At 64.1% G+C, this 52,206-nt stretch carries 45 protein-coding genes and 3 pseudogenes; 14 read left to right on the top strand and 34 right to left on the bottom strand.

The features are described 5' to 3' along the window. The 5 genes and pseudogenes from BFE01S_RS45395 to BFE01S_RS33175 form a co-directional block, all read right to left on the bottom strand. Positions 1 to 246: pseudogene (locus BFE01S_RS45395) on the bottom strand (OmpW family protein); the annotation flags it as partial. 83 nt (positions 247 to 329) lie between these two features. Next, positions 330 to 1,520: an NAD(P)H-dependent flavin oxidoreductase gene (locus BFE01S_RS33190; protein WP_028229201.1), complete on the bottom strand. Its 1,191-nt coding sequence runs from the start codon at positions 1,518 to 1,520 to the stop codon at positions 330 to 332. A gap of 166 nt (positions 1,521 to 1,686) precedes the next feature. Next, positions 1,687 to 3,120 carry an aldehyde dehydrogenase family protein gene (locus tag BFE01S_RS33185; RefSeq protein ID WP_028229200.1) on the bottom strand — a complete coding sequence of 478 codons (1,434 nt, stop codon included), beginning with the start codon at positions 3,118 to 3,120 and terminating at the stop codon, positions 1,687 to 1,689. A gap of 254 nt (positions 3,121 to 3,374) precedes the next feature. Further along, positions 3,375 to 4,967, bottom strand: a complete 1,593-nt coding sequence (locus BFE01S_RS33180; RefSeq protein ID WP_028229199.1) for an ABC-F family ATPase — start codon at positions 4,965 to 4,967, stop codon at positions 3,375 to 3,377. A 201-nt stretch (positions 4,968 to 5,168) separates the two neighbouring features. Beyond that, a complete protein-coding gene (locus BFE01S_RS33175; RefSeq protein WP_084170349.1) occupies positions 5,169 to 6,080 on the bottom strand; it encodes an NAD(P)-dependent oxidoreductase in 912 nt (303 codons plus the stop codon). 199 nt (positions 6,081 to 6,279) lie between these two features. Between BFE01S_RS33175 and BFE01S_RS33170 the strand changes: the two genes are divergently transcribed. Beyond that, the gene (locus BFE01S_RS33170) at positions 6,280 to 6,489 is read left to right on the top strand and encodes a dodecin (protein WP_028229197.1); all 210 of its coding nucleotides are present in this window, start codon (positions 6,280 to 6,282) and stop codon (positions 6,487 to 6,489) included. A gap of 153 nt (positions 6,490 to 6,642) precedes the next feature. Here BFE01S_RS33170 and BFE01S_RS33165 read toward each other — a convergent pair whose 3' ends face one another. The 4 genes from BFE01S_RS33165 to BFE01S_RS41200 all read right to left on the bottom strand — a co-directional run bounded on the left by BFE01S_RS33165 (position 6,643) and on the right by BFE01S_RS41200 (position 11,620). After that, positions 6,643 to 7,728, bottom strand: a complete 1,086-nt coding sequence (locus BFE01S_RS33165) for a BMP family ABC transporter substrate-binding protein (RefSeq protein ID WP_028229196.1) — start codon at positions 7,726 to 7,728, stop codon at positions 6,643 to 6,645. Positions 7,729 to 7,840: 112 nt separating this feature from the next. Continuing rightward, positions 7,841 to 8,770 carry an ABC transporter permease gene (locus BFE01S_RS33160; protein ID WP_028229195.1) on the bottom strand — a complete coding sequence of 310 codons (930 nt, stop codon included), beginning with the start codon at positions 8,768 to 8,770 and terminating at the stop codon, positions 7,841 to 7,843. A 23-nt stretch (positions 8,771 to 8,793) separates the two neighbouring features. Next, positions 8,794 to 9,900, bottom strand: coding sequence for an ABC transporter permease (locus tag BFE01S_RS33155; RefSeq protein WP_028229194.1), 1,107 nt, complete (start codon positions 9,898 to 9,900; stop codon positions 8,794 to 8,796). A gap of 97 nt (positions 9,901 to 9,997) precedes the next feature. Continuing rightward, positions 9,998 to 11,620: an ABC transporter ATP-binding protein gene (locus BFE01S_RS41200; protein WP_042339485.1), complete on the bottom strand. Its 1,623-nt coding sequence runs from the start codon at positions 11,618 to 11,620 to the stop codon at positions 9,998 to 10,000. A 265-nt stretch (positions 11,621 to 11,885) separates the two neighbouring features. Between BFE01S_RS41200 and BFE01S_RS33145 the strand changes: the two genes are divergently transcribed. Next, positions 11,886 to 12,818: a LysR substrate-binding domain-containing protein gene (locus BFE01S_RS33145; RefSeq protein ID WP_028229193.1), complete on the top strand. Its 933-nt coding sequence runs from the start codon at positions 11,886 to 11,888 to the stop codon at positions 12,816 to 12,818. 102 nt (positions 12,819 to 12,920) lie between these two features. On the opposite strand, the gene BFE01S_RS33140 is transcribed toward BFE01S_RS33145, so the two are convergent. Beyond that, the gene (locus BFE01S_RS33140; protein ID WP_028229192.1) at positions 12,921 to 14,306 is read right to left on the bottom strand and encodes an 8-oxoguanine deaminase; all 1,386 of its coding nucleotides are present in this window, start codon (positions 14,304 to 14,306) and stop codon (positions 12,921 to 12,923) included. Positions 14,307 to 14,904: 598 nt separating this feature from the next. Here BFE01S_RS33140 and uraH point away from each other — a divergent pair. Then, positions 14,905 to 15,258, top strand: coding sequence for a hydroxyisourate hydrolase (gene uraH, locus BFE01S_RS33135; protein WP_028229191.1), 354 nt, complete (start codon positions 14,905 to 14,907; stop codon positions 15,256 to 15,258). Positions 15,259 to 15,428: 170 nt separating this feature from the next. Beyond that, a complete protein-coding gene (locus BFE01S_RS33130; protein WP_028229190.1) occupies positions 15,429 to 16,622 on the top strand; it encodes a urate hydroxylase PuuD in 1,194 nt (397 codons plus the stop codon). A 669-nt stretch (positions 16,623 to 17,291) separates the two neighbouring features. On the opposite strand, the gene BFE01S_RS33120 is transcribed toward BFE01S_RS33130, so the two are convergent. The 12 genes from BFE01S_RS33120 to BFE01S_RS33065 all read right to left on the bottom strand — a co-directional run bounded on the left by BFE01S_RS33120 (position 17,292) and on the right by BFE01S_RS33065 (position 29,387). After that, positions 17,292 to 17,816, bottom strand: coding sequence for an ureidoglycolate lyase (locus BFE01S_RS33120; protein ID WP_028229188.1), 525 nt, complete (start codon positions 17,814 to 17,816; stop codon positions 17,292 to 17,294). Between the two features lie 17 nt (positions 17,817 to 17,833). Next, complete coding sequence (gene alc, locus BFE01S_RS33115) at positions 17,834 to 18,844, bottom strand: allantoicase (RefSeq protein WP_028229187.1); 1,011 nt, start codon at positions 18,842 to 18,844, stop codon at positions 17,834 to 17,836. An 85-nt stretch (positions 18,845 to 18,929) separates the two neighbouring features. Continuing rightward, complete coding sequence (gene uraD, locus BFE01S_RS33110) at positions 18,930 to 19,451, bottom strand: 2-oxo-4-hydroxy-4-carboxy-5-ureidoimidazoline decarboxylase (RefSeq protein WP_028229186.1); 522 nt, start codon at positions 19,449 to 19,451, stop codon at positions 18,930 to 18,932. Next, positions 19,448 to 20,407: an allantoinase PuuE gene (gene puuE, locus BFE01S_RS33105; RefSeq protein ID WP_028229185.1), complete on the bottom strand. Its 960-nt coding sequence runs from the start codon at positions 20,405 to 20,407 to the stop codon at positions 19,448 to 19,450. The genes uraD and puuE overlap by 4 nt, the downstream gene beginning before the upstream one ends. Positions 20,408 to 20,675: 268 nt before the next feature. Beyond that, positions 20,676 to 21,512 (bottom strand): aspartate/glutamate racemase family protein, encoded by an 837-nt coding sequence (locus BFE01S_RS33100; protein ID WP_028229184.1) that lies wholly within the window; start codon positions 21,510 to 21,512, stop codon positions 20,676 to 20,678. Positions 21,513 to 21,546: 34 nt separating this feature from the next. After that, positions 21,547 to 23,052, bottom strand: coding sequence for an NCS1 family nucleobase:cation symporter-1 (locus tag BFE01S_RS33095; RefSeq protein ID WP_028229183.1), 1,506 nt, complete (start codon positions 23,050 to 23,052; stop codon positions 21,547 to 21,549). Between the two features lie 316 nt (positions 23,053 to 23,368). Next, positions 23,369 to 24,091 (bottom strand): GntR family transcriptional regulator, encoded by a 723-nt coding sequence (locus tag BFE01S_RS33090; RefSeq protein WP_042339478.1) that lies wholly within the window; start codon positions 24,089 to 24,091, stop codon positions 23,369 to 23,371. Positions 24,092 to 24,397: 306 nt separating this feature from the next. Beyond that, positions 24,398 to 25,324 carry a muramoyltetrapeptide carboxypeptidase gene (ldcA, locus tag BFE01S_RS33085; protein WP_028229181.1) on the bottom strand — a complete coding sequence of 309 codons (927 nt, stop codon included), beginning with the start codon at positions 25,322 to 25,324 and terminating at the stop codon, positions 24,398 to 24,400. After that, entirely contained in the window at positions 25,321 to 26,001 is a 681-nt protein-coding gene (gene tadA / locus BFE01S_RS41190; protein ID WP_084170354.1) for a tRNA adenosine(34) deaminase TadA, read from the bottom strand. The genes ldcA and tadA overlap by 4 nt, the downstream gene beginning before the upstream one ends. Positions 26,002 to 26,054: 53 nt before the next feature. Continuing rightward, entirely contained in the window at positions 26,055 to 26,456 is a 402-nt protein-coding gene (locus BFE01S_RS33075; protein ID WP_028229180.1) for a DnaJ family domain-containing protein, read from the bottom strand. Between the two features lie 233 nt (positions 26,457 to 26,689). Next, positions 26,690 to 27,886: an amino acid aminotransferase gene (locus tag BFE01S_RS33070; RefSeq protein WP_028229179.1), complete on the bottom strand. Its 1,197-nt coding sequence runs from the start codon at positions 27,884 to 27,886 to the stop codon at positions 26,690 to 26,692. 115 nt (positions 27,887 to 28,001) lie between these two features. Beyond that, complete coding sequence (locus BFE01S_RS33065; RefSeq protein ID WP_028229178.1) at positions 28,002 to 29,387, bottom strand: amino acid permease; 1,386 nt, start codon at positions 29,385 to 29,387, stop codon at positions 28,002 to 28,004. 242 nt (positions 29,388 to 29,629) lie between these two features. Here BFE01S_RS33065 and BFE01S_RS33060 point away from each other — a divergent pair, with 242 nt between their 5' ends. The 4 genes from BFE01S_RS33060 (at position 29,630) to BFE01S_RS33045 (ending at position 33,397) form a co-directional block, all read left to right on the top strand. Further along, positions 29,630 to 30,103: an Lrp/AsnC family transcriptional regulator gene (locus tag BFE01S_RS33060; protein ID WP_028229177.1), complete on the top strand. Its 474-nt coding sequence runs from the start codon at positions 29,630 to 29,632 to the stop codon at positions 30,101 to 30,103. Positions 30,104 to 30,442: 339 nt separating this feature from the next. Then, positions 30,443 to 31,183: an ATP-binding cassette domain-containing protein gene (locus tag BFE01S_RS33055; protein WP_028229176.1), complete on the top strand. Its 741-nt coding sequence runs from the start codon at positions 30,443 to 30,445 to the stop codon at positions 31,181 to 31,183. 26 nt (positions 31,184 to 31,209) lie between these two features. Then, on the top strand, positions 31,210 to 32,235 hold the full coding sequence (locus BFE01S_RS33050; protein WP_042339471.1) for an ABC transporter permease: 1,026 nt from the start codon (positions 31,210 to 31,212) through the stop codon (positions 32,233 to 32,235). Positions 32,236 to 32,404: 169 nt separating this feature from the next. Continuing rightward, entirely contained in the window at positions 32,405 to 33,397 is a 993-nt protein-coding gene (locus tag BFE01S_RS33045; RefSeq protein ID WP_028229174.1) for a sugar-binding protein, read from the top strand. Between the two features lie 90 nt (positions 33,398 to 33,487). On the opposite strand, the gene BFE01S_RS33040 is transcribed toward BFE01S_RS33045, so the two are convergent. After that, positions 33,488 to 34,081, bottom strand: a complete 594-nt coding sequence (locus BFE01S_RS33040; protein ID WP_028229173.1) for a 2'-5' RNA ligase family protein — start codon at positions 34,079 to 34,081, stop codon at positions 33,488 to 33,490. A 401-nt stretch (positions 34,082 to 34,482) separates the two neighbouring features. Between BFE01S_RS33040 and BFE01S_RS33035 the strand changes: the two genes are divergently transcribed. Beyond that, positions 34,483 to 36,378, top strand: coding sequence for an FAD-binding monooxygenase (locus tag BFE01S_RS33035; protein ID WP_028229172.1), 1,896 nt, complete (start codon positions 34,483 to 34,485; stop codon positions 36,376 to 36,378). Between the two features lie 20 nt (positions 36,379 to 36,398). Beyond that, positions 36,399 to 36,842 carry a MarR family winged helix-turn-helix transcriptional regulator gene (locus BFE01S_RS33030; RefSeq protein ID WP_028229171.1) on the top strand — a complete coding sequence of 148 codons (444 nt, stop codon included), beginning with the start codon at positions 36,399 to 36,401 and terminating at the stop codon, positions 36,840 to 36,842. A gap of 145 nt (positions 36,843 to 36,987) precedes the next feature. Here the strand turns inward: BFE01S_RS33030 and BFE01S_RS44815 are convergent. From BFE01S_RS44815 to BFE01S_RS41185, 9 genes and pseudogenes are all read right to left on the bottom strand, one after another. Then, positions 36,988 to 37,362, bottom strand: a pseudogene (locus BFE01S_RS44815) (transposase); the annotation flags it as partial. Between the two features lie 71 nt (positions 37,363 to 37,433). Further along, positions 37,434 to 37,603: pseudogene (locus tag BFE01S_RS46115) on the bottom strand (IS3-like element ISBcen22 family transposase); the annotation flags it as partial. A 344-nt stretch (positions 37,604 to 37,947) separates the two neighbouring features. After that, a complete protein-coding gene (locus BFE01S_RS33015; protein ID WP_281177421.1) occupies positions 37,948 to 39,222 on the bottom strand; it encodes an FAD-dependent oxidoreductase in 1,275 nt (424 codons plus the stop codon). Between the two features lie 35 nt (positions 39,223 to 39,257). After that, positions 39,258 to 40,421, bottom strand: coding sequence for a porin (locus BFE01S_RS33010; RefSeq protein ID WP_028229169.1), 1,164 nt, complete (start codon positions 40,419 to 40,421; stop codon positions 39,258 to 39,260). A gap of 111 nt (positions 40,422 to 40,532) precedes the next feature. After that, positions 40,533 to 41,318, bottom strand: coding sequence for an SDR family NAD(P)-dependent oxidoreductase (locus tag BFE01S_RS33005; protein ID WP_028229168.1), 786 nt, complete (start codon positions 41,316 to 41,318; stop codon positions 40,533 to 40,535). Positions 41,319 to 41,390: 72 nt separating this feature from the next. Then, positions 41,391 to 42,617 (bottom strand): MFS transporter, encoded by a 1,227-nt coding sequence (locus BFE01S_RS33000; RefSeq protein ID WP_218002930.1) that lies wholly within the window; start codon positions 42,615 to 42,617, stop codon positions 41,391 to 41,393. Positions 42,618 to 42,660: 43 nt separating this feature from the next. Continuing rightward, on the bottom strand, positions 42,661 to 43,629 hold the full coding sequence (locus tag BFE01S_RS32995; RefSeq protein ID WP_028229166.1) for a PDR/VanB family oxidoreductase: 969 nt from the start codon (positions 43,627 to 43,629) through the stop codon (positions 42,661 to 42,663). A gap of 3 nt (positions 43,630 to 43,632) precedes the next feature. After that, a complete protein-coding gene (locus BFE01S_RS32990) occupies positions 43,633 to 44,133 on the bottom strand; it encodes an aromatic-ring-hydroxylating dioxygenase subunit beta (protein WP_028229165.1) in 501 nt (166 codons plus the stop codon). Beyond that, entirely contained in the window at positions 44,133 to 45,575 is a 1,443-nt protein-coding gene (locus BFE01S_RS41185) for an aromatic ring-hydroxylating oxygenase subunit alpha (RefSeq protein WP_218002929.1), read from the bottom strand. Before BFE01S_RS41185 ends, BFE01S_RS32990 begins: the two co-directional genes overlap by 1 nt. A gap of 170 nt (positions 45,576 to 45,745) precedes the next feature. Here BFE01S_RS41185 and BFE01S_RS32980 point away from each other — a divergent pair, with 170 nt between their 5' ends. After that, a complete protein-coding gene (locus tag BFE01S_RS32980; protein WP_028229164.1) occupies positions 45,746 to 46,684 on the top strand; it encodes a LysR family transcriptional regulator in 939 nt (312 codons plus the stop codon). Between the two features lie 1,234 nt (positions 46,685 to 47,918). Here the strand turns inward: BFE01S_RS32980 and BFE01S_RS42150 are convergent. Then, positions 47,919 to 48,398 (bottom strand): hypothetical protein, encoded by a 480-nt coding sequence (locus tag BFE01S_RS42150; RefSeq protein ID WP_156967245.1) that lies wholly within the window; start codon positions 48,396 to 48,398, stop codon positions 47,919 to 47,921. 4 nt (positions 48,399 to 48,402) lie between these two features. On the opposite strand from BFE01S_RS42150, the gene BFE01S_RS32965 reads away from it, so the two are divergent. From BFE01S_RS32965 to BFE01S_RS41170, 3 genes are all read left to right on the top strand, one after another. Continuing rightward, the gene (locus BFE01S_RS32965; RefSeq protein WP_245621257.1) at positions 48,403 to 49,368 is read left to right on the top strand and encodes an SDR family oxidoreductase; all 966 of its coding nucleotides are present in this window, start codon (positions 48,403 to 48,405) and stop codon (positions 49,366 to 49,368) included. A 50-nt stretch (positions 49,369 to 49,418) separates the two neighbouring features. After that, a complete protein-coding gene (locus BFE01S_RS42145) occupies positions 49,419 to 50,303 on the top strand; it encodes a helix-turn-helix transcriptional regulator (protein WP_052421058.1) in 885 nt (294 codons plus the stop codon). A gap of 157 nt (positions 50,304 to 50,460) precedes the next feature. Further along, complete coding sequence (locus tag BFE01S_RS41170) at positions 50,461 to 51,162, top strand: alpha/beta fold hydrolase (RefSeq protein ID WP_084170346.1); 702 nt, start codon at positions 50,461 to 50,463, stop codon at positions 51,160 to 51,162. Positions 51,163 to 51,546: 384 nt separating this feature from the next. On the opposite strand, the gene BFE01S_RS32950 is transcribed toward BFE01S_RS41170, so the two are convergent. Next, entirely contained in the window at positions 51,547 to 52,098 is a 552-nt protein-coding gene (locus tag BFE01S_RS32950; RefSeq protein ID WP_028229162.1) for a recombinase family protein, read from the bottom strand. Between the last annotated feature and the right edge of the window lie 108 nt (positions 52,099 to 52,206).

The raw sequence follows: 52,206 nt of genomic DNA, 5'->3' as shown, positions 1-52,206 counted from the left end.
ATAGGTGAAGTCGAGCTCCGGCACGATGGTGTTGTTGACGCCGGCGTTGAGCACGTTGAGCGTGCCGTTCGAACTGACCTGCGGCATGATGCTGATCGCGCGCAGCCGCACGAGCCAGTCGCCCGCGTAAATGCCCGTGTCGGGCGTGACCGAGGGTGCGCCGGCAGCGCTCGCCGGCGCCGCCGCGAAGGCGGCACCGAGCCCGAAGGCGGTGGCCGCCGCAATAGTCTTGATCTTGCGAAGCATGTCGGTATCCCCGTTTTTGTTGCGTCTCATTAGTAAGACTGAGTAATTATCGGGATGGGGATAACTCGCAGCGTTGACGGCGATCAAGCCAGCGCAAACGCCGCCCGGTGTGCGACCGCCGGTCGCGCAACACCGGTCAAAAGCAGCTCCAGCAGGTCTCTCACGCTGCGGATGGCGTTGCCAAATGGCAACGCTTCGCGGCCGCGGAAGAAGAGCCCGTTCGCCACGTCGCCGCGCAACGCCGCAGCAAGACGCGTGTCGATGCAGAAGTGGCCGAACTTCTCGATGCCGTCGCGCAGGCCGCACATCGAAAGACATTCGAGCCCGGTGGGGCACGGCAGCTTGAGCGAGCCGATCTTCGCGCGCACGCGCGACTCGTTGCGCAGATAGCGTTCGAGCCACGGGGTCTTGACCGCGCGCGCGGGCAACCCCGTCACGCTCACGAATTCGACGATGTCCTCGGGTCTCGCGTCCGCGAGAACGCGCTTGAAGTCGGGGTGCGCGTCGCCCTCTTCCGTGACGGCGAACGGCGTGCCCACCTGCACGGCATCGGCACCGGCATCGAGCCACTGACGCACGGCTTCGTGGCTGTTGATGCCGCCCGCCACGATCAGCGGAACATCGGCGCGGGCGAGGCCCAGCGACGCGTAAATGCCCTTCAGTTCTTCGAGCACCAGCTTGAACGAAAAACGCTCGCTGCCCATGTCCGCGATGTCGGTCACGCCCAGGTGGCCGCCCGCATAGGCGGGATGCTCGATCACGATGGCATCGGGCAGGCGCCCCTTCTTCATCCACTTCTTGAGCACGAGGGCAACCCCGCGCGCGTCCGAGAGAATCGGGATCAGCGCGATGTCCACGCCCTGCGTGAGATCGGGCAGATCGAGCGGCAGGCCCGCGCCCATCACGATTGCGTCGGCGCCATGCTCGCAGGCCGCGCGCACGTAATCGGCATGCGCGCTGACCGCCTTCATGACGTTGACCGCAATCATGCCGTTCCCGCCGCCCAGCTTGCGCGCCGCCGCGATCTCGCGGCCCAGCGCGACGAGGTTCACGCGCTCCAGCGTTTCGCGGCCGGGATGACTGCGGCATTCGGCGAGCAGATCGGCGTGATGGTGACGCAGGTCGATGCTGGCGATGGTGCCGAGCGCCCCCTCCCGGGCGACGCTGCCCGCAAGGCGATGCGCCGAGATGCCGACGCCCATGCCGCCCTGCACGATGGGCAGGAGCCGGCGGCCTCGAATCACAAGTGGCGCGAACGGATGATCAGGAAACATGGTGAGCCGCGTGGTCGTTGAGAAAACAACCATGGTCGCGCGCCCCCCGAGGAGGGCCTTGTCCTATATCAATAAAAAATGCGGACGCCCGCCAAGGCCATCCGCATTCATGATGTCGATCAACACGGCGCGCGATCCGGTTAGCCCCGCCGTGCGCGATAGTGACTCAGGCCTTCGGCGGCTTGAACTGCATCGACTTGTACTCGAGGTACTCTTCGAGCCCGTAGGTGCCGTTTTCGCGGCCATGGCCCGACTGTTTGAAGCCGCCGAACGGCGCCGCCATGTTCCACGTGCCGCCGTTGATATCGACCTGGCCCGTGCGGATGCGGCGCGCCACGCGCATCGCCCGCTCGTCGCTGCCGGCCCAGACGGCGCCGCCCAGCCCGTAGAGCGAATCGTTGGCGATGGCCACCGCGTCGTCTTCGTCCTTCGCCGTGATGATCGAGAGCACCGGCCCGAAGATTTCTTCCTGCGCGATGGCCGCATCGCGCGGCACGCGGCCGAACACGGTCGGCTTCACGAAGAAGCCCTTCTCCACGCCTTCGGGCAGGCCGGTGCCGCCCGTCACGAGTTCGGCGCCATCGGCAATGCCGCGCTCGATGTACTGCTGCACGCGCTGCTGCTGCACGGCCGAGGCGAGCGGGCCAAGCTTCGCTTTCTCGTCGCGCGGATCGCCCACCGTGTAAGCCTCGGCGGCCTCCTTCGCGAGCGCGCGCGCTTCCTCGTAGCGCGACTCCGGCACGATCATGCGCGTATGCGCCGAGCAGGTCTGCCCCGAGTTCAGGAAGCATGCACCCACGGTGCCCTTCACGGCGGCCGCGAAGTCGGCGTCGTCGAGCACCACCGAGGCCGACTTGCCGCCCAGCTCCAGCGCCACGCGCTTGACCGTCGCAGCGGCCACCTCGGAAACACGCTTGCCCGCGCGCGTCGAACCCGTGAACGAGACCATATCGACCTCGGGATGGCGCGCCATGAGCTCGCCCACCACCGGTCCATAGCCGCTCACGAGGTTGAACACGCCGGCGGGCAGGCCCGCTTCGTGAATCGCTTCGGCCAGCACGAACGCGTTGAGCGGCGCGATCTCGGAAGGCTTGAGCACGACGGTACAGCCGGCCGCGAGGGCCGCGGCGACCTTGAGCGTGATCTGGTTGAGCGGGTAATTCCACGGCGTGATCGCAGCGACCACGCCAACCGGCTCGCGCACGACGAGCGAGTTGCCCACGCGCTCCTCGTACGGGAATTCGCTCGCGAGCTTCGCATAGGCGCCCCAGTTGTACACGGGGCCGCCCACCTGAATGGCGCGCGCGAGCTTGAGCGGCATGCCCACTTCGCCGGCAATCAGTTGCGCGAGTTCGTCGGTGCGGGCCTTGAGGTTGTCGGCGATCTTCTGCAGGTAGGCGCCGCGTTCGGCCGCGGGCGTGGCGGCCCAGCGGTCGAAGGCCGCGCGCGCGGCGGCGATGGCCGCTTCGGCATCGGCTTCGTTGCCTTCGGGAATGCGGCCCATGACGGCCTCGGTGCCCGAATCGTAGACGTCGATCGTACCCTTGCGGGACGGCGCGACCCATTGGCCGTCGATGTAGAACTGCTCGTAGTGTTTCATGCGTGTTCCTCCGGTCTCATGCCAGGCGTCGTGCCGGGCCTCGTGTTTTGTGCCTCAGCGCGCGGCGCTGTCGGGATGCTGCATTCTAGCGTGGTTGACGCAAACGTAAGGGCGGCTGGCATGGGGCGAACGGGCTGTGCCTTATAGTCATGCCCAAACGCATGCAGTACCCCGACCAGGCGAGGCCGCCAAACAAAACGGGCGACGCTCTCGCGCCGCCCGCCTCTTTACATCGGTCCGCCCGAATCAGCGGCTCAATGCAGCCCCTGGCTCGCGAGGAAGTCCTCGTAATTGCCGCTGTAATCGTTGATCGTCCCGTCGGTCTTCACTTCGATGATGCGGTTCGCGAGACCGTTCACGAATTCGCGGTCGTGCGAAACGAAAATGAGCGTGCCTTCGAACTTCTCCAGCGCGATCTGCAGCGACTCGATCGACTCCATGTCCATGTGGTTGGTCGGCTCGTCCATCAGCAGCACGTTGTGGCGGCCCAGCATCAGCTTGCCCCAGATCATGCGGCCCTTCTCGCCGCCGGAGAGCACCTTCACCGACTTGCGGATGTCGTCGGCATTGAAGAGCAGACGGCCCAGCGTGCCGCGCACCGACTGCTCGTCGTCGCCTTCCTGGCGGTACTGGTCGATCCAGTCCATCAGCGTGACGTCGGCCGGGAACTCTTCGTACGTGTCCTGCGGCATGTAGCCGATGTTCGCGTTCTCGGCCCACTTCACCGAGCCGTTGTCGACGGCCAGGTTGCCGAGCAGCGAGCGCAGCAGCGTGGTCTTGCCCGCGCCGTTCTCGCCGATGATCGCGATACGCTCGCCCGGCTGCACGCTGATGCTGAACTTGTTGAAGATGCGACGTTCGTACGTCTTCGTGATCTCTTCCGCGACCACGACGATGTTGTGCAGCCTCTTCTCGAACTCGAAGCGGATGAACGGGTTCTGGCGCGACGAGGGCTTGAATTCCTCGATCTTGATCTTGTCGATCATCTTCAGGCGGCTGGTGGCCTGGCGCGCCTTCGACTTGTTCGCCGAGAAGCGGCGCACGAAGTCCTGCAGGTCGGCCACGCGCTCCTTCGCCTTGGCGTTCGCGGCGGCCTGGCGCTCGCGCGCCTGCGCCGAAGCGAGCATGTAGTCGTCGTAGTTGCCCGGGTAGACCTTCAGCGTGCCGTAATCCATGTCCGCCATGTGCGTGCAGACCTGGTTCAGGAAGTGCCGATCGTGGGAGATGATAATCATCGTCGAGTTGTACTCGTTCAGAATATCTTCGAGCCAGCGGATCGAGTTGATGTCGAGGTTGTTGGTCGGTTCGTCGAGCAGCAGGACGTCGGGCTTCGAGAACAGCGCCTGCGCGAGCAGCACGCGCAGCTTCCAGCCCGGCGCCACGGCGCTCATCGGCCCCTGATGGAATTCGGTGCCGATGCCGATGCCGAGCAGCAGTTCGCCCGCGCGCGCCTCGGCCGTGTAGCCGTCGTATTCCGCGAACTTCGTTTCGAGGTCGGCGGCCTTCATGTAGTCGTCGTCGGTGGCCTCGGGGTTCGCGTAGATCGCGTCGCGCTCGGTCATCGCGGCCCACATTTCCGTGTGGCCCATCATGACCACGTCGAGCACGCGCACGTCTTCATAGGCGAACTGGTCCTGGCGCAGCTTGCCCAGACGCACGTTCGGTTCGAGGATCACGTTGCCCGACGACTGTTCGAGGTCGCCGCCCAGGATCTTCATGAAGGTGGACTTGCCGCAACCGTTCGCGCCGATCAGGCCATAGCGGTTGCCTTCGCCGAATTTGACCGAGATGTTCTCGAACAAGGGCTTCGGCCCGAATTGCATGGTGATGTTGGCGGTAGAGAGCACAGCGCGTCCCGGAAAATGGATCGGAGAAAAACCTGTAATTTTATCAGGTTATGTCAGTTCGCGGGCGAGCGCCAGACGATGGCGGAGCGGGCCGGCGGGGGCGACTGGGGACGGATCGCGGGGTTTCGGCAGGCTCCGGGCCGAGGCGATCCAGCCCGGCGCGCCCGGACTCCGGCGCCGGGGCGCTAAGGTTCCGAGGCGCTAAGACTGGCCGGCTCGTGCCGTCTGCAATACGTCGATGAACCCCGAAAGATCGGCCTGCGCGAGCCCCATTGCCGCGCCGAGCCGCAAAAGCTGCTGCACGGCGCCCGAGACCGGCATGGGCGTGCCGGTCTGCTGCGCCGCGGCCGCGACCGTATCGACGTCTTTCTGGAAGGTCTTGAGCGCACCGATGGGTGCCAGTCCGTCCTGCGTCATGCGGGGCACGAAAGTGCGCAGCAGGACCGAATCGGCCCAGCCGCCGGCCAGTGCCTCGGGCAGCTTCGCGGCGTCGATGCCGCTGCGGCGCGCGAGACTCACCGCCTCGGCGATGGCGGCGACCGTCGCCGTGACGATCGCCTGATTGCACAGCTTCGTGGTCTGGCCCGCGCCCACGGCGCCCATGTGCGTGACGCGCGCGGCGTAGGCCGAGAGGATCGGCGTGACGGCGGCCACGTCCGTGTCGGCGCCGCCCGCCATGATCGCGAGCGTGCCCGCCTGCGCGCCGCCCACGCCGCCCGACACCGGTGCATCGACCCAGCCGACGCCGTACGCCGCCGCCATTTCGGCCAGCGCGCGCGTGGCGTCGGGCGGAATGCTCGAATGATCGACGATGCAGCGCACGCGCGGCGGCCGGGCGGCTGGGGTGGCCGGCGCGCCGAGCAGTCCCTCCTCGCCGAACACCACGGACTCCACCACCGCCGCGTCGGCCACGCACAGCAGCACGATGTCGGCGCCCTGCGCCAGTTCGCGCGGCGTAGCCGCGACCTGCGCGCCGTCGGCGACCAGCGCCTCGGCCTTCGCGCGCGTGCGGTTCCACACGCGCACCGCGTGGCCGGCGTGCAGCAGATGGCGGATCATCGGGCCGCCCATCAGCCCCGGTCCGCAAAATCCCAACTCCTGGCCTGGTGTCATTCGTCGTCTCCATAGCGCGCTAGCGCTGACTGATGCGCCTCGTGCGGCGCGGTTGTCCTGCGGCTGTCCTGGCGCCGCCGCACAGGCGGCAGGGAGCGCCATGATACCGGCCCGCGATTGCCTATACTCGACTGATGCAGATATTAAGGCCCCGCTAATCCGCCGAATCCCCGCACGCCCATCGAGAGGAGACGCTGTCATGAGCGACCACGTGTACAAGCAGATCGAACTCACCGGATCGTCCACGATATCGAGCGACGACGCCATCCGCGGCGCCATCGCGCGCGCCTCGAAAACGCTGCGGCACCTGCACTGGTTCGAAGTGACCGAAACGCGCGGCCTGATCGAGGACGACCAGATCACGCGCTGGCAGGTGACGATCAAGGTGGGTCTGCGCATCGACGAGTAAGCGGACGCTCGCGCGCAGGACGGTTCTGCCGTCCTCGACCTGCCGCTACCGAAGCCGCGAAACGCAAACGGCCGCGCGGGCCCGAAGGCTTCCGCGCGGCCGCTGGCTGCGCGCCGCCTTCAAGGCCGGCGGCGCGCGTGAGCGCTCGCGTGCTTACTTCGGCAGCGAGCCGTCCACGCCTTCCACGTACCAGTTCAGGCGCTGCAGTTCCGGATCGGTCAGCGTCTTGCCGGCCGGCACCTTCACGGCGCCCGTCTGATCCTTGATCGGGCCCGTGAAGACATCCCACTTGCCGCTCGCGATGGCCTCGCGCTTCGCGGAGACGGCCTTCACCGCGTCGGCGGGCAGCTCGGACGTGTTCACGTCGCCCAGATCGACGGCCTTCTGCGGGATGCCCCACCACACCGGATCGTTCTTCCACTTGCCGTCCAGCACCTGCTGGATCGCGGCAATGTAGTACACGCCCCAGTTCGCCTCGACCGAGCCCAGATGCGCATGCGGGCCGAACTTCTGCATGTTCGAATCCCAGCCGAACGCGTGCACGTGCTTCTCTTCGGCCGTCGCGAGCGTCGCGCTCGAGTCGGTGTTCTGCAGCAGCACGTCGGCGCCCTGCCCGATCAGCGTTTCGGCCGCCTGCTTTTCCTTGCCCGGATCGAACCAGCTATTGATCCAGATGACCTTCGTGTGGACCTTCGGATTCACCGAGCGCGCGCCGAGCGTGTACGCGTTGATGTTGCGCACCACCTCGGGGATCGGCACCGAAGCCACGAAGCCGAGCGTGTTGGTCTTCGTCGCATAGCCCGCCGCGACCCCCGCGAGATACGCGCCCTGGTACATGCGCACGTCATAGGTGCCGAAGTTCGGCGCCTTCTTGTAGCCCGTTGCGTGCAGGAACACCGTATCCGGGAAGTCCTTCGCGACCTTCAGTTCGAAGTCCTGGTAGCCGAAGCTGGAACCGAAGATGATCTTGTTGCCCTTGCTCGCCAGATCGCGGAACACGCGTTCGGAGTCGGCCGATTCGGGCACGTTCTCGATGCGCGTGATCTTGATCTTGTCGCCGAACTTCGCCTCGGCCATCTTGGAGCCCTGATCGTGCGCGTAGGTCCAGCCGGCGTCGCCCGGGTTGCCGAGATAGACGAACGCGACACCCGGCACGTCGGCGGCCTGGGCCGGCGCGGCGAGCGCAGCCGTGGCGCACGCGGCGGCAACGGCGAAGGCGGTCAGGATGGTTTTTTGCATCGTGGATCTCCTGTCGTGATTGGGAATGGTGCGATTCTGGTTCTTCAACAGCGCTTCAGCGTTCGGGCGGTTCGGCGGTGTCCCCGCAGCGCCGCCCTGGTCGGTCGGGTTTCTACGCGGCTCCCAGGAACGGCTTGCCGAGCGAGGCCGGCGCGTTCAGGCGGATCGTGTTCGGGTTGCGCGAGATCAGCACGAGCACAACCACCGTGGCGACATACGGCAGCATGGCGAGGAACTGCGTCGGTACCGGCACGCCCACGGCCTGCGCGTAGAACTGCAGGCCCGTGACCGCGCCGAACAGCAGCGCGCCGATCAGGAGCCGCCCGGGCCGCCACGTCGCGAACACCACGAGCGCAAGCGCGATCCAGCCGCGCCCGGCCGTGATCTGCTCCTGCCAGAGATGCAGTTGCACGATCGAGTAGTAAGCGCCGGCCAGCCCCGACATCGCGCCGCCGAAGAGCGTCGCGCCGTAGCGCACGCCGATCACCGGAAACCCCACCGAGTGCGCCACCTGCGGCGACTCGCCCACCGAGCGCAGCACGAGCCCGGCGCGCGTGCGGTAAAGAAACCAGCCGACCACGGCGAACATCACGAAGGCGAGGTAATCGACGGGCGTGTTGTTGAAGAGCGCCGGCCCGAGCACGGGCAATTGCGAGAGCCCCGGGATCGGCCAGGCCGCGATGGTGGCCGAGGTGGCAGCCGAGGTATACGGCTTGCCCACGTACGCGGAGAGCCCCACGCCGAAGATCGTGAGCGAAAGGCCGGTGGCGACCTGGTTGGCGAGCAGGGTGAGCGTGAGGAAGCCGAACAGCAGCGCCATCGCCATGCCGGCCGCGATCCCCGCGACGAGGCCGAGCCACGGACTGCCCGTGAGGGTCGTCGCCGCGTAGCCGGTGACGGCGCCCATCAGCATCATTCCTTCCACGCCGAGATTGAGCACGCCCGACTTCTCGGTGACGAGTTCCCCCACGCCCGCGAACATGAGCGGGATGGCGGCGGTAACGGCGCTCGAGGCGAGCGAACCGGCTTGCTGGATATCCATGTCCGTTATGCCTGAATCAGAAGTCAGTGGCCCGCCGCAACGCCATGGCGGCGGCGCACGCGGTAATTCACGAAGAGGTCGGCGCCCAGCAGGCAGAACAGCAGCAGGCCCTGGAACACGCCCGACAAGGCCTGCGGCAGTTGCAGCGAGGTCTGCACCGCTTCGCCGCCCAGGTACAGAAGCGCCATCAGGAGGCTTGCGAGCACGATCCCGAACGGATGCAGCCGCCCCACGAACACGACGATGATCGCCGTGAAGCCGTAGCCCGGCGACCACGTGGCCTGGAGCTGGCCGATGGGGCCGGCGATCTCGCCCATGCCCGCGAGACCCGCGAGGCCGCCCGAGAGCAGCAGCGAGATCCAGATCGTCTTCTTCTCCGAAAAGCCCGCATAGCGCGCGGCGAGCGGCGCGAGCCCGCCCACGCTCATGCGGTAGCCCGCGAAGCTGCGGCGCATGAAGAGCCAGACGAGCGGAACGGCCGCGATCGTGAGAAAAATCGACGCGTTCAGGCGCGTGCCGCGCAGCCAGTGAATGTGCCAGTCGCCGCCGAAGGTCGGATAGAGCGCGTCGCCGCCGAACATTTCGGAGAGCGGAAAGTTCATGCCGTTCGGGTCGCGCCACGGGCCGCTCACGAGCCAGATCAGCAACTGCGTGGCGACGTAGGTGAGCATCAGGCTCGTGAGAATTTCGTTGGTGTTGAAGCGGCTCTTGAGCCACGCCGGAATCGCGGCCCAGGCCATGCCGCCCAGCACGCCCGCGAGCATCATCAGGAACAGGATCCACCAGCCCGTGGACTGGTCGAAGTAGATCGCCACGCCGCTCGCCGCAATGCCGCCCAGCACCATCTGCCCTTCCGCGCCGATGTTCCAGACGTTCGCGCGGTAGCCGGCCGCAAGGCCCAGCGCGATCAGGCACAGCGGCGAGGCCTTGAGCAGCAGCTCCGACCAGCCGTTGACGCTCGAAAGCGGCTCGACGAAGAACGCGTACATGGCCTGCACGGGGTCGCGCCCGACGAGGCCGAAGATCAGGAAGCCGATCGCGAGCGTGAGGAGCGCGGCGATCAGCGGCACGGCGATGCGCACCGTGCGGGACGGCGCCGTGCGGGCTTCGAGTCGATACGGAAAGATCATGGTGATAGCGGTCGGTGCGGGTATCGTTGTTCGGTGCTGCCGGTTCGTTGCGGCCTGCCGTGCGTCGGGTCTGTTGCGCCGCCGCGCCTGTCGTGCTTCACACGTGGGCCGCGGGACCGGGCGCCGCCGGCTCCGCGGGCGGCGCGCCGTCGCCGGCCTGCCCCGCGCGCTCGCCGAAGAGGCCCGCCATCCAGCGACCGATCTCCTCGGCGTTGGTCTCGCCGGTGAGGCGCGCGGGCGAGAGCCGCCCGCCCGCGAGCACCGCGATGCGGTCGCAGATGTCGAAGAGCTCTTCGAGTTCCTCGGAGATCACGAGAATCGCCACGCCGCGCGCCGACAGGTCGAGCAGTTGCTGCCGGATGAACGCCGCCGCGCCGACATCGACGCCCCACGTGGGCTGCGCGACCACGAGCACCTTGGGCGCCTGCAGGATCTCGCGTCCGACGATGAACTTCTGCAGGTTCCCGCCCGACAGGCTTTGCGCCAGCGCATCGGGGCCGCCGCAGCGCACGTCGAAGGCGCCGATGCAGCGCTCGGCGAAGGCGCGCATCGCGCCCGTCCTGAGCCACCCCGAGCGCACCATGCCCTCGCGATACGCGGTCAGCAGCGCATTCTCCGAGAGCGACATGGCCGGCACCGCACCGCGCCCGAGGCGCTCCTCGGGCACGAACGCGAAACCCAGCTTGCGCCGCGCGCCGGCAGACAGGCGCCCGGCAGCCTTGCCGCAGATCGTCACGGCGTCGGCGGCCGCGCCATGGCGCGTCAGCAGCGCCTCGCCGGAGAGCGCCGCGAGCAATTCGGCCTGGCCGTTGCCCGATACCCCCGCAATGCCGAGGATCTCGCCCGCATGCACGGCGAACGACACGTCGGAAAGCGAGGTGCCGAACGGATCGTCGCTCGGCATCGAGAGATGCTTCGCTTCGAGCAGCACGTCGCCCGGCGCATGGGTGCGGCGGGTGTAGTCGGGCAGTTCGTGGCCCACCATCAGGCGCGCGAGCGAAGCGTGCGTCTCGTCGCGCGGAATCACGTTGCCCGTCACCCTGCCGCCGCGCAGCACCGTGGCCGTGTCGCAGAGTTCCTGGATTTCGTCGAGCTTGTGGCTGATATAGAGAATGCTGCAGCCTTCGGCCGCCAACCGGCGCAGCGTGCCGAAAAGCTTGCGCACGGCCTGCGGCGTGAGCACCGAGGTGGGCTCGTCCATGATGAGCAGGCGCGGGTTCTGCAAGAGGCAGCGCACGATCTCCACGCGCTGGCGCTCGCCCACCGTGAGGCTATGCACGTGGCGCTGGGGATCGACGTCGAGACCGTACTGCGCGGACACTTCGCGGATGCGCCTCGCGAGCGTCTTGAGATCGAACGGCTCGTCGAGCGAGAGCGCGATGTTCTCGCCCACGGTCAGCGTTTCGAAGAGGGAGAAGTGCTGGAACACCATGCCGATGCCGAGCTTGCGCGCGGCCGCCGGGCTCGCGATCTCCACGCGCTGCCCCTCCCAGCGGATCTCGCCGGCGTCGGGCCGCACCGCGCCGTACACGATCTTCATGAGGGTGCTCTTGCCCGCGCCGTTCTCGCCGAGCAAGGCGTGGATCTCGCCGGGCAAGACCGTCAGCGTGACGTCGTCGTTCGCGCGCACGGCGGGATACTGCTTCGTGATGCCCGAGAGCGCAAGACGCGGCACGGCACTGCCCGCGCCCGTCGTCTGCCGTGTAGAAGATTCGCCCATGGAGGCTCCGCCCGTAGTACGTTATGGCTGATACGTGTTCTATGCCCGCGAAGCCGTTTCAGGCCCCGGCCCACCGCTGGGGCGCCACCGCGCGGGGTGACAATACCTGTTAGCCGCCCGGGAGTCGAGCCGACAAAAATCCCCGCAGACGGCGCGCCACGGGCCTTCTCGGGAAAGCCTCCCTTGACGGACCTTTTCATTCATATTAAAAACCATATACCCACAAAGCCCCACGATCAGCCAGAACATATAATCCGGAGAGTTCATGAGTCAGCAACGCGAGGCGATCGACACGTATTTATTGCGCGTCTTGCACACCCTCTTGATGGAGCGCAGCGTGACGCGCGCCGCCGTCAAGCTCAACCAGTCGCAGCCGGCCATCAGCGCGGCGCTGCGCCGCCTGCGCGATATCACCGGCGACCCGCTGCTCGTGCGCGGCAAGTCCGGCATGGTGCCCACCGAATACGGCCTGCGCCTGCTCGAACCGGTGCAGAACGCGCTGCGCGAGATCGAACGGATTCGCTTCCAGCAGCACAATTTCGACCCCGCGACCTCCATCCGCTGCTACCGGATCGGCTGCCCCGACTACCTGAACGTCCTGTTCGTGCCGACCGTGGTCGAGCGCTTTCGCCAGGCCGCGCCCAACGCGACGCTCGAGTTCCATTCGCTCGGCCCCGCCTTCGACTACGAGCTCGCGCTCGAGGAAGGCAAGCTGGACATCGTCATCGGCAACTGGCCCGAGCCGCCCGAGCAACTGCACCTCTCGAACCTGTTCGTCGACCAGATCGTCTGCCTGATGAGCAACACGCACCCGTTCGCCAAGCGCGGCGGGCTCACGCTCGACCAGTACCTGAACGCACCGCACCTCGCGCCCACGCCCTACTCGGTCGGCCAGCGCGGCGCCATCGACGTGCATCTCGCGCGCGAGCGCCTCAAGCGCCACGTGGTCGTCACGCTGCCCTACTTCAATCTCGCGCCCTACGTGCTCATCAAGTCGGACCTCGTCTTCACGACCACGCGCCTCTTCGCCGACCACTATGCGCGCTTCCTGCCGCTCACGGTCGTGCCCGCGCCGCTCGATTTTCCGCCGATGCAGTACTACCAGCTGTGGCATGAACGTTGTCATTACTCGGACGAAGTACGCTGGTTGCGCGGCCTCGTCGCCGAAGCGACCAGGACGCTGATCAACAAACCCTGACCGCCGTGCGTCACGGGCAACCGGGCGGCAACGCCCCGGTCGCTTTCTTCAGGCGCCTCTCACCTTGCGCCTGATGTTTTGCCGCCCGATCTGCGCCTCCTGCTAGCGCGCTGCCTGCACGAGCTGCCCCGCGAGGCGGTTATGCCGCTCGATGACCGGCCCGAGCTCCACCGTCTGCAGCACGCCCTCCTTCACCACGACCCGCCCGTCGATCACCGACAACGCGACCTGCGACGGCGCGCAGAACACGAGCGCCGCCACGGGATCGTGCAGGCCGCCCGCAAACGAAGGCTGGCGCAGATCGAATGCGACGAAGTCCGCCGCCATGCCCGGCGCGAGCGCGCCGATGTCGTCGCGGCCCAGCACCTGCGCGCCGCCGAGCGTCGCGATCTCCAGCGCCTCGCGCGCCGTCATGGCATCGGGGCCGAAGCCCACGCGCGCGAGCAGCATGGCCTGGCGCGCTTCGGCCACCATCTGCGCGCCGTCGTTCGACGCGGAGCCGTCCACGCCGAGACCCACCGGCACGCCGGCCAGACGCATCTTCTTGACGGGTGCGATGCCGGACGCAAGCCGCATGTTCGAGCACGGGCAATGCGCGACGCCCGTGCCGGTGCGCCCGAACAGGCCGATGCCGTGTTCGTCGAGCTGGACGCAGTGCGCATGCCAGACGTCGCGGCCCACCCAGCCCAGGTCTTCGGCGTATTCAGCGGGCGTCATGCCGAACTTCTCGCGGCTGTAGGCGATGTCGTTGACGTTCTCGGCCAGGTGCGTGTGCATCGAAACGCCGTAGTGCCGCGCGAGCGTCGCCGATTCGCGCATCAGGTCGCGGCTCACCGAGAACGGCGAACACGGCGCCACCACGACGCGCAGCATCGCGTAGCGGCCCTCGTCGTTATAGGTCTCGATGAGGCGCTGGGTGTCGGCCAGGATCGCGTCTTCGTTTTCGACCACCGAATCGGGCGGCAGGCCGCCGTCCTTCTGGCCCACGCTCATGCTGCCGCGCGCCGCATGAAAACGCATGCCGATCTGCTGCGCGGCGCGGATGCTGTCGTCGAGCCGGCTGCCGTTCGGATAGATGTACAGGTGGTCGCTCGACGTCGTGCAGCCCGAGAGCAGCAGCTCCGCCATGGCCGTGAGCGTCGAAACCTCGATCATCTCCGGCGTGAGATTCGCCCAGACCTTGTAGAGATTCGTGAGCCAGCCGAAGAGCTCGGCGTCCTGCGCGGCCGGCACGGCGCGCGTGAGGCTCTGGTACATGTGGTGGTGCGTGTTGACGAGACCGGGCATCACCAGGTGCCCGCTCAGGTCGAGCACTTCGTCGGCGGTGGCGGGCAGCTCGTCGGCCGTGCCCACGGCGACGATGCGGTTGCCCTCCACGTAGAGGCCGCCACCGCGGATCTCGCGGCGCGCGCCGTCCATCGTCACCAGCACATCGGCATTCTTGACCAGCAGCGTCCTGCCGCGGCCCTTCTCGAGTGTGCGTTGCATTGTCTGTTCGCTCCAAAATCGTGCCGCGGCGCAAGGTGGCTGCCGGCGGCGTGTGAATCAGACGCCCGTGCCGCACACGCCGGTCCGTCGGGATGCCCCGGTGCCGACGCGTCCATGGCATGGACGCCGCTGGCCCGGTTACCCGGCATGACCGCCGTCTTCGGGACGCGCAGCACGCGCTGCGCATGTCCGTTACCTTCCGCGGTCAAAATTACGCTGGCAATTCGTGCGCCTGCGATACCCGGATTCAGTGCGCTCATATAAAGGTCTAATTTTGGCGCCAGTAGGATGGGGAAAACCACCTTTCTGCGCGAAGGAACCAGGGCGAACCCGCCCCCGAAGGGGGCAAACACCCGCGAAAACCGGCTTGAAACGGCGCTGCGGCGCGGCCCTCATGCTGCGGGCATTATCTTTCCTATCGGTCGCCCGCTTGTGCCCCGATCGTTCTTAAAATGCGGTCACGGCGCTCGCTTCGATCCGCCGACGGGTATGTAGCCACTGCTGATGTGGAGCCTCGATCCGCCGCCATGCTTCATGGGATCGGGCTACCGCTGAAATTTCGCGCTTTTATCACAAGCAAGACACAAGGAAACTGCGAATGGGCAAGCTCACTACCCATGTGCTCGACACCGCCAACGGCCGTCCCGGCTCGGGCATCAAGGTCGAACTCTTTGCGCTCTCGGGCGACACGCGCCGTGCGCTGAAAACCGTCACGACGAACCACGACGGCCGCTGCGACGAGCCCCTGCTCGACGGCGCGGCGCTCGCCACGGGCGAGTACGAACTCGTGTTCCACGCGGGCGACTACTTCGCCTCGCTCGGCACGAAGGTGCCCGAGCCGCGCTTCGTCGATCGCGTGGTCCTGCGCTTCGGCATTGCGGATACGGCCGCTCACTACCACGTGCCGCTGCTGGTTTCGCCGTGGGCGTACAGCACGTACCGCGGCAGTTGAGCCCGGTCAACCGAACGAGGCCATACGGCCCGGCAGCACCCGCACACCAACAATAATTCCCGGACTTACCGGCCCGGCGGCGCTTTTCTTCTGACCAGCGCCGGCCCCCGCAGTCCGCGCGTCGCGCCCCGGCGCTCACGCGCGCAACGCATCAGGAGTGGAGGAGTTTCATGGAAGGCTTTATCACCGACTGGCTGAACCTCGCATTGCGCTGGTTCCACGTCATCGCAGCCATCGCCTGGATTGGCGAATCGTTCTATTTCGTCGCGCTCGACAACAGCCTCAAACCGCCTACGGACCCGAACCAGCGCCGCCGCGGCGTGTTCGGCGAACTGTGGCACGTGCACGGCGGCGGCTTCTACAACATGCAGAAGTACACCGTCGCGCCGCCCGAAATGCCCGAGGACCTGCACTGGTCGAAGTGGCCTTCGTACACCACGTGGCTCTCCGGCGCCTCGCTCTTCACGGTGCTCTATCTGTTCGCGCCGAACACCTACCTGATCGACAAGAGCGTGCTCGACATGGGCCCGGTCGTCGCGATCTTCTCGGCACTCGGCTTCCTCGCCGCGGGCTGGATCGTCTACGACTCGCTGTGCCGCCTGCTCGGCACGAACGACAAACTGCTCGGCGTGTGCGTGGGCCTGTACGTGGTCGCCGCCGCCTACCTCGCCTGCCACATCTTCTCGGGCCGCGCGGCCTATCTGATCATGGGCGCGATGCTGGCGACGATCATGTCGGCCAACGTGTTCTTCGTGATCATCCCCGGCCAGCGCAAGATGGTCGCTGCGATGCTCAAGGGCGAGGAGCCGAACCCGATCTACGGCAAGCGCGGCAAGCAGCGTTCGGTGCACAACACCTACTTCACGCTGCCGGTGGTGTTCGCGATGCTCTCGAACCACTACGCGATGACCTATGCGCACGCGTACAACTGGGCGATCCTCGTCGTGATCATGCTGGCCGGCGCGCTGATTCGCCAGTTCTTCGTGATGCGCCACCGCGGCCACGTGCTGTGGTATCTGCCGCTCGGCGGCGTGGCGCTGATGTTCGTCGCGCTCGTCTGGACGCTGCCGCGCCCGGTCGTGCCGCAGGCCGAAGCCGCGAACGCGCCGACGATCAAGGTGGGCGACATCCAGCCGATCCTGCAGGCCCGCTGCGCGGCATGCCACTCGGCGCACCCGACGCTCATGGGTGCGGCGCCGGCCGGCGTGATGGTCGATACGCCCGACGAGATCTCGCAGAACGCCCAGCGCATCTATCAGCAGGCGGTGCAGTTGAAGGCAATGCCGCTTGGCAACGTCACGCACATGACGGACGAAGAGCGGCAGAAGATTGCCGCCTGGTTCGACGGCGGTGCGAAGCAATAACGGCAAATGACTGCTTACGGTGCGCGACGGGCTTGTCGCGCGCTGCCTGAAGTCGTACTGGAAGCGGGTAGTGGAAAGTCGAAGGCCCGGGGCGCAATGTGCCCCGGGCTTTTTTCGTTGTGCGGACGCGGTTTGCGGCGGGCGCGGCGGGCGATTGTGGCGCGTCGCCTGGAAGGAAACGCGTTGTGGCGAGCGGCTCTCTCGCAGGCCGCTGAGTCGCGGGCGCCGATCGCGGCAAAACACGACATGATTAGACGGCGAACGACGCTGCCCCGCAAACACGAATCTTCTCGGCCGGTTCGACGCTGTTCCGATCGTCAGTTTCCAGCCGTCCGACCAGCCAGGCAGGACAGAGAATGATGGCTCGCGTCACCGACCTGCCGGGCCGAATCGAGCTTCTTGTCACCACGCGCCCGACGATGCGAGCCTCGAAGCGACCGGCCCGCATACGATGGACTTCGCCCGGCTCACGGCGCGCGCCCGGCAAGGCACGGTGGAAGACGTCGCCATGGCCAATCGACTCGCCCATTTCCAGCAATGAGCGGCGGCCCGCTCAAAGCAAAAAGCCACGACCTGGGTCGTGGCTTCGATTGTGACTCGATAACAGCTCGGATAACCGCTCAGATAACCGCTCGGATAACAGCACAAGCCAGCCTGGCCGCGAAGCGCTTACCCCTGCGCCGCGCGCATCGCCTCTTCGGTCAGCCAGAGCGATTCGGGCAGATCCTGCTCGTTGAGATTGAGCCCCTCGCCGCCGCGATCGACGACGATGAAATCGCTCACCTCGTCGAGCGCGATCAGCGGATGGTGCCAGACGCCCTTCGCGTAATTCACGCCCTGCCAGCCCTGCGAAACGAAGGCGCGGATCTTCGTGACGTCCAGATCGCCCGCCGGCGCCACGACCACCAGATAAGGCCGGTCGTTGAGCGGCACGAACGCCTGGCTGCCGAGCGGATGGCGCTCGAGCATCTTCACCTCGAACGGCAGCACGCGCGGCTGCCCGCGGAACAGATTGACGAGCGTGCGCCCGCTCTCGTCGGTCACGTCCACTTTCGCGAGATCGTGATAGCGGATCGTCGTGCCGAGGTTGATCGGAATCTGCTTCGCCCCTTCGAGCTCGATCACGTCGCCGAACGGCGCGAACGCCTCGCGCGTGAGCGGCTCGACGACGAGCGTGGCCCTGGTATCGCTCATGATGGCCTCGCCGGCGCTCAAGCGAGCGTGCCCCACAGACGCAGGCGCGACACGCCGCCGTCCGGGATGATGTTCAGACGCACGTGCGTGACCGGGCCCAGCGCGGCCAGCTCGCTTTCGAAGTAGTGCTGGTTGTCCATCTGCAGCTTCTGCTCGCCGAGCAGCACCGGCCAGAACATCGCCTGGGTGACGAGCGAGCTGTCCGTGCCGCCCGTCACGCGCGCGGCCTGGATCGAGCAGCGATCCGGATAGTTGCCCTTGAAGTGCGCTGTATCGACTTCGATCTTCTTGATCACGCCCGGCTGCGCCAGCGCGATGATCGCCCAGTCGTTGCCCGGCTCGCGGCGGCGGCGCGTTTCCCAGCCGTCGCCCATGTTCACGCCGCGGCCCGGCATCAGGATGTTCGAGGCGACGCCGAAGTGCTGGTTGTTCGCCGCCACGAGGTAGGCGCCGTTTTCCATGGCCGCGAGGTCGAAGAGTTCGGTGCGGCTCGCGCCCTTCCAGTCCACCTGCGGCTGGCCATAAACGCGCAGCCGCGCAATGCCGCCATCGGGATAGATGTTCACGCGCAGGTGCGTGTACGGCTGCTCGCTCGTCACATCGACGTAGTGGTGGCTGTTGCCCTGCAGCGAGGTCGAGGGAACGATCTCGGTCCACTGCGTGGCGGCGCCCGGCGCGCCTTCCGGCACGTATGCGCCTTCCACCGAGGCGGCCGGCGGGAAGTTGCCCGTGAAGTGGCTCGTGTCGAGGTCGAGGCCCTTGATCACGCCCGGGCGCGCGAGCTTGACGACACACCAGTCGTAGCCCGTCGTGCGCTTGCGGCGCGTTTCCCAGCCGTCCATCCACTTGCCGTGGTCGTCGTATTTGCCCGGGATGAAGACGGCCGGCTCCGGATTGAGCATGCGATCCTTCGGGGCGAAGAAGTCGTCGCTCGCCTCGAGTGCCTGCGCGCCGAGCCGCGGGTCCGCGAGGTTCACGTAGCGGCGCGTGAATTCAGGGGCGTTGGGGTCGAGAGTCGGGAGTGCCATCGTTGTCTTCCTTCATGTCTAGCGTATCTATCCGCTGCTGCGGAAAAAGCGCCGCGCCCGCGCGTTTGCGTGGGCGGGCGCCGTGTCATGCGTCGATCAGTTCGTCGAGCCTGAAGCGTGCAATGCGATAAATCTGGTCCAGGCTCGCGCGCATTTCGTCCGCGCGGCTGTTGCTCACGCGCGATTCGAAGTTCGCGATGATGCCGTGGCGGTCATAGCCGCGCACCGCGAGGATGAACGGAAAGCCGAACTTCTCGCGATACGCGCGGTTGAGCGACTGCAGCTTGTCGAACTCTTCCTGCGTGCAGAGGTTCAGGCCCGCGCCGCTTTGCTCGCGCGTCGATTCGGCAGTGAGCTCGCCGCGCACCGCCGCCTTGCCCGCGAGCTCCGGGTGAGCGTTGATGAGCGCGAGCTGCTTCGCTTCGCCGGCGCTTTCCACCGCGCCCGACATCGTGCGGTGCAGGACCTCGATGCTCGCGTACGGACGCTGGCCCGCGGCCGCCTCGGCCACCCAGGGCGAGTGTTCGAAAATGCCCGAGAGCGCGGCCACGAAGGCTTCGGTCGAGGCGTTGTTCAACTGTTCGAGGGTGTAGTGCATTGCCTTCATGCGGCGGCCCCGCGGTGATCGTTCTGCTGCGGTTGATAGGGATGATGCTCGCGCCAGTGACGCGCAATGTCCACGCGGCGGCTGACCCACACGCGCTCGTGTTGTTCGATGTGATCGAGGAAGCGCTGCAGCGCGCGAAAGCGCCCCGGGCGGCCGAGCAGGCGGCAGTGCATGCCGATCGAGAGCATCTTCGGCGCTTCGTCGCCTTCTTCGTAGAGCACGTCGAATGCGTCGCGCAGGTACGTGAAGAAGTGGTCCGCCGTGTTGAAGCCCTGGGGCGTGGCGAAGCGCATGTCGTTCGTGTCGAGCGTGTACGGCACGATGAGCTGCGGGGTGGTCGTGCCGCCCGTCACCTCCACGTCCATCCAGAACGGCAGGTCGTCGCCGTAGTAGTCGGAGTCGTAGAGGAAGCCGCCGTGCTCCGCCACGAGGCGGTGCGTGTTCGGGCTGTCGCGGCCGGTGTACCAGCCGAGCGGCCGCACGCCCGCGACGCGCTCGATCGCTTCCATGCCGAGCTTCATGTGCTCGGCTTCCAGTTCCGGCGTCGCGTCCTGGTAGTGGATCCAGCGGTAGCCGTGGCACGCGATCTCGTGGCCGAGTTCGACGAATGCGCGGGCCGCTTCCGGATTCCGTTCGATCGCCATGCCGACGCCGAACACCGTGAGCGGCAGGCCGCGTTTCTCGAACTCGCGCAGGATGCGCCAGACGCCGACGCGCGAGCCGTATTCGTAAATCGACTCCATGCTCATGTGGCGCGCCGGATAGGCGGCGGCGCCGACGATCTCGGAGAGAAACTGCTCGGAGGCACGGTCGCCGTGCAGCACGCAGTTTTCGCCGCCCTCTTCATAGTTGAGTACGAACTGCACCGCGACGCGGGCCTTGCCCGGCCAGTTGGCCTGCACCGGATGCCGGCCATAACCGGTCAGATCGCGAGGATATTGGGGATCGAGTGCCATGCTGGACGAATCAATCGAAAAGTGGTGGGTAAGCGTGAATCCGGCGAATCGATAAAAACCAGTGCATCGACGGAAAGCGGGGGCATCGGACGTGCCGCGAGCGCGGTTCACGGGTGCGGCGGGACGGCGCGGCCGCCCGCTTTCAGGACCGGATCAGTGTAGCGAAATCGCTTGCGCGCGCCCATACGCACGCTCAGATAGTACGGGTCAAGCGAGATGTATGAGGACCGCCACGCCTCGCTCGACACGATTTCCGCAGCTTGGGTGTTTACCCGTAACGCAGCGGGCGCGCGGGCGGCGGGGAGTCGGTGGAGCCCGGCGTAGCGACGCCCGGCGTAGCGGCGCCCGATGTAGCGGCGCCCGGCGTATCGACGCCCGGACTGAACCTGGCGAAATCGCCGTCGTAGCGCTTCGCGAGCGGGCGCGCGAAATCGCCTCGCTTGGCGGTGGCAAGGCGCAGCGCCACGAGCGCCTCCACCCATTTCACGGCCGCCGTCACGCCGTCCACCACCGGCACGGCCAGCGCGTCCTCCACTTGCGCGCACAGACTCGTCATGCCCGCGCAGCCGAGCACGATCGCATCCGCCCCGTCTTCTTCGAGCGCGTGGCGGCATTCCTCGACAATCGCGCGGCGCGCCGCCGACCCCGGTTCGTCGAGTTCGAGCACGGCCACGTCGATTGCCCGCACGTTGCGGCAAAAGCGCGTCATGCCGTAGCGCTCGGCCAGATGCCACGCCATCGCGCGGGTGCGCGAAAGCGTCGTCACGACCGAAAAGCCCGGCGCCAGCACGCTCGCCGCGTGCATGGCGGCCTCGGCGATGCCGATCACCGGCCCCCGCGCAAGCTCGCGCGCGGCGTACAGGCCCGGGTCGCCAAAGCACGCAATCACATAACCGTCGAAGCCCTCGCGCTCGCCCGCCTCCACTTCGGCGAGGAGGCCCGGCGTCGCCAGCGCCTCGTCGTAATAGCCCTCGATAGAAGGCGGCCCCATGGTCGGGCTCACCGCCACCACTTCCGTTCCCGCGGCCACCACGGCGCGCGCGCACTGGCCCATTGCGGCGGTCATCCGCTGGGTCGTGTTCGGGTTGATCAGCTTGATACGCATGTCTCCTCCAGCTTGTTCCGGGTGCATCGAGGGCTTACGCGCGGGCACGTTCGCCGAGCGTGAGCGCGCGGTAGAACAGCGCGCCGAGGCCCGCGCCGATGAACCACGAGAAGTTCGCGGCACCGGAGAGGCCCGGCGTCATCACGCAGAGAATCGCGATCACGGCGGCAGGCAGCAGCGCCATCACGGCGCGGCGGTTCACGCCGTTGCGATACCAGTAGGCACCCGAGGGCGACACGGTATAGAGCTCGTCCACGGCAAGGCGGCCGCGCTTGATGAGGTAGAAGTCAACCGTCAGGACACCGTACAAAGGTCCGATGAAGGCGCCGAGCACGTCGAGCGTGTAGTGAATCACGGCCGGGTTGTTGAAGAGGTTCCACGGCGTAATGAAAATCGAGGCAACGGCCGCGAGCATGCCGCCCGCACGCCAGCTAATCAGGCGCGGCGCCACGTTCGAAAAGTCGAAGGCCGGGGAAACGAAGTTCGCGACGATATTGATGCCGATCGTGGCAATGGTGAACGTCAGCGCACCGAGAATCACGGCAGTCGGATGATCGATGCGGCCCACCGTTTCGACCGGATCGGTAATCAGTTGTCCGAACACAGGCAGCGTGGCCGAGGTCGTGATGACCGTCACGAGCGAGAACGCGAGGAAGTTGACAGGCAGGCCCCAGAAGTTGCCGCGATGCACGCTCCGGAGCGACTTGCCGTAACGCGAGAAGTCGCCGAAATTGAGCATCGGCCCCGAGAAGTACGACACCACGAGCGAGATCGCCGTGATCATGACCGGAACGACTTGCGCACCGTGATACTTCACGCCGCCGAGATTGAGGCCGATGTTCTGCCAGCCTGCGCGATACACCATGTAGCCCGCCAGCGCGAACATCACGACATACACGGCCGGGCCGGCGAAGTCGATGAACTTCTTGATAGTCTCCATGCCGTTCCAGAACACGAAGGCCTGCAGCACCCACAGCGTCATGAAGCCGGCCCAGCCGATTGCGGAGAGGCCGAACATGCCGTGCTTGTGCACGTCCGCGTAGGGCATGAGTTGCGGGAAGAACTTGAGCACGACGATCACGAGCGCGCTCGAAGCCAGATAGGTCTGGATGCCGTACCACGCCACGGCGATCAGGCCGCGAATCACGGCGGGAATGTTCGCCCCCAGCACGCCGAAGGTGGCGCGGCACGCAACCGGATACGGCACGCCGTGACGCTGGCTGGGGCGCGCAATGAGATTGCAGAGCAGATTGACGATCGAGATGCCCACCAGCAGCGCAATCAGCACCTGCCAGCTCGTGAGGCCCAAGGCGAAGAGACTGCCTGCGAACACGTAGCCGCCGACGCTGTGCACGTCGGACATCCAGAACGCGAAGATGTTGTACGCGCCCCAGGTCTGCTCGCGCAGCGGGGCGAGATCGGCGTTGTAGAGCCTGTCGCTGTAGCCGGACGGCAGGTGGACGCCTTCCGCTTCGCCGCCGTCTGCCGACTCGAAGCTGGGTACTGCGGGACTGCCGGGTGATGCGCTGAACTGAGCCATGATCCGCTCCTTGGGATGAATACGCCGACGGGAAAAAACACGCGAACCCCTTGGGCGCGGCAGCCGCACACCCATGTGCGGCTGCCGCGCTGCCTGCCGGATGGCCCGGGGCTGCGGGTCCGGCACCGGTCGCCGCTTGCGCGCGCCCTGTTCCGCCATACCGCCACAGCCCCTGCGCACTCCCGTGCGCGGCCCACTTCATCCCTGATTCCGCGGGGCGGCGCTCGTGGATAGCTACCGGGCGAGCGCCCCGCGTTACTGCAATTCTGTCCCGCCCAACCCCTCATGCCGGCATCGTCCCGGCCCGCGGCCCGCGCTAGCGCGCCGGCGTCACCGCCTCGCGCTGGCCGAACACCTCCTGCAGATCCACCGAGGCGCCAGCCGGCCGGTCGAGCATGCGCAGCTCCACGCCCTGCAGGTGCCGCACCATCAACTCCGCGGCCTCCCTCGCCTGCCCGCTTTCGAGCGACGCGAGAATCGCCTCGTGGTCGTCGAACGAACAGGGGCTGCGCCCCGGCGATTCGTAGAGCGCCGAAATGAGCGTCGAGCGCGCCACGAGCCCGTTCAGGCAATCGCACAGCACCGTGTTGCCGGTGAGCGCCGCGAGCGCCGTGTGGAACTCGCCGGAGAGGCGGATCCACGTGGGGAAATCCCGCCCTTCGAAGGCCTTGCGCTCGCGCCGGATCGACTCGCCGATGCTCTTGAGCCGCCGGTTGCCGTGCTGCGCCGTGCAGATGCGCTCGACGACCGCCAGCTCGATGATCCGGCGCATCTCGAACACCTCGTGCACCTCCTGGAGCGACGGGCTTGCAACGAATGCGCCGCGGTTCGGCTCCAGATCGACGAGATGGTCGGTGGCGAGAAGCGCCAGCGCCTGGCGTATCGGCCCTCGCTTCACACCGAACACTTCGCACAACTGCGCTTCGGTCAGCTTGGCGCCGGGCGGGAGGCGGTGTTCCAGAATCGCGGCGCGTATGCGCGCCGCGATCGCCTCGGGCTTGGCGCCAGTCGTCCCGGCTTCGGTTTCGATCTTCTGCATGTCTCTAGCCTCTATGGTGGGTATCCTAGATTGGACATAAAGATTGTCAACAATTTTTTCGGCAAGACTCGGGAAATTACCCAGTCGCTTCTCGCCCGAACATGCTTGTATACGGTGAGACCCGCTTTATTACGGGGAACGACGCACATTTACGGTGAACGCATGCCCTGCATTGGGTCGAAATATTGTCAACAATTTATCGGCTGTGCTCTCCCTTTTGCACCGATCTTCGGTGTGCTGAATTGGCCGTTAGTTGCATATCTATATACAAAAAAAGCGCCCGAAGGCGCTTGCCGTGTTTTCGGTTCAGCCAAGATGCGGATAGCCGCTCACGGCCAGTTCGAAGCCATGCGCCGTAGCGTGCAGTTGCGCGAGCGCGCCGACGGGCAGCGTCACCATGTCCGGAATATGCCCGAACGGCAGACCCGTGATCACCGGAATGCCGATCACCGAGCGCACCTGCTCCACCATCTCCTTGAGGTCGTAGCCGTTGTCCGACTCGTAGGGCTTGCCGCCCGAAAAGTCGCCCAGCACGAGCGCCTGCTGCTGCGCGAGGATGCCCGAGAGGTGCAACTGGTAAATCATCCGTTCGATGCGAAACGGCTGCTCGTTGACGTCCTCGACGAAGAGGATGCCCCCCTGCACCGGCGGCAGGTACGGCGTGCCGATGAGCGAGGTCAGCACGGCGAGATTGCCGCCCCAGAGCGTCCCCGAAACATCCACGGCCTGCGCCTGCGGCGCGTTCACCTTGAGCGTGAAGTCGGGCTTCGAGAGCGTGTCCCAGAAGTGATGCATCGTGAAGCTGCTCAGCGCCTCGGCGCCGAAGTCGCTCACGAGCATCGGGCCGCCGAAAGTGGTCAGCCCCGCGCGTGCAAAGAGCGCCAGCTGGATGGCCGTGAAATCGCTGTGTCCGCAAAAGGCGACCGGCTGGTCCGCAAGCCGCCGCTGCAGGCCGTCGTAATCGAGCCCGTGGAGGATCCGCACGGCGCCGTAGCCGCCGCGCACGGCCAGTACGATATCGGGCAAATCGCGCGATGGGTCCGCGAGACGGTTGAGTTCCGCGGCCCGCTGGCCATCCGTGCCCGCAAAGCGCTGGTAGCGCCGCTCGGTCGCCTGGATGCCTTCCACGCGATGCCCTTCGGCGTGCAGGCGCGCAAGCGCCCGGTGGACCGCCTCCGGGTCCTGCGGATACCCCGACGGCGCAATCAGTTCGATGGTGCGATGCGTGTTCATGTCGATGGTGATGAGGTGTCGTCCGCGCCGCCGGCCGGGTTCTGCGCCGGCTGCGTCTCGCCCGATTCCGCCTGCGCTTGCGCCAGCGCGCGCCTTTCCCGGCGTTCGCGGCTCGCGCGGCGGCGATCGGCGAAGAACGCGCGCAGCGCGTCGCCGCATTCGGTCTCCAGTACGCCGCCCACCACACTCGTATGATGATTGAGCCGAGGGTTCGCGAACGCGTCCACCACGCTGCCGCAGACGCCCGTTTTCGGGTCGCGCGCGCCGTACACCACGCGCGCAATCCGGGCATGCATGATCGCACCGGCGCACATCAGGCACGGTTCCAGGGTCACATAGAGTTCGCAGCCGGGCATGCGGTAGTTTCCCAGCCGCTGCGCGGCTGCGCGCAGCGCCGCCATCTCCGCGTGCGCGGAAGGATCGTGCGCGCCGATCGGGTGGTTGAAGCCCGTCGCGATCACCTCGTCGCCGTGCACGAGCACCGCGCCCACCGGTACCTCGCCGGCGGCGCGCGCCTCTTCGGCGGCGGCCTGCGCGAGGCGCATGAAATGGCGGTCGCGTTCGGCAACAGGATCGGGTTCGGAAACGGGCGCCGCAGCCGGGGCCGGGGCGCTCCCGCCTGCCGCGGGCCTCGGGCCTTCTTCTGGCCGGTTCCCGGGCGGCGCCGGAACCGGCACGCCTTCGGCGGCAGCAGCGGGTGTTGCAAACGAGAGGGGGGTATCGGGCGCGCTCACTGCGGCCCCGCGCCGGCGGCCTCTTCGACGGCCGCGCGTTCGCAAAGCCGTTCTGCAATGCGGCGGCGGTATTCGTGCGGCACCACCATCGGGCCGCCGCGCAGCGATTCCAGCGCCATGTCGAGCGCGAGCAGGCGCGCGCGCAGGCGGCATTGGGCGGCCTTGTCACTCACCTGGGAAAGCTCTTTTTCGAGGTCGCGGAGCGCGCGCAGCTGCTCGAGCGCAGGCGGCACGAACCCGGCGTTCTTCAGGATGCGGTTCGCTACCCGCACCTCCTCGGGCACGAGCAGGTCGTCGTCGAGTTCCTGGGGCAATCCGGCGCCCGGCAGATCGGCAAAGTCGCCCCGCTTGGCAGCGGCGGCAATCCGTTGTTCGACGAGGGCATCAAGCAATTTCATCGGCAATCCACTACGTTGCGGCCCACGCATTCTATCAGGGTAAGACCTGGAAGGCCGTCCGCTTCTGTCGTGGAGGTTACCAGGCCCCAACGGCTTGACAGCCGCTCGAATGAATGCTGGATGCATTGCGCAAAGCAGGAATCGTCCGATTGGACGAGGGGCGGGTTTGGGGTGCGCCGGAGCGCGGTGACATCCCGCGCCCCGGATGCGAGGTATTGCGCGAGGTACGTCGCTTACTGCGCGAGCACCTTGGCGATCGCCTCCACCACCGCCCCGACGTTCTTCTCGTTCAGCCCCGCCACGCACATGCGCCCCGAGCGCAGGATGTACACGCCGTGCGTTTCGCGCAGCGCTTCGACCTGCTCCACGGAAAGCCCCGTGTACGTGAACATGCCGCGCTGGCGCACGTAGCGCTCGAGCGCCTCGCCGCTGACATGCGCGCGCAGGCCGTCGTGAATCGCCACGCGCATGCGCGCGATGCGCTTGCACATGGCCGCCAGCTCGGCCTCCCACGAAGCCTTCAGCGCCGGCGTGTTCAGCACGCGCGTGACGATCTTCGCGCCGTGCGTCGGCGGATTGCTGTAGTTCGAGCGCACCGCGCCCGTGAGCTGGCCCAGCACGCGGTCGGCAGCCGCCGCGTCTTCGCAGATCACGTGCAGCCCGCCGCAGCGCTCGCCGTAGAGCGAAAAGTTCTTCGAGAACGAGTTCGCCACCAGCGCCGGCACCCCGCGCCGGGCAATCTCGCGCACGGCGAACGCATCGGCGTCGAGCCCCGCGCCAAAGCCCTGGTACGCCATATCGACGAACGGCAGCAGGTCGCGCTTTTGCAGCACGTCGATCAGCTGCGTCCACTGGGCCTCGTCGAGATCCACGCCCGTCGGGTTATGGCAGCACGCGTGCAGCAGCACGACGCTCTTTGGCGGCAGCGCGTCGATGGCCGACAGCATGGCCTCGAACTTCAGGCCGCCCGTGGCCTCGTCGTAGTACGGGTAGGTGTTCACCGTGAAGCCCGCGCGCTCGAAGATGAAGCGATGGTTTTCCCACGTCGGGTCGCTCACCCACACCTGGCTCGTCGGGAAATAGCGCTTGATGAAGTCGGCCCCCACCTTGAGCGCGCCCGAGCCGCCCAGCGTCTGCACGGTCGCAATGCGGGCCGCCGCGCGCGACGGGCACGCCGCGCCGAACACCAGCGCCTGCACCGCGTCCCGGTACTGCGCGAAGCCCGCCATCGGCAGATACGGCTTCGGGCCCGGCTCTTCGAGCATCGCGGCTTCGGCGGCGTGCACGGCCTGCATGACCGGCAGGCGGCCGTCGTCGTCGAAATAGATGCCGATGCTCAGATTGACCTTGTTCTGGCGCGGGTCCTTCTGGAAGTTCTCGTTGAGCGAGAGGATCGGGTCGCCGGGATAGGCGTCGATGTGTTCGAACATGATGTTTGCGGTTTAGACGGTTCAGGACGAATTCAGTACGCACGCGGACGGCATGGACGGCACGGACGGCCCGACGGCACGGGATGCGGACCGACGGGCCGTCGGGGCGAAGCGCTCAGCGCACCGGAATGCTGCTTTGCAGCGCGGGCGCCGTGTTGCGCCGCCACACCCGGTAGGCCAGGCCGAGCACGCCGAGCCACACGGGGATCAGGTACACGGAAAGGCGCAGGTCCGGCGTGAGATACATTACAACGAGAACGCCGGCAAGGAACGCGAGACACACATAATTCGTGAGCGGATAGCCGAGGCTCTTGAACGACGCGGGCTGATTGGCCAGCGCCTTGTCGCGGCGGAACTTCAGATGAATGAGGCTGATCATCGCCCAGTTGATGATGAGCGCGGACACCACGAGCCCCATCAGCAGCTCGAACGCCTTGCCCGGCATGAAGTAGTTGACCACCACGCACACCAGCGTCGCGAACGCCGACACGCCGAGCGCCACGAGCGGAATGCCGCGGCGGTTCACCTTGAGCAGCGACTTCGGCGCATTGCCCTGCTGCGCGAGGCCGTAGAGCATGCGGCTGTTGCAGTACACGCCGCTGTTGTACACGGAGAGCGCGGCCGTGAGCACGACGAGATTCAGCACGTTGGCGACGATATCGCTGTTCATCGCGTGGAAAATCAGCACGAACGGGCTGCCGCCGGTCACCACCTTCTGCCACGGATAGAGCGAGAGCAGCACGCCGAGCGCGCCCACGTAGAAGATCAGGATGCGGTAGATGACCTGGTTGGTCGCGCGCGGGATCGTGTGCGCGGGGTCGTCCGCTTCCGCCGCGGTGATGCCGACGAGTTCGAGCCCGCCGAACGAGAACATCACGACCGCCATCGCCATCACGAGACCGGACACGCCGTGCGGGAAGAAGCCGCCGTGCTGCCAGAGGTTGGCGACGCTGGCGTCGGGCCCGGCATGGCCCGAAACGAGCAGCCAGGCGCCGAACACGATCATGCCCACGATCGCGAGCACCTTGATGATCGCGAACCAGAACTCCAGTTCGCCATACGACTTGACGCTCGCGAGATTGATGCCGTTGATGATGACGAAGAACGCGAGCGCCGAGACCCAGGTGGGCAGGTTCGGCCACCAGTAGTGCATGTAGATGCCGACGGCGGAAAGCTCCGCCATGCTCACGAGGATATACAGCACCCAGTAGTTCCAGCCCGAGAGAAAGCCGGCGAAGGGGCCGAAGTATTTGTCGGCGAAGTAGCTGAACGAACCGGCAACCGGCTCGTCCACGACCATCTCGCCCAACTGGCGCATGATGAAGAACGCGATGATGCCCGCAATGCCGTAGCCGAGCAGCACGGCCGGGCCGGCCGTCTGGATCGTCTGGGCGATGCCGAGGAACAGGCCTGTGCCGATCGCGCCGCCAAGCGCGATCAGCTGGATGTGGCGATTCTTTAGACCGCGCCGGAGCTGACCACTTTTATCGTTTGAAACCATGTCTCTTCCTGTCTTCTCTTTACCGTGAGGCCGGCTCGTGCACCTTGCCGGTCCCGCGAAATAAAATTGCGCGCGCAACGAACGGCGCCGGTGGGCCGGGCGGCACGCGCCCCGGGGCGGACAGCCTTCCGGGGTGTGCCCAGTGTATCGCCGGAGTCGAAAAATATGATTTCATCTGGTACGCTGGCAAACCCTGATTCATACAATTCCGTTTCGCATTTGACCACTGCGAGGAAATAAAAGTGCAGATTTCCGCTCTCGACCCGATCGATCTGCGTCTGCTTGCCGCACTGCAGGAAAACGGCCGCGCCTCGAACCTCGAACTGGCCCAGACCATCAAGCTCTCCCCCGCGCAGACCTTGCGGCGGCACCGGCGGCTCGAGGAACTCGGCGTGATCCGGCGCTACGAGACGCGGCTCGACGCCGGCAGCCTCGGCTTCGGCGTAGTGGCTTTCATTCAGGTGACGATGGAGCGCGGCCACATGCGCGAGCTCATGAAATTCAAGGAGCTCGTGGCGACGCTGCCGCAGGTGCAGGAGTGCTACTCCGTGACCGGGGACATCGACTATGTGCTCAAGGTGGTCGCGCGCGACCTCAAGGCGCTCTCCGAATTCCTGCTCGACACCTTGATGCGCGCGCCGGGCGTGAACAGCGTGCAGTCGATCGTGTGCCTCGACGAACTCAAGGGGACGAGCGCGATGCCGCTGGAAGCGTGAACGGCGACACGACAGCAAAGGCGGCGCGCAGTGCGCAAGGGGGTCCGGGACGACAATCGGCGCCGCGGCACGGCACCGGTCCCGCGTAATCTTCAACAGCACGAAAATCTCTTTTTCAGACAACAGCATGACGATTTTACCGCGTCTTCGCCCGGCACGCGGGGCCGGCCGCCCCCGCGCCTGCTGGGCGCGGGCCGCAGCAGCGCAGAAAACACCGGCAACGGAGCCGATGCCAGGTAATGTACGTACCCTCTGAAGGCTTGCCAAACGACACCGCTGTGATATAAAAATCAGCTAATTAGACTGTCTATTGCGCCTTGTGCGCATCCGGGTCGGACCATGAGTCTTCTGGAACTCAGAGGCATTTCCCGGCACTTCGGTGCCATCCACGCCCTGACCGACGTGACGCTGAGTCTGGAACCCGGCCAGGTGGTGGGCCTCATGGGCGACAACGGCGCCGGCAAATCGACGCTCGCGAAAATCATCGCCGGCAACTTTCCGCCCTCGCACGGCGACATTCTCATCGACGGCAAACCGGTGCACTTCGGCAAGCCGGTCGATGCGCGCGCGCGAGGCATCGAAGTCGTCTATCAGGAACTCGCGCTCTGCGACAACCTTACGGCGGCCGCGAACGTCTTTCTCGGCCGCGAGCCTCGCATCGGCTTCGGGCCGTTCCGTATCCTCGATCACGCGTCCATGTACCGGCGCGCCGGCGAACTCTTCAAGGAACTGAAGTCCGAAACGCGCCCGCGCGACCTCGTCCGGCAGATGTCGGGAGGCCAGCGCCAGGCGGTGGCCATCGCCCGCACGCGCCTTTCGGAAGCGCGGCTCGTCATCATGGACGAGCCGACCGCCGCGATCAGCGTGCGCCAGGTGGCGCAGGTGCTCGACCTCATCAAGCGCCTGTCCGAACACGGCGTGGCCGTCATTCTCATCAGCCACCGCATGCCCGATGTCTTCGACGTGGCCGACCGCGTGGTCGTCATGCGGCGCGGGCGCAAGGTGGCGGACAAGAAAACCAGCGCCTCCTCTCCGGAGGAAGTGACGGGTCTCATCACCGGAGCCATTTCCGCCGCCTGAACCTGCCCCGCACGGGAGCCACCCAATTGAACGAGCCGCCGGAAAGGCCTTCTTCCCTCTCGACCCTGCTCGACGACCCCGCCGCCCTGAAGACCCACACCTTCTGGACCGGGCTCGCCGCGAGCCAGGTGTTCTGGGTCGTGCTTGCCACCATCGTTGCGTGCGTGTTGCTCTCGATCGTGACCACGAGCTTCGCGACCTCGCAGAATCTTTTCAACGTCACGCGCAACTTCGCCTTCGTGGCGATCGTCGCGCTCGGCATGATGGCCGTGATCGTCACGGGCGGCATCGACATCTCGGTGGGCTCGACCATCGGCATCAGCGGCATCGTGCTTTCGGTGGTCATGAACGCGGGCTACCCGATCTGGGCCGGCATCGGCATGGGGCTGCTCACTGCGGGGCTCGTGGGGCTCGTCAACGGCTTGCTGATCGCGTATCTGGACATGCAGCCCTTCGTCGTGACGCTCGGCATGCTGAGCGTGGGCCGCAGCCTCGCGCTCGTGTTCTCCGGCAGCCGCACGATCTTCGACTTCGGCCCGGACGGCAGCAAGCTCCTCGCGCTCGGCGGCGGCGCAACCTTCGGCATTGCCAATCCGGTGTGGTTTCTGATCGTCCTCGCCGTGATCTTCTGGTTTGCCTTTCGCTGGACGCGCTGGGGCCGCTACGTCTTCGCGGTCGGCGGCAACCGCGACGCGGCAAGACTCACCGGCGTGCCGGTGCGGCGCGTGATCTGCTCCGTGTATGTGCTTTGCGGCCTCATGGCGGGCGTGGCGGCCATGCTCGAGGTCGGCTGGCTCGGCGCCGTGACGACGGGCCTCGGCACCGGCGACGAGCTGCGCGTGATCGCCGCCACCGTGATCGGCGGCACCAACCTCGTGGGCGGCGTGGGCAGCACGTTCGGCACCGTGGTGGGCGCGGCGCTCATCGAGGTCATCCGCAACAGCCTGATCCTGCTCGGCGTCGATTCGTTCTGGCAAGGCACGCTCGTGGGCACCTTCATCATCGTCGCCGTGCTGTTCAACCGGCTGGGCGGCGCGCGGCAGGGAGAGTGACAGAATCTTCGGGCAATCCGAAGACAGGCAGGGCAAAGCGCCGCACACAGGCGCCCGGTTGATTCATCTGGATTACTACATAACTTTTCTGCACACGTCAGTTGGGGAGACACCGGTGCCGCCAACCCGGCACTAAACAGAGAGACACAGAGAGAGACAGGAGAAAGCCATGAAGAAAACGTGGATGTACCTTGCTGCGATCGGCACGCTCGCCGTGCTGGCCTCATCGGCCGTCGCAGCCGACAAGACGCTGGCGCTCGTCGTGAAGGGTCTGGACAACCCTTACTTCGACCTCATGCACCAGGGCTGCGAGCGGGCCAACAAGGAGCTCAACAAGCAGGGCTACACCTGCTACTACACCGGCCCTGCCACGGCCGCCGACGAAAGCGCCGAAGTGCAGATCATCGACGACCTGCTGACCAAGGGCGTCGCCGCCATGGCGATCTCGCCTTCGAACGCGCCCGCCGTGGCCGAGGTCCTGCGCCGCCGCGCCGCGAAGATCCCGGTCATCACCGCCGACGCCGATCTGCTGCCGAAGGACGCCTCGCTGCGCAAGACCTATGTCGGCACCGACAACTACGAGCTGGGCGTCAAGCTCGGCCAGCAACTGAAACTGCTGCTGCCCAAGGGCGGCAACATCTGCCTCGTGATGGGCAACCCGGCCGCCGAGAACATCAACCAGCGCGCCCAGGGCACCCGCGACGTGCTCTCGGGCAAGAAAGGCATCGCGAAGCTCGACGGCGAAAACGGCTGGCACGAACTGAACGCCTGCCCGCTCTACGTGAACGACGACGCCGCCAAGGCGAACCAGATGATGCAGGACACGCTGACGGCCAACCCCACCGGGCTCGACGCCTTCGTGCTGGAAGGCGGCTGGCCGCTCTTCGCGCCCGAAGCCTATTCGCAGGTGGTGGCGCCGATCATGGACAAGATCCAGAGCGGCAAATTCGTGATCGTTTCGGCCGACACGCTCGGACCGGAGTTGCAGGCGCTCAAGGACCACAAGGTCAATGTGCTGGTCGGGCAGCGGCCGGAGGAGATGGGCTATCGGGCCGCGATGGTCATGCGCGATCTGGCGGAAGGCAAGTCGGTGCCGCCGGTGATCCATACCGGGCTCGATACCTGCACGTGGAAGAACGCCGATACCTGCCTCAAGCATTGAGGAACGGCGCGGGGCCGGGGCGGCTCTCCTGCCCCGCGCCCTGCCGGCCCCAGAAGCAATACGCGATGAGCATGCCTTCGATGGCGACCCTTAGCCTTTCAGCGACCAGCGGCCTTTTATGTCGTAGTGCGTCTTGCCGACCCAGCTATCGATCAGGACGAACTCGTGTACGGTCCAGGTGACCGGTTCGATCGCGCGCGGGCCGAATCTGCGCTTCTCATAGAGCAAGGTGAGGTGGGGCGTGAAACGCCGCCTTGATACGCGCAGACCTTTCCTTGCGAGCGCACGCCCAAGCGTTTGCTGCAGCGCGGTCAACTCGCCCGGCTCGGTGCCTCCTTTGAGCACCAGCGGAAAATTGCCCTGCCTTCCCTCGAAGCTCACGACCCGGTCGAAACTCACATCGAAGGGCGGTATATCGATTGTCGCTGCAGCCGCGCAGGCATCGGCGACGGCGCCCTCGGGCATACGCGCAAAATCGCTCAGGTGCTGCAGCGAAATGTGCAGACGCCCGGTGAGCAGCATCGGCGCCTCGATTTGCAGTCCAGAACGCAGGCCGCCAACGGTGTGAGCCACGCGAGCGGCCGTTTCCGGATCGGGCATCACGGCAAAAAACACGTGACGCGACAGCGCCCGGGCCACAGCCCGCTGGGGTACTTCGATGCCGGGTAGCGTGAGTTGGGTCACGGCGAAGGATCAGTCGAGCGGGGCAATCGCGCGTTCTGCGCAGGTTAGCACAGGGAGCTTGACGCTCGCGTTGTTCATCCACAGTCGCGGCCCGTTCAATTTGGTGCGCCGTAGCGAGTACCGTCTTACGCTCGCGGCATTCGACGACGACTAGCCAGAGGAGCCCGCGGATTTTTCGCCGCGATGCGTGCGCCCAAACGCGCAAAACCTGCGCCGGAAGCCCAGGGCAAGCTGCAATCTGGACGAAAGGGACGTGCGTCGAAGGAAACGCAAAAGGCAGCGGGTTAAAGCGGTCTCCGGAACCAGGGTAAACATCCACTACTGCACGAGATACTTCCGAATGGTTGGCATACGGAGTATATTCGCCGTGAAGGAATGATTCCAGAACGGAGGAGAACATCATGCAGTTTCATCTGAACGGTTTCCGTGTTGGCGACCCGACGATCGAGCCGGCAGCCGGGAGCACGCACTGCGCCGAAATGCCCGACACGGTCGACGTGCTGATCGCCGGAAGCGGCCCGGCGGGACTCGTGCTCGCGGCCCAACTGTCGCAATTCCCGTCGATCAGCACGCGTATCGTCGAGCGTCGCGGCGGTCCGTTGCAGATGGGACAGGCCGATGGCGTCGCATGCCGTACTGTGGAGATGTTCAATGCGTTCGGTCTCGGCGATCGCCTGCTGAGCGAAGCGTACTGGGTCAACGAGACCGTATTCTGGCGCCCCGATGCACAAAACCGCGGTGCGATCAGTCGTACGGGTCGTGTTCAGGACACCGAATCAGGTCTCTCGGAATTTCCGCACGTTATCGTCAATCAGGCACGCATACAGGACTATTTGCTCGATGTGATGCGCCGCTCCGCGCGGCGGTTCGAACCGGACTACGGTCTCGAAGTGGTCGATGTCCAGCGCGACGATAGCGGCGAGTATCCGGTGCGCGTCACGTTGCGGCGCACCGACCCAACGCGGCCGGACGAAAATGTGACCGTGCGTGCACGCTATGTCGTCGGCTGTGACGGCGCTCGCAGCCACGTGCGCAGCGCAATCGGCCAATCGCTGCGCGGCGATGCGGCCAATCATGCGTGGGGCGTCATGGACGCGCTTGCCGTTACCGACTTTCCGGACATCCGCCTGAAAGCGGCGATTCAGTCCGCAAGCAAGGGCAATCTGCTCATCATTCCGCGCGAAGGCGGATACCTCGTGCGCTTCTACGTCGACCTCGGCGAGGTCACGCCCGAGAATCGCGACAGCCTCAAACAGGCCACGGTCGAGCGCATCATCGAGACAGCGCAGCAAATCCTGCACCCTTACTCGCTCGACGTGAAGGAGGTCGCGTGGTTCTCGGTCTATGAGGTGGGGCAGCGGCTTACCGACCGGTTCGACGACGCCCTCGCGGCAGATGGCACGTCTCGCGAGCCTCGCGTTTTCATCGCGGGCGACGCGTGCCATACACATAGTGCGAAGGCCGGCCAGGGCATGAACGTCTCCATGCAGGACGGATTCAATCTCGGCTGGAAACTCGGCGCCGTTCTTGAGGGCCGCAGTGGCGTCGAGTTGTTGCGTACGTATTCGGATGAGCGCCAGCCCATTGCGCAAGAGCTGATCGATTTCGACAAGGAATGGTCGGCGATGATGGCGGCTCCGCCGAAGGACCCCAGCCGCCCCGATGCGGGCGGCGTCGACCCCGCGGAACTGCAGTCGTACTTTGTCCAGGCGGGCCGGTATACGGCGGGCGTCGCCACGCGTTATCGGACTGGCACGCTCACCGGCGAAGCGACGCATCAGTCGCTCGCCAAAGGTTTCTTGATCGGCACACGTTTTCACTCGTCGCCGGTCGTTCGCGTCGCGGACGCGAAGCCCTTCCATCTCGGGCATGCAGCCCGCGCGGACGGCCGCTGGCGCCTGTACGCTTTCGCAGACGCGTCGCACCACGCATTGAATGCGCTCTGCGAATACCTCGCCACGTCGCCCGATTCCATACTGCGGCAAACGACGCCCGAGGATGCCGACGTGGACAGCGTTTTCGATTTGCGCGCGGTATTGCAGAACCCGCATCGAGAAGTCCGTCTCGAAGACCTGCACCCGCTCCTGCTGCCGCGCAAGGGGCGCTATGGCCTCATCGACTACGAAAAGGCATTTACGAGCAACGCGACGACTGATATCTTCGACGAGCGCGGCATTAACCGCGAGCGAGGCGCACTCGTCGTGGTGCGTCCGGACCAATATGTCGCCCACGTTCTTCCGCTGGATGCCTACGCGGAACTAAGCGCTTTCTTCCGGCCGATATTCCGCAGGCTTTAACCCACCCCGAAACCTGAAAATTGCCCAATAAACCTGAAGACGCCGGCGCGCTCTCAAAATTTACCGGCAGCCTGGTGCGCCGCGCCCAACAGCGCCACGCGGCGGTCTGGCTCAGTGAGGTTTCCTCGGAGATCACGAGCGTGCAGTACGCGGCGCTCGAAGTCCTGCAGGAGACGCCCGGCGTCAATCAGCGGCAACTCGGGGAGAAACTCGATGTCGACCGCTCGACGGTCGCCGATCTCGTCGCACGGATGGTGCGCAACGGCCTGATCGAGCGCGCCGACGACCCCGACGACAAGCGCAGTTACGTGCTGTTTCTCACGAGCACCGGCAAGAAGCGGCTTGTGACCTTACGCCCGCATGTCGAGGAGGTCGAGCGCATTCTCACGGCACGCCTGACTCAGCAGGAATGCAAGGAGTTGCGCCGCCTGCTTTCCGCGTTATTGGTGCGGGGAGCGGAGTAACAACGCCGGTAATCCGGGCTGACCGGGTGCGTAGATTGTCAGTTGTTTCGGTATGCAGAATTTTCCGCTCGGGCGGCAACAGCCCGGAGCGACTCCAGCCGCACTTCCCGGTCTCGACGACGTCGCCGACGGCAGCTTCGCCTGTGTAGCACGACCGCGATACGTCGAATACCGCGCAGATCAGTTCGACCGACTCGCTTGCGCCAATTTGATCAATTATTTCGTACGTTCGATGCCTTCCGACATCAAGAGCGCGGTAGCTTTTTTAAAATGGTTTTCTCACGCTCGAGGCGTTCGATACGCGCCTTGAGTTCCTGAATATGCTGTTGAGCCGGCGATTGCCTTCCCCTGTGGCGTGACGCCCTGGCGTTCCAGCTGCAGTTGCTGCACCCAGCGACGCAGCACCGTCTCGCCAAACCGACCGAGCGGCTTGCCTCCATATGGCTATAGCCCTGATCGAGCACCAGACAGGCGGCTTGCTGTTTGAACTCCGGGAAAACGTACGTCGTTGCTTGCTCATCAGACCCCTCTTTATGGCGACCATTCTCGCCTAATTTAGTGTCCGGATTCTGTAGACCACTGCAAGATAGGGAATCGGGAGGCCCGGTGCTGCGCCCCAGCCGGTTCAGAACCGAGACAGCATCCTTTACGCGCAGGTGCGCATCCACTTCGATGGCGAGCACTTCACGGCCAGGGACGCCGACGACGGTCAAGGCGCGCAAGCGGCTCCCGTCGGCCAATTGATCAGCGACGAAGGGGATGTGGACAAAATCCGGGATCCCCTACCCAGGCGCTGAAGCGAAACACCGACTTACCCAAGGACCTAAAGAGGCAACTGTCGGTCATCGACGGTTTGTCCGCATCGCCACGATTGCAGGCAATACGGGGCTTTTGTCGCGCACGTCTCATAGACGTCGATTTGCGTTCATTCCATCTCATGAGAACCTGGTCAGGTCGTCCGGTCTGCATAACTCGTGCGGCCATCAGGTGGTCCGCCTGTTTGGTGCGGCCTATTCGCCTTCGTCTTCGTTCAACCCGACAAGCCAAATTTATAGCGGGTTGGGCTGGCTGGCGCCGAACAAGGCGCCCGCCTCGTGCTGCCTTCCTAGAGGTCACTTGCCGCGACAATCGCACCCTGCACTCGCAACTGCGTCCTGACCGCTTGCGCGTCAACGACACCGTGGTGGGCGAGATGCGCGGCCGCAACACCAGCGGCCTGCCCCGTCGCGAACGCCGTGCCCATCACCCGCACGCTTGCTCCGGCTTGCCTGTCACCGTCGGTGGTACGGCCGGCCGCGAACAGATTTGGTGTGTCCACGCTCATCAGGCATGTCAACGGAATATCGTAGGCGCCGTCCGCCGGCGGCATCTCGAAGCTGCTTGCGAAGGTTTCCCGGTCATGCCATTCGACGCCCCACGTGCCGACTGCAATCGAGTCTTCCGCACGCCGACCCGCCATGACATCAGCCCATTTGAGTTGACCAATGCTATTGATATGCCGACTCTCGCGAGTGCCAAAATCCGGGCCGGTACTCGCCAGAAACGCACGTTCCCATCCCGGCAATGAGCGTAGTACCTCGAGGTATTGCCACGCCTGCTCGCGCCCACTCGCCTCCGCCTTCGAAAGGCTCACGGCGTCCCGCGGATCGTAATCAGCTGACGCGAGATAGGCAACGATATCGCCGGAAAGCGGAAGGCGAGCGATAACGCTTTGATCCTTGGTCAGCTTACGTGCGAGATTGCGTGAATCGTCGCTGAGAGCGCGGCAAATCGCGCCGTGGACGCTTGCCGCGCTGATATCCGCGTTCGCGGCAACGCCGCTAAAGCGCGTCCCCAAGGTCCCCAGATTGACAGCCCCAGCGTTCCCATATCGCGTTGATGCTCCGGCAAACGCGGCGAGATCGCAATCGCCGCTCGCGTCAATGAAAGTCTTCGCGTCGACCCAATGCTCTCCAGAATGATCTGCAATCCTGATTCTCCTGATACAGCCGCCATCCCGCTCAGCCCCGGTCATGAGAGCGTGCAACAGAACGTCAACCCCGGCGTCCCGGCATATCCGGTCCAGCACCAGCTTGACTGCTTCCGGATCGAAGATCATAAAAACTCCACGATGACGTTGAGGCGGTGTAATGGCACCCATCGCCTGTAGTGCGCCGATTACTGTTTCCGCCACGCCTCGCACTGCCACGCGCGGCTGTTCCTGCAATGTGTAGATGCCGCAGTAAGTCAACACATTGCGCATGGTTGAAGCCCCTCCCAGGCATCCGGCCGCCTCGACGAGAAGAACGCGCCCACCTGCCTGCGCGGCTCCTACCGCGGCGCTAACTCCAGCTGATCCGCCACCGACAACGACTACGTCATACCCACCCGAAATATTCACGACTTCTCCTTTCGAAATTCCTGCACCTGCGCGATCTAGAACGAATGCCGCACGCCGACTCGCACCCCGATGTCGTTGGGCGACGTCGAAGCAGTCTGACCATAGAGATTGGCTACGGCAGGCTTGCCGGTAGAGTCAATACCTGAAGCACGCTGATACACCGCGATGGCGTAGACATAAGTCATCTTCGAGAGGAGATATTGCACGCTGCTGTTTGCCTGCCAGTAGTGAGAGTTTTCCCCTTCCGTGTAATCGGCACCGGCGCCGAGGAGCAACGCAGGTGTCAACTGATATAGAAAGTTGAATTCCGCGTTACGCAGAAAATGAGTGCCCGCCAACGGTGTTGTCGCAGTCGGCACAACGTCTGCGTAACGCGTATCCGACACGATCAACCCGATAGATGCCTGGCCAAGCGCATAGCCTAACGAGACCGCACCCACACTATAGGATTTAGCGGACGCATATCCGGAATACATCCGGTTGGACAGAGGATTACTGAAACTTCCTCCAGCAACGGCGCTCGCGCTGCTGTCCCACAACGTCACGGCGGGATTATCGACGTGCGAATAGGCAGCCGCGAAGGAGAAGTTACCTTGTGTCCCCTTCACGCCTACTTCGTAAATGCTGTTGGCCGCGAACGAGCCTGCCGTACCTCCCGGCGCATAAATAACGCCAAATGTCGTTCCAGCTAAAATGGGCGTCTCGAATTTGAGCGCATTGCTGATCGGATAGGTGCCATAGATGTTATCGGCGTCTCCTGCGTGGGACATCAGCCCACCGCCGAATCGCACGCTTGCTGCATTCGGATTCAGGTACGTCACGATCAGATCGTAAGTCCTGCCGAGCTGAATGGTGCCATACGGGCTGGACAGGCCGACAAACGCCTGGCGCCCGAAGAGCCGCCCGTTGTTACCAAGCTGGCCACTGTTGATGTCAAAACCGTTCTCCATCCTGAAAAATGCCGAAACTCCCCCACCCAGATCCTCGGTGCCAACGAATCCCCATTTTGAAGAGCCGCGTCCGCCCGACGACATTGCGATTGAAGAATGTCCTCCGCGATTGCTCACATAGGTGAGGCTGTCGTCCGCCACCCCATAAAGCGTAACCGAGCTTTGCGCCATGACGCCATGCGAAGCGGCGAATGCCGTGACCGCCGCAGCAGTCCTGAAGCGCAAAGTTCCCATGAAAATTGACCGCATATCCGTCTCCTTAATTAGTTATCCGTATTATATTAATTGCGCCCCCGTCTTATTTGGGACGATGTGTGTGTAATGTAGTATGGACTCCTGCTGTAGTTTTTTAGTGCATCTTCAGTGAATTACCTGACCGCCGTCGACTACCAGCATGTGTCCCACCACCGCTGCCGCGGCTGGCGAGGCCAGATAAATAACACCTCCGACAAGTTCCGCGGGATCGAGTCGCCGTGCCAACGGCACTCGCCTCTCCATGTCGAGGCGGATTGATTCCGGGGTGCGCCCAAGGCGGACATCGACCTCGAGCTTGTATTCGGTTTCCACCGGACCGGGCGCGATCGAGTTGACGTTGATGCCGAGCGGAATCCATTCAAGCGCGAGCGAACGGGTCAGGCTCGCAACGCCCCCCTTGCTCGCAATGTACGGAGCGCCATCCGGCAACGCTATGAGTGCGTGCGTCGACGCCACGTTGATGATGCGCCCGCCACCCTGTGTCGCCATCAGCCGTGCGGCCGCCTGAGCGCAGAAAAACTGTCCCCTCAGATTGAGATCGAGGATGCGATCCCATTCCTCTTCGGTGACGTCAAGGGCAGCACAGGCTATGCCTGTCCCGGCATTGTTGACGAGGATGTCGAGGTGCCCGAGATCAGTAACGATGCGCTCGAATACCGATGGGATACTGCGCGTAGCCGTCACGTCCAGATGGTAGGTACGCGCAGTGCCGCCGCCAGACTCGATCTGCGCCTGCACATCGCGCATGCGACCGTCCATATCAGGCCGGTCGGTTATGGCGACCGTTGCGCCTGCCTGAGCCAGGCCAATCGCCAACGCCTTGCCGATTCCTTGCGCGGCGCCTGTGACTACAGCCACCTTCCCGCTTAAATCAAAGCCGTCGAACGTCATGTATCGTTTTCTCCCGTTATTTAGCGTCAGAGCCAAGTATCGAACTCGCCGCGTTCTTTTTCGCCCGGCACGTCAGAGTCGAGGCGTTTCCCTGACCAAAAGCATCAGACATGTGCCTGCAAGCGGGCCGGCCGCCAGCGTGACAAAGGCCGCGACGAACGAGTGGCTCGCTCCATACACGGCGCCGACGGCGAGCGGCACAGCCAGATTGCCGAGTTGCCAGAAAGCGTTGGTGATCCCGGTAACCGATCCGATCGCTGCTGCGCCAGCCGCCTCGGCGACCATTGCTGCCATCAGCGGCGAATAGGCGAACGCGGCCACTCCGAGCAACGGCGCCGCCACAAGGAAGGCCCGTGCGCTGTGCAGACCGCCGAACACGAGGAGCATGACCGCAAAGCTCGCCAGACAGATGATCACCAGCGTCTTGCGTCGGCCACCGAGCCAGTCTGACAACAGACCGATTGCCGGCTTGGCAACGATTGCACCAGTTCCGAACATCGCCGTCACGAATCCAGCCAGCACCGGGTCCAGCCCGCGGCCCTTAATCATCAATACGTTGACCCAAAACGCGAAACCCCACGTCCCCCACATCGCGCCAAAACCAGCGAGGGATAGCAACACGAGATCACGATTGCGCCAGACCAGCGCCAGGTTCGACTTCGCATTGGCGGAACCAGCCGCTGCAGGGGCGTCGCGCAGGACAAGCCCGCACAGCAGGGCAATCAGCATGGTGCAGACGCCCAGCGTCTGATAGACGCCCGCCCAACCAATCCGGTTCGCAAGCGTTGGCACAGTCCCATTGGTCACCACCACCGCCAGAGACGACGCGGTGATCAGGATTCCCATGGCCCGTCCGCGCAGCCTGAACTCGAACCAGGTCGCGGTTAGCTTGACGCAGGCAGAATAGTCGGCGCCTGCTGCAAGCCCCATCAGCACCTGTAGCGCGAGGCCGTATGGAACCGACGTCGTATAGCCGAACAGAAAGGTACCGATGCCCAGCGGCAGCATCGCGAGCGTCAGCATGCGGCTCGGCCCGACCTTGTCGGCGCCTATCCCCGCAAGTACATTCGACAGCACATAACCAACATAGAACGCCGTCACGAATATGCCGAGGCTCGCCACCGGTAGTCCCAGCGAATGACCAACTCCCGCAGCAAGGCTTGCCCATGTCAACCGGTCGACGAATGCCATCAGCAATGCTGCCCATGCGACCGCGAGAATCGCCCAACGCCTGCGCGATCCCGTGGTGCTGTACGCCATATGCGTTGGCGTACCGGTTGCAAGCTTCGTATCCTGCATAACGGGTGTCTCCTTTAGTTTTATGTGTCGCAACTCTTCGGCTCTACAGATCGAGCACGAGCAGGTCTGTCTTCGACCTGGAACAGCAGGGTGTGAACCGATCGTTCATTGCGTGCTCTTCGGGCGTCATGAACACGTCCCGATGATCCGGCTCGCCATGCAACACGCGCGTCAGGCACGTGCCGCAGGCACCCTGCTGGCACGCAACCGGAATCACGAAGCCCGCATCTGCCAGCGTATCAACCGCGGAGCGTCCGGCAGGCACGCGAACCGTCTGTCCGGAACTCGCGATCACCACGTCGAACGAAGTCTCGGACCCGACATCGGCCGATGCTGCCGCGAACCGTTCAAAATGGATGTGGCTGCCTTTCCAGCCGCAAGCCGTCGCAATGTTCAATACCGCATCCAGAAATCCATTAGGACCACAAACATATAGATGCGTGCCGTCTTCTGGCTGTGACAGCAGTGCGGCCATATCCAGCCGCTGTTGCGGCAAACCGTCGTCAAAATGAATCTGCACCCGTTCGGCATAGGCGCTGCTGCGAATTCGATCCCGAAACGCGGTTCTTTCTACGGAGCGAGTGCAGTAATGCATGGCAAAATCCTCGCCGCGCCGCGATAACTCCTCCGCCATGCAAAGGATTGGCGTGACACCGATACCGCCTGCGAGAAGCAGGCTACGGGACGCGTCGTCTGCAAGCGCGAAAAGATTTCGAGGAAGGCCAATGCGGACGATGTCCGTTTCACGCACATTTTCGTGAACGGAGCGCGATCCGCCCCGGCCCGCCCGGTCATTCAACACTCCGATCAAATAGCGATGACGTTCCTGCGGAGAGTTACAGAGGGAGTATTGACGGATATACCCACCGGGCAACTCCACGTCGATATGCGCGCCCGCGGAAAACTCCGGCAACATGCCACCGTCAGGGTCGACAAGTTCCAGCGTGACGATATCGGCGGTTTCAGCGCTCTTGCGCGCGACTCGCACGGACAACCATTGATCGCTCGTCATGGCCTAGAGATTATAAAAATCGACGACTGTTGGAATCACATCGTTCAGAAGCACGATTTTCTTGCGGCTTATCACCCATCCGTCTGCGGCGGCCATCAGGCTATACTCGTAACGCCCGGAATGACACAGCAGCTTCGAAACTCGCGGGTCATATTCGTGTACCGTCCAGCTCGCCGTACCCGACATCGTGCTGGAAGTGACTTCGTCGACAAGTACATTGCTGGTGTGGTGCACCGTGCGCGGCAGCGGCATCGCGGTAACCGATTTGCGCGACCGAAGCCGCACCACGCGCTCTTCGAGACCCGAACGCGTGGGGTGATAAATCAACGACACCTCGCGTCGGATATCGCTCACGAGTTCATGTTCGCTTCGCCATGCCGGAACCCAGTACTCGCAATCGGGTGCATACAACGATAGCCACGCATCCCAATTTTGCTGGTCGAGGTGCAAACCCTCGAGCGCGAGGACGCGCGCGGCAATGTGTTGGCTTTCAATAGGGTTCATCAGGGCTTCTCACACGGTTGGCTGGCGACCGGGATGACTTTGTTGTTCGCCCGCTGACGTTCAAGTCCGCGCGCAATCAGACGGCGCCATTCGCGATAGCCACCCTGCATGCAGGTTTCGTCACCAAAGGTTACCGGTCCGTATGCCCAGCTTTCCGGCGATATCCCCAGTTCACGCGCGAACGGATCGGCCTGCGCGACGGGCTCCCCCAGGCCACGCACGTAGCCTTGCGTATGGCCGGCTTCACTCGCTTCATATCCGGCCTGCACGTACTCGTACATCAGGTTGTCGTCCGATGACCCGAGACCCGTTGGATTGAAGAAGTCCTCATAGTTGCGGATGCGCATCTCGCGAGCCGCTTCGCCCTCTCCGACAGGCGCCAGACAATGGGACACCATCTCCGTCCTGTCAGGTGCGAGTGGCCGCCAGGTTCGAAGCTGCTGGGAACTGATGTCGACGATTTGCAGATTCGGATAGATCGTCAGGTTGCGTTGCCGAAGCATCCACTTCGCCTTCGTCTCGCCTACGCGCGCGCGGATCTCTTCCAAAGCGCCCGGATCGTTGGCCAGCGGTCGGACATGAACGCGGCCCTGTTTGCGAATTGCGTACATCAGTGCGTGGCCTCTTTCGAAGCCGTAGCTGCCCGCGGCCTCCTCGGTAGCCGCGTCTTCGTATGTCCTCGGCTGGTCGACCGCTCCGGTCTTCAGTCTATGCTGCGTCACATCCATATAAGATGCGTGAGTCGTCGCGAAATGGTAATAGTCGAGACCATTCTCAAACTGCAGTTTCCAGTTCGCGTCAAAGGTATAGGTCACACCGCCTGGTACGTATTCGACGCCTTGCGGGCTCTGGTCAACAACGAGATCGAGAATGGCCTTGGCTTCGCCGAGATGTTCCTGTAGAGACGGAACATCGGCCGACAGGCTTCCAAAGATGAAACCGCGATAGCTTTCGAGCTTCGCGATTGGCGTAAGTCCGTGGTCTTCTTTGGCAAATGCAGCGGGATACTGTCCGTCCTTCGACTGTGCTACGCCTGAATTGCGACCGTCGCTGCCATAGGTCCAGCCGTGATAGCGGCACACGTGCACGCGCTGGTTGCCACTGCGATACGGGCAAACCACCGCGCCGCGATGCTTGCAGGTGTTATAAAAAGCGCCGAGCTTGCCATTCGCATCGCGCATGAGGATCACCGGCTGTCGGCCCATCACGAGGGTGGTGAAGTCGTGCGGTTTCGGGATCTGGCTTTCGAGGCCGATGAACAGCCAGGTACTCTCGAATATGTGAAGGACTTCAGCCTCGAAAATGTCCCGATCGGTAAATACCTTGCGACTAACGCGAAAGATTCCTTCCGCAACCCGGTCGTCGACCAGTGCGTCGAGATCATAGGGGAAGTCGGCTGACCGGTAGTCGCCTGCGGACGCGTCGTTTGTGGGCGTCATCATATCTCCTTGATTTTTCGTAATATTTTAAATACGAACGGGCGCACCCATTCGTCTTCCATTTCGCCTGGTTCAGCGGAAATGGCGTAATAGGGGTATTTAACGATCGAAATAGATGAAATACAATACACTGATTTTCGCGAAGATCTTTCTCAAATCGAGTAAGGTGATTAATGGACGCACTCTTGTGTTTGCGGGCTTTTCTTCTGGTGGCCGAGTCAGGCAGTTTCTCGGAGGCGGCGCGGCGCGCCAGTGTCGCCACCTCGGTCATCAAGAAGCGTGTGGATCAGTTGGAGGACCATACGCGCCTCGCGCTCTTCAGCCGTACCACGCGCAGCATTACGCTGACGGACGCAGGGCGGCGGCACTGGCAGGCAATTCAGCGTGCGGTTCGCGAGATGGAAGACGTGCTGGAAGCGGTACACAAACGCCCGCTGCGTGTCCATGGCCACCTCAAAATCAAGGCACCGACGACGCTGACCGCGCTTTATCTCGGCGATATGCTGAATCGTTTTCTCGAACTCAACCCTGGTATCACGCTCGAACTGGTCGTGCTCGACAGGCCCGTCAACCCCGCAATGGAGGGCTTCGACGTTGCCATCGGCCTCGCACCCGGCTCCTACAGCGGAGTGACCGAGATCGGGCTTTGCGAGTCTCGCCGTCTCGTAGTCGCGACACCTGCGTACCTTGAATCTCGCGGCCGACCGATCACGCCGCTCGACCTTCATGCACACGATCTGCTGAACTTTGAGCCGAGTGGACGTTCATGGTCGTTCGAGGGCCCGGCCGGGCCGATGCTCGTCGACGTCGAACCGCGGCTGACCTCGAATGATGGCCAACAGTTGCTGCGCGCAGTAATGCGGGGCATGGGGATCACGCGGCTCTCCTCATACATCGTCGCGGAAGCGATCGAGGGGGGGCTGCTGCAGACAGTGCTCGATGAATATCGGATTCCGAATTTCTGGATTCGGCTGTTGCTACCGGACTCCAAAACCAAACTGGAACCCGTTCAAGCACTTGTTGCATTTCTGAAGGCGGAATTTTCGCCCCACCCCCCCTGGATGAACGCTGCCCACGACAGCGGTAACGCGCCGCACCCTGACGCGGCCTGAGAGTCGCTCGTGCATTGAACAAGGCCCGTCGAACCCGTAGACGAGTTGTTGTTGATTTAAACAGCCGCGATGCGTCGAGCCGATGCACAGCGGCCCATCGGTTTAGCCCCTCCACCGGATAGGCGGACATCTGCTTTTTCCGCGCGATTTCGAGCAGCCGCGTGACGAGCCCGAACCTGGTCCCGTCGTGTACCGACGGCGGCAACCGGACGACCAGCGCGCGAACGCCGGATCGGACGAGATCCAATGCCGCCTTTTCGGATGGCACCCTGGAGCCGCCTGCCGCGTCGGGATCGGCGACATCGGTTTCCTGCGCTGCTTTCCCCGGCGTCATGGCCATTGCCGGAAAGGCGACGGCCAGCGCGCCCTTTCTTGCACCGAGTGCACCGCCGAACGTCTCGATGGCACGTTGCTCCCCTTCGACAGCCGCCGTCGCGAATCGCTTGACGATGTGAGTCGGGCGCCCACCGAACAGCTTGCGAAAGCCCGTGAAGGCGGTGTGAATAACGCCATCTGCAGCCGCAGCCGCCCGGCCCAGGATTTCCAGATCCTCGATTGTCCCGTGACAGGCCTTTGCGCCCAGGGCCTCAAGTGAAGCAATGGCATCGGTTACTACTCCGGGGAAGTTGCACCGCAAATCCGGAATGCATTGAAAGGCCCGGATGACCGATATTGCCTAAACTATCTGAGCGAGTGCACTTCCGGAAAGTTGCGCTTGCCCGCGAGCGCGAAACAGCAGCCAGATACCATGCACTGCTCACCGACTCTCTTCCGCCCAGGTCGGTAAGCTCGTCGAAAAATGCGCAAACGGGAATCGTGTGAAACGTCGCCCAGCAGTTGACCGGCAACGACGGTGCGCTCATGCGAAGCGTGGCTGCACACGTTACAGCACTGGAACAAATGCAACGACGGTTTGTCGCGTCAATGGATACGGCCGCGGCGGAAGTCGACGTTGCGGCGAAAAAGACCGCAGCATTCATACGCCGACCGGTACCTCATATCGCGCTTCTGTCGATTGCGACTGTCGTGCTCTACGCAACTGCTACGTTCGGTTTCGCAGCTTTCTGAAGCACCTGTCAGCCGCCTGCCGAAATTCCAGCATCAGGATGCGTGCACACCGCTCAGCGCACTGTCCATCCATGGGCTGACTGACGCTCGGAAAATATTTTCCAGTCTCCGCCTCGCACGGCGTGATTGTTCCCACAGCAGCTAACAGTTCGTCCACGTCCAATAGCTAGGCGGACTCGTGGTTGTCCCGCCATTGATCGAGATAGGCCATGACCGCCCGCAAAGCTTCGTTCCGAATCACGGTATCGATGCGGCCTTCCTGTAAGTAGCCAAGCTTCAGGCAGGCAAAACCGATTTCAACAGCAAGCGCCGCAACATCCGGAGACAGAGGCAACGCCGGAAGTTCGCCGAATCGCGCGGCCGCCTCGCGGAGCAGACGTCCGATCGACGCGTTCTTGGTGGCGTGGGCGGCACGGTCTGTATCGCTGAAAGAACCGTTGGTCAGGAAGATATTTCGGCGGCAGTGAGCGCGATTACCGTGCCGACCCTTGTGATTGCGGGCGAACTGGATCGGGTCGACAGCGTATCGACGCTGGAGGCCGAGGTGCTCGCCCGCATTCCTCATGCGGTCATGCGCGTGCTCCGCGGCACCGGGCATTTGTCGCCACTTGAATCCCCACGCGACATAGCGGAGTTGCTGGATCAATTTCTTGCATCGCTGGCGCCGGAAGCGGCAACGCTTAACGGCAGGTAAGGCGGCGGCACACGCCGCTCTTTGCATCATGCCTGTTTCGCCGGCGTCGCAGGCGTTTCGGCAATCGGGCAGTTGTTGTTTGTCGTTATCCCATCCCTATATTCAGGAACGATCCGCAATGTCCAAGACTATCCTCATCACGGGTGCCGGCTCCGGGTTCGGCGAAGCGGCCGCAATCGGTCTCGCGCGCAACGGTCACAACGTCATTGCCACCGTGCAATGCTCGCCCCAGGTCACGCCGCTGCGCGAAAAAGCCAGGGCGCTCGGACTCGCCAACCTGCGGGTCGAGAAACTCGATCTGTTCGATTCGCACGATATGGCTTTTGCCGGGAGCTGGGATATCGACGTCCTCTGGAACAATGCCGGCATGGGCGAAGGCGGCCCGGTCTTCGAGATCCCGCTCGACCTGGTTCGCCACAACTACGAGGTCAACGTTTTCCTGCCGCTCACCCTCACACAAAGCTTTGTCAAAAAGTGGATCGCGCAGAAGAAGCCGGCGAAGATCGTTTTCACGTCGTCGATGAGCGGGCTGTTTTCCCCCGCGAACTGGGGCGTATACGCGTCGACCAAGCATGCGCTGGAATCGATTGCCGAAGCGCTGCAGCAGGAATTGTCCGGGTACGGCATCAAGGTTCAGACCATCAACCCCGGCGCCTTTTACACGGGCTTTAACGAAACCATGGCCGACACGGCATTCCGGTGGCTCGACGACGCAAAAAACATCACGCGGCGCGCCGACCTGCGTGCGCAGTTCGACGAGGCGTTGGCTTCGCCGCTCGGGCACCTCGACGCCCAGGAAATGATCGATCGCATGATCGAGATCGTGCCCGCCGACGCGGGGAAGTTCCGCAACGTCGTGCCCACGGCGGTCGAAGAGATGCTGAAGGTCCAACAGCTCGCGGCGTGGGACAACCGGATCTGACTTTCGCGGGACCCGGCCGGCTCCGCGCCCCATAGACGAGACGGAAAAGCATGAACCACTCCATTTCGGTTCGACAGGGCGCGCGGATCGTTCCGATCGTCCCGCATATCGCAAGACGGCATCCCGATCTGGCTATACGGGGATGGCATGTGGAATACCACGCGATTGAAGCGACGGACTTCCCTGAACGCGAGCTTCTACAACACAATCTCTTTCTCTATACCGGTCCGGCTGCGCGAGCGGAAATTAAAAGCCCCGAGTTCTCCGGGCTGAGATGGATGCGTCCCGGTTCTCTCTGGGTCATGCCCCAGGGAAGCCGGCATGCCGTCCGTTTTGAAAGCGCGGTGGAGGGAGTGGCGCTGGCATTTGATCAAGTCCAGCTTGACACTCTGGTGCTGTCCGCAGGCGGCAAACATTCCGTTCCGATCGTTCAGTCTCTGGCGGCATGTCCACCGAAAATCGAGCATCTGATGCGCGCGTTGGGACACGAAAGTCATCAACCCAGCGCACCGGGCAACGTCGCCCTGGAATATATCGCTACGGCAATCGTTCTGGCGCTGAGTCAACATGCGGGGGCTACCGCGATATCATCAAAGGCCGGTCCCCGGCTTGCGCCACGGCAGATTCGTGCTATCCAGTCCTACATTGACGAACGACTCGGTCAGCCCATCGTATTGTCCGATCTGGCTGACGCCGCCGGACTGAGTCCCTTTCACTTTCTTCGCGCATTCAAAGGTAGCCTGGGCGTGACGCCCGGGCAGTATCTTCTTGATTGCCGAATGAAGCGAGCGAGGCTGCTGCTCAAGAACGGCAACCTGAGCGTTACCGAAGTCGGTATCCGTGTCGGCTTCGACGATTTAAGCCACTTCTCACGCGCGTTCCGCCGGGCGGTGGGAACCGCGCCGCTGATGTTCCGGAAAAACTGTCGAGAATAAGCAAGGAACGTCAAATCGCCGCAATTTGAGGTAACGGCGATTCCGGATAATTCCAGCAAAATCGACGCAGCCGCCATGTCGAATCTCGCTTAATTACCGCGGGTTTCCGCGGCTCAAGACTCGTCCTTTTCTGCTGCTTCCCCGGAGAGAAACACTCATGGCACAAACCGTCCCGGTAAAGAACATCGTCCTGATCCACGGCGCTTTTGCCGATGGATCGAGCTGGTCCAAAGTCATCCCGCTGCTGCAAGCCAAGGGCTATCAGGTGACTTCCGTTGGCAACCCGCTCACCTCCTTCGAAGACGACGTTGCCGCAACCCGGCGGGCTATCGCTATACAGAATGGCCCGGTTATCCTCGTCGGCCATTCTTACGGCGGTGTTGTCATCACGGAAGCAGGCAATGACCCGAAAGTCGTCGGGCTCGTCTATGCCGCGGCTTTTGCGCCCGACGCGGGACAGTCGATCGGAGAGATCGCCCAAGGCTTCCCGAAGCCTCCGGGACTGGATCACCTCGAACCGCTGGCCGACGGCTTTCTGCGCCTGTCGATGGAAGGCATCGAAAGCGGACTGGCGCAGGATTTAAGCACGGAAGAAAAAGCCCTTCTCGCCGCGGTTCAACCCCAGACGGCAGCCTCCATCTTCGGGGCGCGGCCGACCCAGGCGGCATGGCATAACAAGCCTTCGTGGTACATCGTGGCGGCGAACGACCATATGATCGCGCCGGAGCACGAAGCCAGCATGGCCCGCCAGATCAAGGCAACGACAACCACCGTGCCTTCGAGCCACGTCGTCATGCTTTCTCATCCGCGGGAAGTGGCGCAAGTCATCGAGGATGCCGCGACGGCGAGCAGTCGGTAAGCCGCGTAAAACAAGCTTTCCCGAGAAGACTTTTACCGTCAAAGACGGTAAAAGTCTGAATAGTGAACGAGAATGTCTTAATCCGGCCTCGATTTTTACCGTCAGCTCTACCGCCAACTTTTTTTGCTGGCCGGCGATAGCCACCGATAGGTGCCGCGACGTATTTACTTGAAAATCAATACGTTACGGAAGTGTCTCGATAGCTGGCGATAGTCCTCGAAGGACGTAAATTCACTTTACCCGATCTCTGCATCGTCGGTGTTGCCAGAAGCGTTAGAGCCGAAGTCCGCCGTTCCTCTCCCGGTGTCGCAATCGCGCAACACCGGACGCATTTCCCCGCGCAGTCAAACTGGACCTGACTGCCAATAAGGACGCCCCGGGGCCTTACGCTCCTGCCGCTTTCAGCCGCAGCATCGTTCGGGGATGAACCTTGAACTGGTCTGCTACCTCGGCGGCCGACTGGTAACGAAGCAGTTCAAGTGCCTGCGACCGCTGCGCCGGCGAAAGCGTCCGGCGTCGACCCAGCTTGCTTCCCCTGGCACGCGCCGCCGCCAGGCCTGCGCGGGTTCGCTCACTGATCAGGTTCCGTTCAAACTCTGCAAGCGCGGCCATCATGTGGAAGATAAGGACGCCACCGGACGAACTCGTATTGATGGATTCGTTCAACGAGACGAATTCGATGCCCCGCCTTTCAAGGCGGCCAATCAGATCCACCAGTTTGCTCAGCGACCTTCCGAGCCTGTCCAGTCGCCACACGACAAGCGTATCCCCTTTCTCTGCTGCAGCCAGCGCAGCATCCAGGCCACGCCGGCAGAACTCAGTGCCTGATACCCCGTGGTCAGTGAAGAACTCGTTGCACCCCGCCGCGCGCAACGCGTCGAGTTGCAGTGCAAGGCTTTGTTCGTGAGTTGAAACGCGTGCATAACCGATTTTCATAATGTTTTCCGGGAAAGGATGGTCTCCGCCTAACTGGTGGCGAATGAAGCGGCATGTTGTTTTGTTCCCCCGGCAATGCCGACACCACCCAGTTGACAAAAACGGTCC

The organism is Paraburkholderia ferrariae NBRC 106233 (assembly GCF_000685035.1).
GTDB classification, from domain to species: domain Bacteria; phylum Pseudomonadota; class Gammaproteobacteria; order Burkholderiales; family Burkholderiaceae; genus Paraburkholderia; species Paraburkholderia ferrariae.
The sequence above is the reverse complement of the archived record's forward strand: the minus strand, read 5'-3'. Positions and strand labels throughout refer to the sequence as shown.

Bases quoted from the DNA above. Each gene is read 5' to 3' on its own strand.
- BFE01S_RS33140 (WP_028229192.1), bottom strand. From the start codon at position 14,306: ATGCAACGCACACTCGAGAAGGGCCGCGGCAGGACGCTGCTGGTCAAG.
- ldcA (WP_028229181.1), bottom strand. From the start codon at position 25,324: ATGAACACGCATCGCACCATCGAACTGATTGCGCCGTCGGGGTATCCG.
- BFE01S_RS33155 (WP_028229194.1), bottom strand. From the start codon at position 9,900: ATGATCTTTCCGTATCGACTCGAAGCCCGCACGGCGCCGTCCCGCACG.
- uraH (WP_028229191.1), top strand. From the start codon at position 14,905: ATGGGCAAGCTCACTACCCATGTGCTCGACACCGCCAACGGCCGTCCC.
- BFE01S_RS41185 (WP_218002929.1), bottom strand. From the start codon at position 45,575: ATGATGACGCCCACAAACGACGCGTCCGCAGGCGACTACCGGTCAGCC.
- BFE01S_RS32950 (WP_028229162.1), bottom strand. From the start codon at position 52,098: ATGAAAATCGGTTATGCACGCGTTTCAACTCACGAACAAAGCCTTGCA.
- BFE01S_RS41200 (WP_042339485.1), bottom strand. From the start codon at position 11,620: ATGGGCGAATCTTCTACACGGCAGACGACGGGCGCGGGCAGTGCCGTG.
- puuE (WP_028229185.1), bottom strand. From the start codon at position 20,407: ATGGCACTCGATCCCCAATATCCTCGCGATCTGACCGGTTATGGCCGG.
- BFE01S_RS33190 (WP_028229201.1), bottom strand. From the start codon at position 1,520: ATGTTTCCTGATCATCCGTTCGCGCCACTTGTGATTCGAGGCCGCCGG.
- BFE01S_RS33095 (WP_028229183.1), bottom strand. From the start codon at position 23,052: ATGGCTCAGTTCAGCGCATCACCCGGCAGTCCCGCAGTACCCAGCTTC.
- BFE01S_RS32995 (WP_028229166.1), bottom strand. From the start codon at position 43,629: ATGACGAGCGATCAATGGTTGTCCGTGCGAGTCGCGCGCAAGAGCGCT.
- alc (WP_028229187.1), bottom strand. From the start codon at position 18,844: ATGGCACTCCCGACTCTCGACCCCAACGCCCCTGAATTCACGCGCCGC.
- BFE01S_RS42145 (WP_052421058.1), top strand. From the start codon at position 49,419: ATGAACCACTCCATTTCGGTTCGACAGGGCGCGCGGATCGTTCCGATC.
- BFE01S_RS33170 (WP_028229197.1), top strand. From the start codon at position 6,280: ATGAGCGACCACGTGTACAAGCAGATCGAACTCACCGGATCGTCCACG.
- BFE01S_RS33045 (WP_028229174.1), top strand. From the start codon at position 32,405: ATGAAGAAAACGTGGATGTACCTTGCTGCGATCGGCACGCTCGCCGTG.
- BFE01S_RS33090 (WP_042339478.1), bottom strand. From the start codon at position 24,091: ATGCAGAAGATCGAAACCGAAGCCGGGACGACTGGCGCCAAGCCCGAG.
- BFE01S_RS33165 (WP_028229196.1), bottom strand. From the start codon at position 7,728: ATGCAAAAAACCATCCTGACCGCCTTCGCCGTTGCCGCCGCGTGCGCC.
- uraD (WP_028229186.1), bottom strand. From the start codon at position 19,451: ATGAAGGCAATGCACTACACCCTCGAACAGTTGAACAACGCCTCGACC.
- BFE01S_RS41170 (WP_084170346.1), top strand. From the start codon at position 50,461: ATGGCACAAACCGTCCCGGTAAAGAACATCGTCCTGATCCACGGCGCT.
- BFE01S_RS33065 (WP_028229178.1), bottom strand. From the start codon at position 29,387: ATGGTTTCAAACGATAAAAGTGGTCAGCTCCGGCGCGGTCTAAAGAAT.
- BFE01S_RS33145 (WP_028229193.1), top strand. From the start codon at position 11,886: ATGAGTCAGCAACGCGAGGCGATCGACACGTATTTATTGCGCGTCTTG.
- BFE01S_RS33000 (WP_218002930.1), bottom strand. From the start codon at position 42,617: ATGCAGGATACGAAGCTTGCAACCGGTACGCCAACGCATATGGCGTAC.
- BFE01S_RS33175 (WP_084170349.1), bottom strand. From the start codon at position 6,080: ATGACACCAGGCCAGGAGTTGGGATTTTGCGGACCGGGGCTGATGGGC.
- BFE01S_RS33130 (WP_028229190.1), top strand. From the start codon at position 15,429: ATGGAAGGCTTTATCACCGACTGGCTGAACCTCGCATTGCGCTGGTTC.
- BFE01S_RS33055 (WP_028229176.1), top strand. From the start codon at position 30,443: ATGAGTCTTCTGGAACTCAGAGGCATTTCCCGGCACTTCGGTGCCATC.
- BFE01S_RS33035 (WP_028229172.1), top strand. From the start codon at position 34,483: ATGCAGTTTCATCTGAACGGTTTCCGTGTTGGCGACCCGACGATCGAG.
- BFE01S_RS33120 (WP_028229188.1), bottom strand. From the start codon at position 17,816: ATGAGCGATACCAGGGCCACGCTCGTCGTCGAGCCGCTCACGCGCGAG.
- BFE01S_RS32990 (WP_028229165.1), bottom strand. From the start codon at position 44,133: ATGAACCCTATTGAAAGCCAACACATTGCCGCGCGCGTCCTCGCGCTC.
- BFE01S_RS33075 (WP_028229180.1), bottom strand. From the start codon at position 26,456: ATGAAATTGCTTGATGCCCTCGTCGAACAACGGATTGCCGCCGCTGCC.
- BFE01S_RS33070 (WP_028229179.1), bottom strand. From the start codon at position 27,886: ATGTTCGAACACATCGACGCCTATCCCGGCGACCCGATCCTCTCGCTC.
- BFE01S_RS33160 (WP_028229195.1), bottom strand. From the start codon at position 8,770: ATGGATATCCAGCAAGCCGGTTCGCTCGCCTCGAGCGCCGTTACCGCC.
- BFE01S_RS33010 (WP_028229169.1), bottom strand. From the start codon at position 40,421: ATGCGGTCAATTTTCATGGGAACTTTGCGCTTCAGGACTGCTGCGGCG.
- BFE01S_RS32980 (WP_028229164.1), top strand. From the start codon at position 45,746: ATGGACGCACTCTTGTGTTTGCGGGCTTTTCTTCTGGTGGCCGAGTCA.
- BFE01S_RS33185 (WP_028229200.1), bottom strand. From the start codon at position 3,120: ATGAAACACTACGAGCAGTTCTACATCGACGGCCAATGGGTCGCGCCG.
- BFE01S_RS33100 (WP_028229184.1), bottom strand. From the start codon at position 21,512: ATGCGTATCAAGCTGATCAACCCGAACACGACCCAGCGGATGACCGCC.
- BFE01S_RS33005 (WP_028229168.1), bottom strand. From the start codon at position 41,318: ATGACGTTCGACGGCTTTGATTTAAGCGGGAAGGTGGCTGTAGTCACA.